The following is a 57,671-nucleotide window of genomic DNA, read 5'->3' as shown; positions in this document are numbered from 1 at the left end:
GCGCCATTGGCGCACAAAATACATATATGTAATAAATAAATTATGTTTACCCGTAGTCGTCGTAACCTAGCTTACTTGTTTGCTCTGCCAATGGGTAGCATTCTTGTTGTCTTTGCAGGGGTTGCTTATTACTTAGGAGTTGAGCAGGAACTAAAGGTTTTTGATGAGACTTTGTTCAATAGAGCTAAAAGTATTGTAAATCAAGCGCGTTACTCTGGAGGCGCCCTACAATATAACTTAGATAGCTCTGTACTCTTAAATGGTGATTCTAAGGATATACGCTTATATAATAGTCAACGCGAATTAATTGAGCATCGCGGAAAAAAAACGGAACCTGTATTAAGTGTATCACCAGGTTTTCGGACGATATATATAAGTCAAACAAAACAGCGTCTGAGAGAAGCAACGCTGGCAGTTCACAAAAATAAATATATATTGATTGGATATATACAAATAACTGCTCCATTAACTTCGCTGGAAGAAAGACTTAATCGTTATAGATTGTTTTTAGCTGTTGGCGTACCCATTACCTTTATCATCATTGGAATAACAGGTTGGTATTTAGGAGGACTAGCGATGCAGCCAACTCGTCGAGCTTACGAGCAGTTACAACGCTTTACCGCTGATGCTTCTCATGAACTACGGGCGCCGATTGCTGCTATGTTGAGTAATGCCCAAGTTGCCCTTATACCACCATACGACGAAACCGAGCAACAATTTAGATTACAGAATATCATCAAAACAGCCAAGTCCATGAGTAGCTTGGTTAGTAACTTACTATTTCTATCACGCCACGAAGGCGCCTTAAATTTAGATAGCTTACCCAATGTCAACCTTGTTGAAGTCTTAAAAACACTCGCTTCAGAATATCAATCCCAAAATAACCATTCTAATCTAACAGTACAACTACCAGAAAAACCCGTATATATCAAAGCCGATGCTGATTTATTAAAACAAGCTATTATTAACCTGCTAGATAACGCCTTTAAATATACATCCAATCAAAAAACAGTAGAATTAAAACTATTATCACAACCGCACGGCGCCATTATCGAAGTCAAAGATAATGGTATCGGTATTCCCCAAGAAGACTTGCCGCATATATTTGAAAGATTTTACCGTGTAGACAAAGCCAGAACTAGAAACTCAGGAGGGTTTGGTTTAGGGTTAGCAATAGTTAAGCAAATAGTACAAGCGCATCAAGGAGAAATAACAGTAAATAGCATTTTAGAGAATGGTTCTACTTTTCAAATTAAATTACCCGTGGCTTAAAATGTGGCACAGGCATCCTGCCTGTGCTTTGATTATATTGTTGAAACCCATTCTTTAATAAGTGCATTCACTTGGTCTGGTATTTCATCATGAGGACAGTGACCAGCATTTAGAAAATGCTCAGTTAAATTTGGGTAATAACGACGAAACTGTTTAGAGCGTTCGCGAGCATTCATCCAAGGGTCAGCTTCTCCCCATAATATTAGTAATGGGCAAGTTAATTCTTTTAATAGAATATCTACCTTTTCGCCTTGGGGAGTACTGAACATCGAAGCGAAAACATCAAAGGCGCCTTCATCACACGATGGACGATATATATCTTCTACTAGTTGGTCGGTGATAACGCTTTTATCGAGGTATACTTTTTCAAGGGTTTGTCGAATTACCCAACGCTGACGTGCGTATTGAAACATCAAAAATTGAGCAAATGGCTGTTTGAATATTAACTTTGCGATATCTCCAAACAATTTTTGCACTATATCAGGTTGTTTGGGTGGTTGAATTTCGCTTTGTACAGCTTCCGGTTCTGAAGATGACTGAGTATCACTAAATGGCCCAGCACTATTAAGTAATATTAACCCTGCTGCTACATCTGGACGCTGTGCAGCTATACATAAAGAAGCATAACCACCAAGTGAGTTACCTGCAAGAACAGCTTTATTACCAATAACCTGGGTAATAAAATCATAAAGTTGGTCACACCACAAATTACCGCTATACTCTAACTTTGGTTTTGCCGACCTTCCATAACCAAGTAAGTCGATAGCATATACCTCAAAGCTCTGCGAAAGCTCTGCAATATTTTTGCGCCAATGGTCAGTAGAGGCGCCGAAACCATGTACTAATAATAAAGCTGGTCTTGACGGACGCTTTTCTCCAGCTTGGACATAATAAACATTATGTCCTCGCCATTGCCAATACTTGCCGGGAATAGAAGAGGTAGGATATACCGTAGCTGCCTGCATAATTAAGAAATGTAAAGTCACCTTTAACAATCTTAAACTTTTTACAGTGCAGACAAGATACGGAATAACACACCTCGGTTGGAGAGTTTATCGCAAATTAGCAGGAATCTCTTTAGGAACAGTCCAGTAATAAACCGTTCGACCATTAACATTAGCAGTCTGCTCAGGTTTCCAGTCACCCATATCAAAAGCGTGAGAAACAATACGGGTACCAGGTTTAAGCTGTTTAAACAACTGTGATCGCAATTTGACATTAAGCTCCGGTAATAAATAAAGCGTTACCACAGTAGCTTTACTGAAATCACTCTTAAATAAGTCTTGTTGAAGGAACGTAACCTTATCGCTAACACCTTCTTTTTTCGCATTTGCGTTAGCTTCTTTAATACGTTCGGGGTCAATATCTATCCCAGTTCCTATCGTCCCAAACCTTTTTGCCGCAGTAATGGGAATTCTACCGTCACCGCTACCAAGGTCAAACAAAATATCATTTTTTCCGACTTTAGCCATTTCTAACATCTTATCTACAACCTCTGGTGGTGTTGGTACATAAACCACATCAGGAGTACGTTCTCTGGGTTGTGCAGGCGCCGTTTGCTGTACTTCTTGTGCATTTGTTGTAGGCGCCTGAGCTACGTTTTTTGAGTCAACCTGTTGCGTGCAGCTAGCCAAAAGTAAACTGCTTACGCCTAATGTTGCGAGTAAAGTTTTGAACATAATATTTGATAAGGGGGAAACTAAAAGTACATAGAAACCGGGCACAAGAGCAAAATTTGCTTGATAATTCAATTTTTCAAAAGAAGCCCGGTTTCTTTCTGGTTAGTTATTGCTTATTACCTAAAAGCAATATGGGAACTCCAGTTAACAAGACCAAAACACCAACAGTACCGCCTATACCTGTATAGTTAATGCTGGAGTACAGCAAGTATGCACACGTGGCACAAAATAATAGAGGAATAATGGGATACAGCGGTACTTTGAAAGGACGTTCAATTTCTGGCTCACGATGACGTAGTACGAATAAGGCAATACCAGACAGAAGGAAAAAGAACCAAAATACTGGCGCCGTATATTCCACCATTGTCTTAAAGCCGTTGCGAGTTATGGCGCCAAGTATTATAAGTAAAAGAGCGATGCCAGCTTGAACTAAGAGAGCATTCGCAGGTGTACTCTTACTACTCCAGCGACCAAGGAAAGCAAATTTACGAAAATCTTGTCCAAGTGCATAATTACTGCGGGCGCCTGTAAAGATAGTGGCGTTTGCCGCACCCAATGCAGAAACAGCAATTAGAAAACTGAGAAACTTCGCTCCGCCTTCACCTAAAGCACGACGCATCAAATCAGCAGCAGGTGCCTTAGAATTTGCCATATCTACCATACCCAAACCGTGCAAATATGCCAGATTAATTAATAGATAGATAACTGTTATGATGGCGATACTTCCTAATAATACCTTTACCATATTGTGCCGTGCGCCACGTACCTCCGCAGAGAGATATGCAGCTTCATTCCATCCACCGTAAGTTAGCAATACAAACACCATTGCTAACCCAAAAGTAGTAGTTTGGTTAGGAGCAGGCGCCGTACTAGCTCTTTCGGCGGTAGCAAAAAAAATACCAACACCAATAACAAGCAATAAACCTAAAACTTTAGCAGCAGTAAGGAGATTTTGTGTCCATCTACCCGAATTAATGCCTATAACGTTTAAGTTAGTCAGCACTATAACTGCCAAAACAGCGTAAATATCTGCCGAATATTCTCCCAACGGTAAAAGCTGTGAAGTATAATCTCCAAACACAAAGCCTAGCAAAGCGATTGAACCCGTTTGAACAACCGCCATACGTGCCCAAGCAAATAGAAATGCCAGCTTGTCACCAAATGCGCGATGTATATAATGATAAGTTCCACCCGCATGAGGGAATGTAGTTGCTAACTCCGCATAACACAAGGCGCCGACTAAAGACATAATTCCACCCAGCAACCAAGCAGTTAGTGCAACTTGTGCATTTGCAGCGTTTGCTGCTACCAAAGCAGGTGTCTCGAAAATGCCTACACCAACAACCATTCCCACTATCAAAGCACCCGCATCAACAGTAGAAAGCGTTGGTTTTGGAGTAGATATTCCTGACTCAGACAGTGTAGTTTTTGATGCCATAACATTTATTGGGATGGTTTTACTGATAACGCTCGGACGCAGCAGAAACTCTACTTTTATTAAAATTTTAATAAGAAATACGCATTATTTATATACATTTTTCAACAAATGCGTGTGTATAAAAAAATAGCACCAGTGCCAGTGTTTGCTTGACAGGTCAAGACATACTCATACGTTCGTACATTATTAAGTATTCAAAACTTTGATAAATCCCCCATGAAAGTTTTATGAAAACATTTTAATAATTTCTTTATATATTTTGCAAAGTTTTTTTATTTAAAGAAATATTACTTTAGGAGGATGCGCTTTTAAAATACGTTATATATTACATCACGTGCCAAAATAGAATGAACAGTAAACACATAACAGCATTATGCATCTAGACTCTAAAAACCATGCCCGACTCACTTGTGAAGTTGAATCAACGATAAAAGTTATAGGGGGACGTTGGAAAGTTTTGATTATTCGTGAACTAATGACAGTCAAACGCTTTGGCGAACTACTGCGTGCGTTACCTGGAATAACTCAAAAAATGTTGACTCAACAACTGCGCGAACTCGAAGACGACGGAATCGTTAGGCGCCAAGTTTACCCACAAATTCCACCAAAAGTAGAATATGAGTTAACACCGCTCGGAGAAACGCTCAAACCCCTCCTCTATGCAATGCACGAATGGGGTGTAAAATATTTACAACAAAAGAATCAATAATAATTATATATATCAATTCTCCAAACCTTCCAAATATTCAACTGCTGCATCTAACTGAGATGGATACCCTTGAGAAAAACTTTCAAACCAAAGTCCCTCTGGAGAAAGCGGTTCTAACTCAGATAACCAAATTTGCGCTTGCTGCTTTAAAGCATCACGCTTTTTCTGCCGCTCCTCTAACACACGAATACGCTTTGCTTCAAGTTCTTGCTGTCGTTGTAACTCTACTGCTAAATCTTTCTCATCAAAATCAGCTTTGACATCAGCCAACAGTTTATCTAGACCAATCGGTTTATCTGATGATACAACATTATTAAATGTACGTATGTTCGGACGCTGTGATTGAGATTGTGATTTAGGCGCCTGTGTGTATTCGTTCTGAATTTCAGCCAGTAGCTTATCAATTTCATCCATATGGTGATGAATATTATTTATTTAAAAGATATTGAGTGCTATCCATTACTATAACCAAAGAAACCGGGTTTCTACGGCAAATCATCTTTTTTATTAGAATATTTCAATAAAGAAACCCGGTTTCTCAGATTTGACATAACTTTACATTCCTTGCGAAACACAAATTCAATGTTAAGTTAGACTGATGAAATGTATAAAGGATATCAATATGATTTTTTAACTTATATTTTTACGTAAGGAACTTTGGCTATGGGATTCATTAATGAGTCAGAACGAAGAATTTGAAGTCTTAAATGTATTTATGTACGTGTTGAGTGCTATTTATTTAACGCAGTAAGGATAGATAAATATGAGTTACATGCAGGTAATGTTAGATTTCATTACATGTAAGTTTCCGTTTTGGGGAACATGTAATTTTCAGTTTGAGCCAGAAACGAAAACAATATTCATTAAATGCTTAAATTCAGAAGGGAGAGCAAAAATACTCGCAGATGCGTCGAGAATATCAGCATTAGATATTAATGTCGAGCAATTTATTATTAAAGTTCCGCAATATTCAGATATTATTATTTCTCATATTCGGTAAATCTATCGAGAGCAAAGGGATGTAACCAACTCATCCGTTGCATCTGTTACATCCGTTGCCAATATATCGCGAGTAGTGTATATGAGCCTATTCAAGGTTGATATACATTGTTATTCTTTTGGATGGCGCCACATATGTCTTGAGTAGGGTTATTCGCAAATGATGTTTTGATAACTTGACATCATGAGAGTATAAATACCAATCGGAGGCAATCATGACCTATACTCAAAGCCCTAACCAAGAGATTAATCAAGTCGCGCAGGCTTTTAGCGGCTTAGAAGTAGATGACCAACTAGCATTGTTTTGGTTTGTTTACAAAGAAATGGGTAGTTCTATCACCCCCGCTGCTCCAGGTGCCAGTACAGCTTCAGATGCAATTGCTGAGGGTCTGTTTAACCAAGTTAAAGAATTATCTCATGAAGAACAGCTACAACTTCAAAGAGATTTGATAAATAAAGCAGATACTCAATTAAGCCGTCAGTATGGTTCTTTAAGCGATACAACAAAACTATTGTTTTGGTACTTGCTCGCTCAAGGTATGGATAATGGAACAATTATCCCAATGCCTGAAAATTATGAACTTTCCAATTCTGCTCAAGAAGTGTTTGATCAAATCAAACAAAAAGAATTTGAACAACAAATGACCATTTTCCGTGACTATGTAGCACCAATGGGCGCCGAAGCGAAGCCAGGTGCAGAAATTTAGACTTTTATAGCGTGAAGCGGGGAAAGGAAAACCTTTCTCCAACTTCGCGTCTACCTAAAGGTATATAAATATATTTCTACCTTTTAATAGTGAAGTTAGAAGCTTACATTTTCTAGTGTAGTAACAAGTACGACATTTACAAGGCAGTAATTATGAAATGGTCGTATACAAAAGCAAATAAAAAATCAAATAATTGGAGGTTGTGATGACTTTTGCAGATGTAAAAAACGTACAGACTGTTATATTGAAATACCGCGCATTAAGTGCTGACGATAAGTTAACCGTTTTAGCTCAACTTTATGGAGAAGTAGCAGCAGAAATAGCTCCGACTATTTCTCAGAGCAATGTAACTGATGACGCTGCTAGTAATTTAGTCAAGCAAATTCAGCAAATGGCTTCAGAACAACAGGTTGATGCTTTGCGTGGGTTAGTTGAAGGCAAACAAAGCGACGGAGAAACTGTACTCGACGAGCATCCCACCAAAGCGCTAGGTGAACTTTTTACAGGTGGTGAGAAAAGCACTTCATTTTCCACGAAGGAATATGACTCGTTAAGTACTGACTCTCGACTGTTTTTCTGGTTTCAAATAGCTCAAAACCTAGGAAAATCAGTTGTTGGTATACCTGATGACCATATGCCAAATGAACGAGTTTCTGAAGTATTAGATTTAATTGGAACTCCTGAAGTTGAAGACTTGGTGTCTTTATTGAAGAAAGCGCTGTAGTTTATATAAACCGGGTTTGTGATATGACCCGGTTTTTTATTGTGCTTTAGCTATAATTTTAAAGGCTGGAGGGGGGCCGTTAAAAACGGTATTATAAACTAACCAGCCACTTTTTGTTTTTTGCAAGTAATTAGTTTGTGGGACATCAGAAGCTGGAGATTTTGCCAGTAATTCATTTGATTCAAGCGAAAATATCTTATGACTCCAAGTTTCTGTTAAATCTACCTTTGCAGTAGAACCATCTGAGCTAATTTGAAAGTTATGAAAAACTTGTTTCCGTAATTTGGAATAAATATAAGTTTTATGAGATTTTAGCTCCGTAACAAATTTTTGCTTTTTCTGTAGCTCCTCTCCTGTGTATGCTTTGCTAAGTACATCAAAATTTAAAGACTGATTTACTTCTCTATCGATATCATCAGCATTTTTGATAGCATTTTTGAGTTCATCAATATTTTTTTCAGTCTCCGCTCCATCTTCTGCTTTAATAGTAATTAAATTTTGTTGCGGTGTTTGAGCAAAAACTTGACTTGATGCAAAAGATGTAGCTAACGTAGCTGTAGTAAGACTAGCAATTTTTTCCGATGTATCTGTATTAACTTTTTTCGATTCAAGGCTTTTACAACTATTTAGTAGTAAGGCAATGGAGGTCGCGTAAAAACAAGTGTAGATAACATGGCGCCTAATTTTCATCGTAATTCCCCCTGGTTTAGCTTAACGCTACATAATAAAAACTATTTTACGCACGCAAAAAATGATTCTTATTTGCATCATAAAGTATAAATACTCATATATATGTTAAGTGTTATTAAACCAAAATAAATTTATAATAATGATTGTTAATACAACTCAAGATTTTGGCGCCGAAAACCGCTATAAGGTTAAGAAGTTATAAAATTCAGCCAGGAGTATCCAGATTACGCCCTGATAAAAGAAATTCTTATGCTATATTGTTATACGGGTGACTAGCTCAATGGTAGAGCATAGGACTCTTAATCCTCTGGTTTTGGGTTCGAGTCCCAAGTCACCCACTAAAAGATTCATACTTATCCTCTACGCTAGCGTACAATGTGACATAAGTAAATGCTACATTTGGGCTAATTACTCAGATGCTTTGCGGCGCCTCTGCTAAGTTAGTTACCGAGTCAAGGGGTGAGTGGGGTAATCAAGTTATCGGATTGCCACTTTCATCTACGATAATTAGCTGGTTGGTAGCGAATGTTTTAAAATCAGCATTGCTCTTAGCAGGTCGGTTAGCTGGTTCAACTTGCCACTTGCCGTTGCCGCCGCCAACTACTTTATAGATATCTGGGTAACGTGTGTCCTTAGCTTTAACTAAAGTCTTAGTAACTTCTATTTGATTAGTAGTGTTTTTAGTAAATTCGCTGTTACCCTGCACACCCTGCACAACCTTTGCGGGGCAAGGGTTTTGACCCTGCACACTACCCTGCACACTACCCTGCACGTTACCCTGCACACCCTGCACGTTATCGGCGCCGTTTTCAGGTGAAGGGGTAGGTGAAGGGGTAGGTGAAGGGGTAGGTGAAGGGGTGTTTTCCTTATCTGGTAATGGTTGTGCAGGGTGTGCAGGGTTAACGCTGTCTTCTGTAGCTGTATCAACACCCATTATTCGTTCTAAGAGAGTAGGTACATCCTCGTCACCGCCTTTCCTTCTTAGTCGTAAACCTTGAATACAGTAACCTTCTCGTTTTTTAACTTTACTGATATGGCGATAACCCATGACGTTATTTAAAAAGTCAAAAATACGCCCAGAAAATTCAGTAGAGCTAACAGGAGATTTACCCGCGTCCTTAGAGGCAATACAATAATTACCGAATAACTGGGAATCCTCTTCTCGCTTACTGCCTATTTGGGTATAGCAGCCTTTATCGAAAATAATATTTTCGTTAATCCACCACGCTACCGAGTTAGTATCTATTTCGTCTTGCAGTGACAACACACTAACCTCTTTAATTTGTTTTGCTCCTAGCATGATAGCTGTTACATAATCATCGGGAATAGTTAATAAGTAATTAGTAAAGGCGTCTAACTCTAATGTGAGTTTCTCTTTAAGCCTTGTATCTACTTGAGTCGGCTTTTGATTTACTGGTACCATTACTTTTCTACGGTCTAGCCCAGATGAGGATTCATTCTTAAACACGGCGTAGTTAGATGCCATTAACACCATACCTTTATAGGTGTAAGAATTAGCGTCTTTACCTTTTTTCTCATGTCGAAGTCTATCACCACCTGTTAATGATTTAAACTTGCCAACCTTACCTGAGAATTTATCCTCATCTTGAAACGTTACCAATCGCTTACCATATGCTCTTGCTGTTTCAAAGTTACTGCCACACCATTCAGGTAACGTGGTGTCACATACATTTATCTCACCTACTAGATTAGTTACTAACCAAGTGAATGTTCCTTTACCAGTTCCACCTTGCCCTATTAGATGCAAGAATTTTTGTAAATCATGCCTACCCTTCAATACACAGTTGCAATAACACAATAAGATTTGTTTTAAGGCATCGTTGCAATTAGTTAATTCATCCAAAAATCTGTCAATGGTAGGGTATCCAGATGCTAAAGGATTATGTATGCGTGGAATGTGCCAAGTAAATTTATAGTCGGGTGAGTGGGGTAATAGCTCACCTGTAGCTAATGATAATACGCCGTTTTCAAATGGTATAAATTCTAAAGAGTTAGCTTCATTCCATTCAGTAACTATTAATTCAGATTGCAACCTTTTTACTATGTCAACTACGTAGCTATCCTTTCCATAACCTCTAATGTTTCTAACTTTTAGTTCTTTAACTATCAAATGTTTTATGTAGTCTATTTTCTCAGATTTCCAGACACCTTGATATTGAAATTCGTAAACCATCCACTGACTAATCGCGTTATTGAAAGATAGTTTTTCTTTTAAAAAGTGTGATAATTCTTCCCCTATCACATCTGCTGGTGGTATTTTTGGCGCTGATGGTTTTTGCTCAATAGCATCCTCCATTAGCTGAAGTGTTCTAGCTGCTTTGATTATTTCCATAAACGCATCACCACCATTGTTTTTTATAAAATCATCCATACCTTTACCTTGTAATAGTTCCCAATCACCAGTAATGCTTCTTACTGGAATATTCAGACCTATCATAAGGTTTTTAAGCTCGTTTAATGCTTTTTGAACATTTTTATTTGTAATCACATCAGCATCAAAAGCCAATATAAAGCCTATTCCCGCGTCAGCTATCGCTTGTAGTTCGGGCAATAATTTAAGTTCTTTAGTCTTCTTGTTTTTGAATCGTGCCATCCAGACACCTGGTACCGATATCGTAGGGATGCCAATAGAGCAACCTGCTATCGCTTTGAAGAAACCTTCAGTAATTAAAACGTATGGTTGCCCGTCTATGACAACGCAACAACGTTTAAGCGCTTCTAGGTCAGTCCAGTATGTGGGGTCGAGGGGATGTGTAGGGAATAATGCACCCCACTTCTTACCAGATAGGTATTTAACGGGTTCGCCCTTATCGTTGAGGGGTGGTTTATCTGGCTTAAATTGCCCGTGTTCGCGCGTCCCTAACCATAAGCCGTCTGACTCAGGTTTCTTGTGACCCAATCGCTTAATCGCTTCCTGCTGGCTAATGCGTTCGACGTTAACGGATGTCCATATCATGCATAGACCGCGTTTGGTTATTAGGTCTAAACGGTCTGAATCTTTTAGTGTAGAGCCTTGATAATCATGCTCAATTAATGCTACGCTTTGTTCCATAACAATATATTCAAAATGCTGGTGGGACTGATACAACAGTTCCACTACAGCTTATTTTTAAAATTTTTGCAACTATCACATAGTAATCACGGTTAGGATTGACAACCCCCGGTTGTTGACGTAGAACTACTGCGTGTATTGAGTTCTACGGAAGTTAACAAGGGTAGGGGGTTGTTGACTTTTAAGAAAAAGTTTTAAAAGTTCAGCATTAGGTGACTTGCAGTGTTTCTTGAATAACTGTAGTGAGACTGCGTGGACAAGGTTTTTAGTAATCGTGGTTAGTATCTTTTACTTATCGGGTGACAAGTAAAGTTTGTTGGTGACAAGTTCAGTTGTGGTGAAAACCCTAGGGTTATAGTGTAAATGTCACTCGCTACCGTGTAGACTTTAGGGAATCTAGTAGCGCTTTGCCGTCGCTGTATTTAGCACCTTGGTAGCCTAGGACTTCTTTGATAATGCGGGAATCGCTTAGTCCGGCTTCTACGCAAGCTTTTACAGCGTTTTTCAGAGTGTCCGGTAGGGGTGGTAACTGCGGTTCGGGGGTGGTTAGAGGGGTGTTTTGGGGTGTAATGGATAACCGAGGGGTAAACATTTTAAAACTACTTAGGTCGGGCAATTGGCACGGGTAATCATCCAACATAGCGCGGTATTTACCGTCTTTTAACCATTGCTCTAATGAAGCATCTTTTAGGTGTTTCGCATGGGTAACAGCGAACTTACCAAGACGTAACATTTTGAAACCTTTTCTAACACCACCTTCACCTTCGATACCGAAGCTTTTAACAGTATCATCCTGCGATAACGCTATTACGAATTGCTTCGGTTTACGACCTCTACGACCGTGTTTTAGAAACCATTCAGATGCTACCTCTACGGAGTCTCTTAGTAGTGGGAACTCTTCAGCAATTAGCACGGTATCTAGTCCTGCTAATGCTTTGTCGCCACGTTCACCTCTGACATCAATACGGCGCTCTAACTCCTCCATGTCTTTGGACATTTCATCAGCTATTGCTTCAAAATTACCGCGTCTACCAATAACATTCAATCCTACCCATTCTTCAGGTGAAGCATCGGGGTCGTAAACTTTTACATTACCACCAATTGTGTAGGCTAAATATTGAGCAATCATTGACTTACCTGTGCCAGTATCACCAACGATTATTAGGTGTTTACTTTGGATTGCTGCTACCAAATCAGAGACTACATTTTCTACTTCAGTTGTCAGTGTAGTAGCTGTAGTATCTATTATTTGTGCTGCAATCGTACCCATGTGGGGTAACTGTTCGTAAACCCTAAGAATGTTATGGGTAGCGCGTTCTGTTTGTTCTGTGATGTTAACAATTAGCTTCGCAGTCGATTTAATAGACCATAGGGTAAAGAACCAAGTAGAAAATAATATCCTACCTACCATCCATCCTAAGAACTTATCAAACTCATGCAATGAAGGTAATGTTAGACCTATCCAGTTAACCTTGTCAAGGTTTTTGTTTTCCATAAATTATACCGTCCTTAAATCCCTGATACTCAGCACGACATTCGGCTAGTTTCTCGATAGAATCAGCCTGATAAAACATTAGGGTAGCTATTAGAGCTACCCCTATAAATAAAGGGGTAGCATCTTTCATTAGTCTTTAATTCTTGATAGTTTGTTGTAGATATCAGCTACCGCATAACATACCTCTCTGTCAGCTTGTGTTCTACCTAAATTAGGTTGACTAGCGTCATCAGTAGCAACAATTCTGCTAGCCGCATCTGCTAATGGTTCGGGTATACCTACATCGGTTAATGCTTGTAAGCTAGCGTTATACAACTGTTGGTTTAATTCAGCCATTAGATATCAACATCACTTTCTAAGGTGTACAATCTTTCGTCTAAACTATTGATGAACTCTGGATATGTAAGCCTACGACCTTCACATTCACTAAGCTGATGCTTGGTTTCACTTATAAAGTCAGTTATCACTTGCTGAAGCGCGTAATACTTTACTTCCATTGAGTCAGTTGATTGATTATTTGGGATAGATGGCTGAGTCCATTCTCTATTCGACATTTGTTTTTACCTCATCGACTGCTTTTAAAACTGCTTCGCGTTGTTCGTTGGTTAGATTGGTTTCACCGTTACAGGGTACGGATTCTAGCTCTAAATGATTACCTATACGGTACAAAGCATCATTTCTTGCAGCTTCGCTGGTAGCGGTTTCGTAAAAATGTAGTTGCTTTTCAAGGTATTTATCTGCCATAATGTCCTTTGGTTCGGATGTTCTAGATTGACTGAGCCAACGGTGCGGGGGTAGGATGGCTACCACCCGTTACCTTGACCTGTCAAAGTAGCAAGTCTACTTCTAAATAAATGCGATAAATTTCGCTTTCGCCACGGTTTTTATAAAGCTTTCCCTCCTCCAATATATTGACGTGTTTCTTATCCTGTAAGAGCTTCAGGTAACTTAACCATGCGTGTAATTCCGATTCGGTACCGGATAAACGCATTTTTACTCTGTTGGTGGACATTAGAAAAATACTCTGTAACAACGACCGCCGCCGACGGGTATTGACTCGCTAGTGCGTAAATCACAAGCTTTTGACTTATGAATTTTTAACTTCGGGTAACTACCATCAGATGATAAGGAAAATATAGCGTTAATGGGTAGTGCATCCCAACTAGTCGGTGAATTGTCTACCTTACAGGTGTAAGTGACATCAGCCATATCACTAGCGTTAGAGGTCAATGATAAAGACGGTAGGTTACGGATACGTTTCTGCTTTACTACGGGCTTAACCCCGTTCTGTTGGGTTTGTACCTCTGTCATCTATCAAGTATCTACAGTGTACACTATGAATACTTAGCATACTTTATCCACTAGTGTCAAGTGACAACATACAACGTGTACGATGTATGTAAAGTAAACTCCTTATGTAAAATGCCTAGCAAAACTAGAATAGCGGCGACGCTACTGCCTGAAGTCTATAAATGGATTATTGATAAATCAGCCAAACAAGGACGGTCGCCATCTAACTTAGCTGCTTTTCTTTTAAACACTGCTGTCTTAGCTGAGATTGAACAAGAGTCAAGAGTTAGCGAAAATCAAAAACAAAATAATATAGAGAAATAAGGTGGTAGTGTTAAGTCCTTAGAGTCCTCGGAGTCCTTCGAGGTAAGGGTTTCAAGTCCTTAGTTAAGTCCTTAGCTAAAGGACTCCAAGTCCTTATTTTGTAGAAAAGTCAGGTTAGCTTTAAAGCACTGCGCTTTTGGTTGGGTGGTTAACTAAGGACTTAGATAAGGACTGAATAAGGACTAGGCTAAGGACTTGAAAGCCTTGCTGTGTAAGGATTCTAAGGACTTGAAGGGCTTATGTAAAATAGATGGCATCATTGATGGCATCTTAGATGGCATCTATTTTTATAACTACCTGCTACCCCTACCTATTGCCCTAGGTTGGTAACTAACTTAATAGAGGCGCCGTAAGTTAGTCATCGATTTGAACCATGTTGATGATTTTATTGGTGAATTGCTCCTAATCGGTGGAAAGTTAGAGGTGATTCAACCTAGATTATTGCTGAAAGCTCTAGGGCGGCTATGCTGTGAACTTGAAGTAACCACGACAGCTAGCTTTAAATTCTGGATTTTTATTAGCCCAGAATCTTAGTAGTCCTAGGACACGCCACGATTGGCGAGTGGTTAAAGTTCTGACTATTGCTGCTTCTGCTTCGGTTAGTGGTTCTATTTGGTGGTTGCTTGCTTCTGCAATTTGTTCAGTCCAGTTGATAAACGATGGTACGAACACCTCCATTTTTAGGTGAATGTTTAATTTATTCCAGAATGTACCCGCTCTTACTGGTAGCCCATAGTTAGGGATATAGTTTTTTATCTTACTGTAGTTAGTTTGTTGGAAATTCTCTATTTCTAACCAATTTTTAGCGTTTAGTTCATTCAAAGATATTAAGGTTAGCACGTGCAATATCTCACCCATAGAGCGTCTTTTTCTACACCATTCACTTGGTTCTTTAACGTCCTGGCACTTGTCAAATAATGGTTGGAAGTCTTGAAGCACAAGCTTTTGAACTCTATCGTTAAGGATTGTGCTTTCTGTTGTGGATGTAACCATTTCCTACCTGCGTATTTGTTCTAAGTACTAAAGTTACTACGAATAAAAAACAACTGTTGAACAATTTAATATTTTATTTATTATTAGGAATAGACGAAAGAAAGTAGAGCTAAATGTTAGGTATAGCTCCGTTTATTAAATAATGTATTCAGTAAGTAGGGTGAATTATTTTGTTGTGCTTGATACGAATCGTCAACTAGGTAACAAAGATGCCATCTAAAGATGACATCTGAGATGCCATCTATTTTTATATCTACCTGCTACCTCAAGATATACCAACGGTTGGTAGTTGGTTGGTACATTTTCAGGCGCCGTACCTCTAATTTTTATAGGTCGGTTGGTATCACGACTTTCATGTAACGGGCAATGTCTACCAGGGTTCCATGCGTCAGGTCTTTATCCATGCCTACATAACGGCTTATCAATTTACCGTTGTGCTTACGGTATGCGTACCAATGTAAAGGTTTGCGACAGTTACGACGGACGGTTAGACGGTCGATACCAATTACGAAACTAAATGAGTCAATAGTCAAGAGCCATTGGAACCAGTCAATGGTACCAATTTTGATGCCAGTTTTCCATACCGTGTGGTCACTGGCATAGACTCTTGGTGGGCGTTTTTTCTTGGTAGCAGGGACGAACATATATATAGTTACCTCACTGAAAAACGGTTTGTATTAGCTGAAAACTCTATCTTTTGGGGTATTTGTTAGGGACATTTCGAGAAACTGTTAGAAAATCGTGGTAAGATGCTTGCTACGTCGGTAGTTTAGGTCACTACTAACGAGATTTAAAAACCATCTATATATATTTAAGTTTTTATAGGTGGTTTTTAATTTGGCTCGTTAGCTTCGGATTTTGGTTCCAATCGGAGCAGGCGCCAGTGAAAAATTAAATAAGCTAAATTTCTGGCATGGGTACATCGCTTACGTCACCTAGATAGTGCTTTTCGATAATGGCTGTAGAATTGCCTACCCACTTTCCGATAACAGTTGCACTCAATTTGCCCGTAGCAACTATAAGGGTGATGTATGTATGTCTTGTCTGATAAGGCTTTCGATACTCAATGCCTGGTAATGACTTTAGAATAGGTCGCCAGTGATGAGATGAGAAGTTCGACCAGTTAATCACCTTGCCTTCTTTTGAGGGAAATATGAGGTCAGATGGTTTCGCTTCATGCGGTTTGATTCTAGTCAGAAGCGCTAGCAATCTAGAATCTAAAGGCATGACGCGTTTGGCTTTCGTTTTAGTTCCATTAGTGATTTCCCCACTCTCACTAGCTTTTCGTCTAAAAATTATTTTGTTCGAGCCGAAGTCAATATCATTCCATTGAATAGCGCGTGCTTCATTGGAACGACAGCCTGTGAAGAACAGAAACTCTATGAACGGAGCGTAGTACCCAGAGAACTCGCTATCGTAGAAACCTTTGATTATTGAGTCTCTAGCTATTACTGTATAAGGGTTTATATCGGTATCCTCAGTCTTACGGTTGGGCTTACCCACAATTATTTGATAGTTATTAAATGGATTAACAGTTAACTCGTTTAACGCTATCGCATACTCACACGCCGATTTTAATATTCTTAATTGCTTGTTTAATGTTTTGTCTCTAGTTCCATTGTTATTGTTTTTTAGCCAGATTATTATCTGTTTACCTTTGTCCACAGTTTTATGTGGGCATTTTTGAAGTTTTGAGATTACTTGCTTATAATCTTTAAACGAATTAGGTTCAAGGTGTCTCTTTTTTGATTCAAAGTGGCGGTTAATCAATTCTTCCATAATCAACGGTTTATTTTCGGTTACTTTATCACTGATTTTTATTTCACTTTTAGCCTGATTATTTATAGCGTTATTTTGCTGGAATATTTGCGAGTACTTGTATTGCGACATATCGCCGCTAAAAATACCGGATGATAAATCAAGCTCTAAGCGCTTGATTACCATTTCGGCTTTCATAACAGATAGCTTGTCATCAATACGACCTCCTTCTACAGGTGTTACCCTATATTTTTTCTTGCCAAAATTAACCTCTAAGAGGATATAACCACGGTTATTACGCATGTGTACTTTTGTCATCTCTGAAAGCCAAACACCATAATTTTTACCCATAATGACATAACTAAAGTCATAAGAAAAGACCTTTAGCCTATGGATAAGAATAAAAGTATTACTGGGCAATGTTTCTCGGTCAAAACTTCATTAGGACTCTTAATCCTCAGGTTCTGGGTTCGAGCCCCAGGTCACCCACTGCTTTTAGCTTCATCTCCGTATAAATCTGACGAGAATCTGACGAAACCACCCCTTCATAACCACAGTTTCAATGTGTTTCAGGTGACATATAGACAATTTTTTGATAGCTTCAGTATTTTTACTAAAGTTAGTATCTTTTTTTATGCGTAAAAAGGATTAGTAAGTAAAATTTATTAAAGTTATGGCTGAACCAACTTTACAACAGGTATTCGGCGCCAACGTCACGCAAGACAGTACAACTCTGACATTTATAAATCTGATTTAACTGGTTTAATGGCCAGTGCTGAAAATTCGGCAGAATCCCTATATGCTGCAATTACGCTTAACGCTCAAAGCACTTTGAATGACGCTAATCAAGCGAACAATCCAGACCAATGAATTAGTATTGAAACGGGTTTGGGTGGTATTACCACACGTAACAATTTAAATTATCGTGAATATACCTTAAATATTACGCTGTCTAAAGTGGAATACATGAACGTTAATGTAGAGACGTTACATGTAACGTCTCTAGAAGGTTGGGGTTGTCAGCAGGTATAAGATATATGTTTCTGAAAGCTGAAATTTGCTGAGTCTATCTATACGCTTCGGGTCTGACGGTGCGACGACTGCGAGTTCCAACAACGGCGCCAATCATGGAAGCAAGTAAACTTAGTAAAGAACCTAGTACAAACCACCATAAGCCTTGACGTACACTAGATGCTGCTTCACGAGCTTGTTGAGCAGATACGTTAGGCGTATTTTGTGGTAAATTAACACCTTGCTGCTGTACTTGATTTATTACTTCTCCAGCGTTAGAAGCGGCAACACCAAAAGCACCTGATACACCACTTGCTAGTAACCAAGAACTTAATGCTAATGTTGTTGCCCAGAGTATTGCACCGTTGAGCAGAGCAGTATTACGACTCATGGGTCCACAAGCACGCGCTGTTACCCAACCACCTGTAAATAGAGAAATTAATAAACCAATAGTTGACCAAAGTCCTACATTACCTGCTACGTCAGATGAAATTGTTCTGGGTCTTCCAGAAGCTTCTACAGTTCCGGCGCCAATTGCACCAAATAGCGCGCTTAATACTAACTGAGTAGCAAGTGCAACTAGTAATCCAGAAATGATAGGACCCCAACGAACACGGTCATGATAATCAGCTACTGGGGTGGTAATAATAGGCTCGGTACCTATATTATCTGTTGTTCTATTTACATATGCCATTGATTATTTACTTCCTTTGTATTTCAATATTTCCCAACAAAACTTCACAATAATATGCAGATTAATATATTCTGTTTGTAGCTTTATCTTTATTGCATTACTACAACAAGAATACGTTATGTAAGAAACTTGATATTAGAATAAACTAGTTACCGTCACAATCCATCTCTCTATCGAGCTAATTTTTATACTACTTAAATCAGATTGACAGTTAATCTAAGGATAAAATGTGGAGACCCTACATTTAGAGTCTCTATATTTTTACAGGATTAGTTAGACCTATCTTGATTAATTACGTTTGCTTTTGAAAGAGGTAAGCAGTTCTCTGACTTGTTCACCTGCTACTTCGCGCGCACCTAAACCGAATGCTAAAGCAGTTGCAATTGCAAAGGCGCCTAGTAATAAACCGAATGCGAGATTTACAATATCGCTAGCAACACCGATTTGTTGTAGTGCCATTGCTGAGACTAAAGCAATAATTGCGACTCGCGCGATTTGTCCTAAAATCTGGGCTTGACGATTACCAGAAGCGGTAATGATACCGAAAGCGAGATTTGCAAGAAATAATCCGATGGCAAATACTGCTAATCCTGCTAAAATTCTACCAAATACTATAGTCAAACCACTAACTAACGCTGTTAGTGCTGGAATATTCAAGACATCAACTGCTGCTACAGTAGCGAATAGCATTATTCCAACGAGTACCACAATACCAACAATTTCGGATGGTGTGCGGGTTGTGGTTGCCACCCTCGTTGCATCTGGTTGAGTAGATGCTTGGACGATAGTTGTTCGAGTTCTTCGGGTTGGTATGCCTAAAACAGAAAAAATATTGTCGAAACCAATGCTTGTAAGAATGTTGGTGACGAGTTCAGAAACAAACCTACCTAAGAAGTAAGCAGCTATTAATATAATTGCTGCTGTGAAAATTAAGGGGAGCGCGTTGAGGATTTGTTGCAGCATGGCAATTGCTGGCACAGAAATCGCTTCTATTCTCAGAGCGTTTAGTGCTGCAATCGCAAAAGGAATCAATATTAATATGTAAACAATTGTGCCAATAATCGCTGACAGTGATTGCCCTGCTGTTGTTTGCCGTAAACCAAATCGGGCGCCTAAGCGGTCACTTCCAGCAGAAGCAAGCAAGTTAGTCACGATTCGTCTGACAATGGTAGCAAGCAACCAACCCGCAGCAGCAATTAACACCGCAGCGAGAATGTTTGGCAAAATCGAAATTACTTGAGTAATTAAACTCTGTATCGGAAGTAATGCTTGATTTAACTCTAATGCATTCAGAATTGGCAGCAAAAACAGTAAAAAGATAAACCAATAAAGTGCATTACTAATCGTCTCACTTAAAGATAATTGATTTTGACTTGCTGCTGTACGGTCTTCAAACTGTGTATTCAAACGCTCATCCAGTCTTAAGGCGCCTAATCCTCGTGTTGTTATTAGCTTGACGATAGTTGCAACTACCCAAGCAACTCCGAATAAAATTATTGCACCGACTATTTTAGGAATATATCCAAGTACGGTATTAAGGAAAGTATTTAGGGGTTGTGAAACAACCTGCAAGTTGAGGGTTTGTAAAACAGCAACAGCCGTAATTAGAACAATAACCCAAAAAACAAAATTCGAGATTACTTTCTCGACTTTGGGTAAATCTCTTTGGTCTGTACGACCTAAAATAGCGGCAGCAATGCGGTTATCGACATTGGTACGATTGAAAATTCCTCGTACAATTGAACTTACAACTGCTGCAATTAATAAACCAACTAACAAAATTGCTACTGCTCCCAGCAATGTTGGTAGAAAATTTATTAACTGTGCAAACAATCGTTCCATGTAGTCTACACTGTTATCTAGCGCCTGTCTTGGTTGAACTGGTTGATACGGTTGTGTAGCTTGTGCCAGTAGCGAGGTTATATCCATAAATTTTTCAGGCTTCACCTTGATGTATTACTTAGTTAGATATAAAAATTGACAATATCCACCAGTAATTTGATGTGACATAGCTTACTCAGAAGTATCTAATTTTGAATCTATCTTTATAAAGAAGATATGTTCATCCTATTGGTAGATGACTTTAACGTCTAAAAACAATCTTAATATATTTTATTTTGTTTAAATAATGTAAGGCATTTTTAAAACTTATCGTGTATTCAATAAACATGAAAGAAAATAGTGTGACTAATTTCTAGCCTAACTAATCATATTTATCATCTAATAAATATTTTTTAATAAAATAGTAGTTAAAATTGAAATAAAATAGTATAGCTTTTGATAGAAAACAAGCTTATAACAAACGGTCGATGTCAAGTCGCTAAAAAAATAGTTAAGTATAAAGAATCATCTAATCCAATAACTCGGTAAATTTTCTTGCCGCGTAATTATCCAAGTAATACTCAATAAGACTCAGTACACAGGAAGGAATAGTATGGAAACCCAAGTGCAACAACAAGAATACATGAATGCGACTCAAGAGTATGTTAATAACATTGATTCTACTAGCGCCCAAGCGATTGAAAAAGTAGAGTCTAAAATCAAGTCTACTGCGAATGAAGCAGATTATCAATTGCAGGTAGCAAGTAACAAAGCATCTAATTTTTTCGCGACACTACCAGAATATATCAGTGCATTTTACCAACAATACAAACTACCTATTATAGCAATTAGTGCATTAGTTCTAGGCATAGTCGTCCTTAAAGTCTTCTTTGCAGTCCTTGGTGCATTCAATGATATTCCCCTTGTGGCGCCATTGTTCGAGTTAATAGGTATTAGTTACACAGCTTGGTTTACCAATCGCTACTTACTCAAGGTTGAAACAAGAAAAGAATTAGCAGGTGAAATTCGTTCTCTTAAAGCAGAAATTCTAGGTAGCAGATAATACACGCAAGTTCCTCTGGTACAAACTTATAAGCTGACATTCTTGTGGGATGGGCATCCTCGCCCGTCCAGTTTTGTCTCAAAAACAACAATATTATGACTAACGAAAAAGTTGCGCTAGTTACAGGAGCATCATCTGGATTTGGAAAGTTAACTGCGACAATGCTCGTTCAATCTGGGTATCGTGTTTTTGGCACAAGTCGTAAAGAACATTCAGCTTCGTCTGTTTCAATGTTGAGGATGGATGTTAAATCAGATGAATCAGTGGAATCATGCGTCAAACAGTTACTTGACCAAACTGGACGTATTGATTTACTTATTAATAATGCTGGACAAATACATGCTAGCATGATTGAAGAAACAAGTTTAGAACAAGCCCAGGATGTTTTTGATACAAACTTATGGGGTGTTGTGCGCGTTACAAATGCTGTATTGCCAACCATGAGACAGCAACGTAGTGGGCATGTTATTAATATGAGTTCCTTGGGTGGATTAATCGGCGCCCCTGGTCAAGGTTATTACTGTGCTAGTAAATTTGCGCTAGAAGGTTATAGTGAAGCATTAAGCATAGAACTAGACCCTTTCAATATCAAAGTGTCTTTAATTGAACCTGGCTATTTTAAAACTAACTTTAATCATGAAATGTTGCATTCAGGAAAAACTTATAGTGATTATAACAATGTGCGTGAGGTGATTCAATCGTCTATAAATCAAGCAATTGCACAAGGTGAAAATCCTGAAAAAGTTGCACGATTAATTGTTTCTATCGCTCAAAAGCCGGCGCCGCGATTACGGTATCGTGTTGGTAATGACGCGCAGTGGCTCCCTCGTATAAGAGCAATACTCCCAGATAGGTTATTTCGCTTTGCCGCACGTAAGCGTTTTAATATAGCCTAACAGGGTATTTTAGTATATACATTCTTTACTACGCTAAAAATAACTACCTCAAAGATGTAGGAATACCGAAAATTCTTTCTATATCTTCTGCAATAAGACTTAATTGATTATAAGTTCTTAAAATACGCTCTCCCTCAACAATAACATCTGACGTTGGGTAGTTTTGAATAACTTCAATCAATGAAATTTTATTATCTTTGCTGGCAGATAAAACAAGAGATGAACGCAAAGCTTGTCTGTTTGCTTGATTAGAACGTGTGCGAATCGAGTAACTAATTTGGTCGAGTAAGTATAGACCAATTCTGCTATTAAGTGTCCGGTCTAAAGTTACAGGAGTGACATTAAATTCTCGTGTCAAGGCATTACGAATTGATTGTGGATCTTGGCGCGTTTGGTCTAGATAATATCTAATACTCGATGAGGTTTCTCCCGTTTTGGCAAAAGTTACTAATTCATCAACTGGTAGTGATTGCTGGAAGGCGCCGTATGTAAACACTACCCTTTGGGCTGCAAACGCGGCATTTGTGTAAAACAAAGTACTAGCAGTGACAATTAGAGAGAACCCATTTTTTAGTAAAGTTGATAAGTATTTCATATATTTACCTTTGTCAATTGAAAATATTTTTTAATTACAATATTAAAGCTTATTATTGCAATCAATTTACTCTTGTTCAAGAATAAATTTTGCTACTTAGAAATGCTATATTAATTTTTTAAATTAAGCCAAATATATTTATTTATCATCCTTCATAAGTAGTATAATATTTTTTTATTTTGAATTTATTCTTATTTAGACTTGATTGATTGCTTATTACATGGTTATGTTGTAATTTCACTTAAACATCTTCAATATAATTAATAATCTCTCTCTTAAGATTGGTGAAATTAGGATAATTTGTAGTCTAATGTGGGTAATTGCCTGAGTAATTAATTTCTTCAACTAGTCTTGAAACATTTTTACTATGTTACTTCAAGATAAAGAAACCGAAAGCATGATCGAAATAAACGATTTAATGGCATTAATTTATCCTCTAAACGATACTGCTCCATCCTGCTGGGTTGATGAGAATTATCAAAACGCCTAAATCTGAGAATAAACCAATTAGGAGAAAATTATGAATTTTTTAGAAAGTATTTTTGGTGGTGACCGCGAAGTCGAAAAAGACTACCGTAATTTTGTCAACCGTTATGAGCAAGGTTCACCTTCTGAAGGGTACTCAGACGAAGAAGTTTATGACCGTTATCAAAATGTTTCTAGACGGTTACCTCCAGACCTTTATCAAGAATCTGCACAAGAAGTTTTTAGTCGCATGAGTCCGCAAGAACGAATGCAGTTTGGTCGTTATCTTCAACAGCAAACACGTGCCTCAAACTTAAATTTTCCCGATTTAAATCAAGATGGAATAGATGACCGTTTTCAAGACCCACGTTATCTTGCTCAAGCAACAGGTCGAATTCAATCTTCTCAACCCGATTTACTTGGTCAAATATTTAGAGGCGCCTCGGGTATGATGGGTGGACAAGGAGGTAACATTTTGAGTAACCCGTTAGCAAAAGGAGCAATGGCTGGTATCGCAGCTTTAGCGCTTAAAAAGCTAATGAATCAAGGCAACCAAGGAAATTATGGACAATATGGTGATATCCGTCCAGCAAGTGAAGACCCATTAGGGGACCCCGCCGACCAACCTTACCGTTACTAAAAAATTAAATCCCGTAGGACAGGCGGGATGCCTATCCTACAGGGATAATTACTTTCTGAAGCGCAAACGATGCAGTTTTCTAGGAGCAGTTATACTTCCCAATAAATTAAACGTTCTTTCCACAAGGTTATCAATAGTAGTTTGAGTTCCTGAGCTATGCAGATTTCTCAACCCATGTAAATCTAAAACACTAAACCCTACTTTCGAGAAAAAAGGAACTATACAAAATAACAATGTCTCTACAGTTTGATTTATAATTTTAAACCCACTTGGACCAATAATCCAAATGATTGGATAGCAAATCCATAGTGCTGTAAAGTAAGTTGTTAACCTGTCATATAATTTTGCTAGCTCTAATCCTTGACTTCTGGTTTTGGCACGCAAAGGTCCCCAAATCCATGACATGACAAGCAAAAAAGCGACTACACCAATGATATACCATAAGTATCTTACCCAAGGCACTACAGAAAGATCAGCAACTAAGCCACTAGCAATTACAATTACCTGCGTACCCATTAAAGAGCTAATCAGTATCCAATCTTTTTTAGATTGATAATGCATAGCTGTAAAAGACAAAGACAACAGCAACAATGGTGTAGTTACAATCCAATCTATATAGCGTGCGTAATGAGTGATTTGCCCAGCAATCTCAATCTTGCCTTGCTGTAAATCACCGTGCGGTAAAGTCATTGACAAATAAGCTAATCCCGACCATATAGGAATGAATGTAGCAATTAAGTATTCATATTTCGGCACTCCATGAGGGTTTTTACTTAGAGACATGAAGTAAACGGCGCCTAATACCATACCCGCAACATACAGCCATTGAAAAAGAACTTGTAAATCCATTTGGAGTTAAATAATTTATTTTTTGGTCTCTAGGTATTATTTGAGCAGGTTTACTTATTGAGCTTCATCTCTCACCAGATAGAGATTTATTTAATACATTTGAATTCATACACAAATGTAGAGACACCATAAAACCTAGTGTCTCTACAAACTTTTTACAATAAACGTAATTAATCTTCTAAAGAATTTACTTTCGTTCGAGTACTGGAAGGTGAAATATAAATCACATGCGTACTAGTATTTTTGGATTTCTCGGTTTGCTCACTACTAAATCCCTGAGTAATAGCATTGGAGCGCTCTTGATATTGAATATCTAGATTTTGTGATGGGTTTGAAGAATGCACGGTGTACTTAGATGTATCAGAAGTACCTGTTACTACTGGCATGGTGCCTTCTTCAATACCTGTAACTGCATCTTCTACACATTGATTTGTGTTTTTCAGACCTTCATCTACAGTTTTGGCGCCTTTTTCCTCACAAGAGGCAGTGTGGTTAAAACCCTGAACAAGTTTTCTTCGTGCCAAAACAGCAGCTAATGAACCTAATGCACCTAGGGCAAGTCCACCTATTAATGCTCTATTTAATACATTATTTTTTTGTTTTTCGGATGAATGAGGATTTGATTGAGGTATCCCAGCATCCATATTCGGGTTTACTGAACTACTATAAGGTTGCTCAGGCTGTCCGTAATTTATACGGTTGTTATATTCGGCACTAGTATTTATGTGAGTACTTCCTTCAGCATCAGGCAAATTGTCTATGATGCGATTTGCATTCTCGTTTTCGGAGTCAAACTCCTGCCTACCTTCAACCATGATTCTTTAACTCCTTAAGTAAAAAGGTTATTTATGTCGTTAATTTAATTGATAGTTTTGTGAGCAAGATTTTCTTGTGCTTCAATTACAAGGTTAAAAACATAACTGTTCATAATCATCTTTCTAAAGAATTATCTAGTTATTTTTTTATTTATAAATTCTTTGATTCACAAAAATAATCATGTTCACATCAAAATGTAAGGTCGTAATGATTAAAGTAAAATCAGCTTTTTCAGACTTTATTGGCTTTAATTGTGACCAGTTTCTAGCAAAAATTTGTGACTAGTGGTCTGTGTGATTAAATTTGGTAATAAAAATACATCACTGCACAGGCTTTCCGGCCTGTGCTACGATTATCCAAAATTTTATGATACTTTTGTTTGGGTAGTCCATTCAGCAGGGACATTCGTTACTGTGCTTCCTGAAGCAGTTGTACCATTCATAAACCAAATTGAATTATCACCAGTAGTAGCGTTACGCCAGAAAATATCTGTTTTTCCATTACCATCATAATCACCAATCATATATTGTAGTGATGGGTCAGTTTGCGGTAAAAATGCAGACGTTGCAATCGATGAACCGTCCATTAACCAAGCTGTATTCTCACCAGTTTTGCTGTTGTGCCAAAATACATCTGTTTTGCCATCACCATTAAAATCACCAATACTATCTGTCCAGTCGGCGCCCATATTATTTAAACTACTACTAAACAGAAAAGTTCCATTCATCATCCAAACAGATGTATCACCTGTAGTTTTGTTGTGCCACAATACATCACTTCTACCATCACCATTAAAATCGCCGATGGTAGAATCCCAAGATGAATCCATTTGTTGTAAGAACGAACCAGAATAATTAGTACCATCCATCATCCATACCGCTGTGTCGGTTGTAACAGTATTTCGCCAAAAAATATCACTCTTACCATCCCCACTAAAGTCAACTATAGTAGGAGTCCAAGACAAATCTGTTTGATCTATATATGCTGCGGTTGTTACCGTAGTACTATCCATTAACCAAGTAGCATTTTCACCAGTATTTGTATTGTGCCAAAAAACATCGCTCTTACCATCACCGTTAAAGTCAGCAATATCTAACTTCCAACCAGGGTCAATAGTTTGTAATTGAGTATTACTTACGACATTATTACCATCCATCATCCACAATACATTCTCACCTGTTGTACTATTGCGCCAAAAAATATCACTTTTTCCATCACGATTAAAATCACCCAGTTTATATTGCCAGTCTGCACTCATTTTCGGCAAAAACTTCGCATCCGTAATATTACTACCATCCATTAACCAAATTGCAGTATCACCTGTTTTAGCATCACGCCATAGTAAATCAGTTTTACCGTTACCGCCAAAATCAGCATGTGTAGCTGCACTGCTAAAAATAGAGTTAGGATTTGGATTAGTTATTGGTATATTATATGCCTGACTCGAAACATGATTAGAAAGAGACGGATGAAAACTTGAAGAGCGTATAGAATTACTCGAATAATTAGATTGATTAATATCAAAATTATTATTTGTGAAAAGAGAATTATTTGTAAAGTAAGTATTCTCAGAAATAGGAGAAGCAACAGATAAACTAGAAGTATTCATAGTATGTGAGTAAAGGTAATAATGGGAGCATCCCAATTTGGAAAAATCATGTCATGCTGAACGTAGTGAAGCATCTGGTTTATATATTAAGACCTTAGATTCTTCGCTGCGCTCAGAATGACAATGGTACGCGACTAATGACAATAGGACGTGGCTAATGACAATGGCACGCGACTAATGACAATTTTTACTTGATTGGACTTTTAAAACATCGTCTTACGCTGTGTACCAACCAACAGGAGTAGTATTAACTGCGGTGCTGGTACCATCTCCAGACCAAATCATATTTTCGCCAGTCTGACTATTGCTCCAGAACAGTTCGGTTTTGCCGTCACCATTAAAGTCACCCAAGCTAGATGTCCACTCAGAACCCATTGATGGTAAAGCTGTTGCGGTTGCAGTGGCGCCATTCATAGTCCAACCGACATTTTCGCCAGTAGCTTGATTACGCCATAATACGTCAATGTTTCCATCACCATTTACATCACCGAACGAGTACTTCCAATTAGAATCGGCACCTTGTGTTGGTAAATCTGCGGCTGTAGCATTAGTACCACTCATTAACCAGGTTTTGTTTTCACCTGTTTTGCTATTGTGCCAGAAAATATCAGTTCTCATGTCACCGTTGAAGTCAGTTGCAGAAATTTGCCAATCTGAACCGGCGCCGAAATTTGCCAGTGCAGTACCACTAGCTAGCTCGGTACCATTCATACTCCACAAAGAATTTTCACCTGTTGCGGAATTATGCCAAAGTAAATCGGTTTTGCCTGTACCATCAACACTTACAATAGTAGAAGTCCAGTTAGCATCAGTTGTTGGTAGCATTGCAGCAGAAGCAACATTTGTACCATCCATTACCCATGCAGCATTTTCACCCGTACTCTTGTTGTGCCAAATTAAATCGCTTTTACGGTCTCCGTTTGTATCTCCAACGGTAAAATCCCAATTGCTATCTGTAGTGGGCAACATAGTATCAGCAACTATATTTCCACCATCCATTACCCAAGCTTCGTTTGCTCCGGTATTTTTATTACGCCATATCAAGTCAGTTTTACCATCACCGTTGAGGTCTGCAATTTTGTAATCCCATTCAGCACCGCGCGATGGTAGAGCAGCTCCAGCAGGAGTGGCGCCATCCATCAACCAAATGGCAACTTCACCAGTTTGTGAGTTTCGCCAAATTTTATCAGTCTTACCATCACCGTTAAAGTCAGTGTTAACAGCTGCACTACTAAAAATTAAGTTGGGATTAGGGTTCAAGCCTTGAGATTCAACTGACTGCGATGACCCCTTTAAGCTTGAAACATCATTTGAGTATAAACTTTGATCAAAATTGTTCGCACTACTTGTATATATCGAAGCACCAGCACCAGTAGAAAGCTCTGTGGATTTTGTCGAATTAAACATAGATGAGGATTGTCAACAGTGTTCATCACCCTTTTTATTATCTATTTACAATTAAAAGTGTTACTTGAGAACTTCCAAACCCTTTTTCGGCTTTTTTGCTTAAATTATATTGTTTGTCAATAACAATGTTTTAGAAACCGGGTTTCTTTATAGATTTTGTAATAAAAACAAAGATTTTGCGTAAAAACCCGGTTTCTGGTTTATTTTTATTCAAATATGTTTACCGATACCAAAGCTTTATTGAAGATTTCGCTATAGTATTTACATATTTTCTCTGATGACGATTGATTGTAATCGAGTATAAGCTGATTAGTTAAAATCTCAAAAATAATTATGTGGCTTTTAATATTTGTCGTGGTGAATTTTTGTAGTATTTTTGCTGGATTAATAGCAGGTAAACAAATTAAAGGTTTTCTTAAAAGACACAAAAGTATTGCCGATGAATATGTATTAGAAGAATTTGAATCTTTAGTCAGGCGCCAAATGTATATGGTATACTTTCTATTATTTTTTCTAGTTATCGGGTTGTTTCTGAATGTGGTTGTGGTAATTCATCATGGGCTGGTTGGCTTTGCAGTTGCGCTAATTGTAAATGCATATAGCTTTTTACAATCACAATATTTCCGTAGATTAGAAAAAAAAGCAAGGTCTTTAAACGCTGCAAATGAACTTCTCGCACGCAAATATTACCTAGTCAGCAATACCTGGGCAAATAAACCATTACCAGATTTCTAAAGGACATGGCTTAGAAATATCATGACCTTGGGTATAATCTATACCTATTGTTTTAATTGTTTCAAAGATTTCTTGATTTTCTACATACTCTGCAATAGTTTTAATGCCCATCAAATGAGCAATTTCATTAATAGCTTTCACCATTGCTATATCAATTTTTTCCTCTACGATATTTTTAATCAAAGTTCCATTGATTTTAAGATAATCTATTGATAAGTTTTTGAGATAACCCCACGATGACATGCTGCTGCCAAAATTATCTAAGGCAAAGCGAAAACCAAGTTCTTTAATAGCACGCACTTTCGAGGCAATTTGTGCCAAGTTAGCTGTAACTACAGTTTCGGTAATTTCAAAGCAAATTGCTTGTGCTGGAATTTGGTGTAATACTAGCTGCTCAGACAAAAAGTCTATAAATTTATTATCATTTATGGTGGTGCCCGAAAGGTTAATAGCATATATAAAGCTACGATTACTCTCTTTAGTAGTGCAAATGTTCGATTTTTCCTTTCTGCTGTTTCCCAGATTCGCAAAAAGTGTGCTGATTACCCAACGGTCGATTGCTGGCATGATATTATAACGTTCAGTCGCCGGAATAAACGCCATTGGCAATGTGACATTACCCATTTTATCCATAAACCGTAACAAAACTTCATAGTGTTTATCGTTAGAGTCAGTTGAAGTGATGGGAATAATTGGCTGATAATAAAGAGAGAAACTATTATTTTCTAAAGCTTGATGAATTTGGTCTACCCATTGCATTTCGCTTTTGGATTTAACTACCTCGCTATTGTCAGCCTAATACACATGTACACAGTTACGTCCTTTATTTTTGGCGTTGTAACAAGCGACATCCGCAGCATTAAGTAAGCTATTCAGACTTTGACTGTTTGCATTAATCATGACTAACCCAATGCTGACACCAATATTATTAGAAAAAATATAAATAAATACTTGCTATAAGTAAAAAATGATACAAATTAATTACGCTTCACCAGTAGGCACCGCCAATTATTTTTAATTTAATAATCAAAAAAAAAATCTTAAGTTAAATATTTAGCAATAACATTGTGTTCATTGCTACATGTAAATTTTGCTTGATAACTGCCACTAAGAAATCTGTAAAACCCTCTACAAACTAGTATATTGGCTTGAATAACCAAAATATAGGCGCCTCTACAGATGTTGCATTTATATCATCATGTAAAGAAATGTAACAAGGCGCTACGATGGCTTCGACAAATATGGTACAAAGTAAATGTAAAAATAAAGAAAATCTTAAGTTTTTCGACAAATCTAAAAAAGAGATTTATGGAATGGCTCAAAACAGGGTGGTCGGCTTAGTGCTGTATGTGTCAAAAATAGTACGAAAGTATTAAACAATTAGTTGTAAGTAATTAGTTGTGAGTAATCATAAATGAAATTCTGTTTAGTTCCCTGTTTGAGAACATCAAAATTAAGGACTCAGTGAAGAGTAAAGGTAGCTATGCGACAAGAATTAATGCTAGACCAAGCAACGTTATATCAGCTAAAAATTTTTTATACAGTTGTCAAATTTGGAAGTTTTACTCGTGCAGGTCAAGAGCTTTTTCTCTCTCAACCCGCAGTTTGTATGCAGGTGAAAAAATTAGCTCAAGCACTTGGTTTGTCGTTATTTGATAAGCTAGGTAAAAATATCAGTCCAAGTATAGCTGGACAAGAATTAATAGCAACATGCGATAAAATCTTCAATACGATGGATAAGTTTGAAGATAAGTTAGCCGATTTACAGACTTTGAAGCAAGGTACACTAAGACTCTCAGGACTAACTACAGCTAAGTATATTATTCCGTTGACTTTAGGAGAATTCAGTCAGCGTTATCCAGATATAGATGTTTCGCTGAAATTGGCAAATCATAGTGGGATTGCCGAACGCATGATGAAAAATTTAGACGACTTATATATAGTTAGTGAAATTCCCAAGTTTATTGAGGTTGAAAGTTTTCCATTTTTCCGAGATGAGTTAGTTGTTGTAGCTTGCTCTCGTCACCCACTAGCTAGAGAAAAGAAGATTTCGATTCATCAACTTGCGAACGAAGCTTTTATTATGCGTGAAATCGGCTCTGTAACTCGAAATCAGGTACAAAACATCCTCCTCAAGTATGATGTCAAAGTACGAGTTAAAATGGAATCGAATAATGATGAGATGATTAAGTCTTTCGTAGCTGATGGTTTAGGTATTTCGGTTCTGCCACGTCAGTGCATAATTTCAAATCCGGACAATGAATTAACAATTCTTAATGTCGAAGATTTTCCAATCTGGCGCCAGTGGTATATGGTATATCCAGCCAAAAAGCATTTGTCTGCGCTTGCGAAAACTTATTTACAGTATTTACTCGAAATATCAGTAGGTTGCTCAGAGGTTGAAATGAGTAACTGTCGATTAATCTCGGACTACACAGTACACAGTTACAACGACTGTATTGCAGCATAAAATTCTAGAAATCCTAGAAACCAGGTTTCTTTGTTGATATTTTGTAATAAAAATGACGATTTGCGTAGAAACCTGGTTTGTTCTGGTTTATTCTAAATAATACTCAGTATTTCAGTGGCATTCGTTGAGTGGCACATTTTTTTATAATTAAACACAACTACAGCAACATTTTTATAACTACTAGCGTCTAATGGGGGGTGTTACCCCTATTTGGTTAGAGTAAAATGCAATTCAAAAAAGCATACGTATTTATTGCAGTAGCGACAATGCTACTGAGTCTTTGTTGTGGCATAAAAACAGTACAAGCAACAGGCCCAATCAATTCAGTTACGACAATCATTAGCGATATGCAAGCACCACAAGACGCTTATCCGCATGGAGTGCCCAAACATTACAGTTGGGCAAATGGTGCAGAAATTGGGATGGGTAATGACCCCAAAAATTTTAAAGCCATGATGACATGGGGGCAGTTATACGAAGCAGAACAGGGTAATCCTGCAACTAACACGCGCGTTCAAATACGAAACATCAAAGCTTATTACCTAAGTAAACAAGATAACCAATGGCGCCTGCTGCAAAGTTCAAAAGGAGTAGAAGGTGCAGCATATCGTGAAGATTTTGCAGGAGATGCAAATAAACCGGCAGATGTTCGTAGTGAATCTGATGGTACTATTTCAGCAAAAGCCGGAGGAGGACATAACTATCATTTCTGGACTACTGGTGGTCGAGCTTCAATCAATCCGAATGATATTGGTGGTATTTTCACCACTATAGAAGCAAGACTAATTCTTGATGACCCAAATAAACTTGATGACCGCGAGACTGCACGTTATCTATTAAATGTTGGTGGAGACTACTGGCTTGACTTGAGTGCTGGTTGGGATAACTTTAAAACGAATGGTGGAATTGCCACAGGCAGATTTAAATACGTCACAACCGACTGGCAAGCTTTCAACATGACAACCTTACCAGCAGCCCAAATTAGGACAAATGAACCACCAATTGAATAGTTAATGTGGGTCAGGCATCTTGCCTGACCAGTTAAGTGATAAATGTGTTTACCCAAGTCAATTTGAATTGCAGAGTATATATTAAAAAGGTAAATTTGTATAGGCGTACACGTAATATGCGTATTAAGCCAATTCATTTATTTCTTGTAGTAGTGGCGATACTATTCAGTTTCGCTGCCAGTGTGAGTGCGCGACAGCCAAGAATAAATTCGGTAGCAACAATTATTAGGGATATGAAGCCACCACATGATGCGGCGCCGCGTGGAGTGCCCAAACATTATAGTTGGGTAAAAGGGCCAGAATTGGGGATGGGTAACAACCCCAAAAACTTTAAAGCAATGATTGCATGGGGGCAACTATATGAAGCTGAACAAGGAAACCCCGCAAAAAATACGCGCGTTCAGATACGAAACGTCAAGTCTTATGTTCTCAGCAAAAGAGATAGAAAATGGCGCCTATTAAAAAGTTCAGTTGGAGTAGACGGTGCAGCATATCGCGAGGACTTTGCAGGAGATAAGAACAAATCACCAGACGTTCGTACTGAAAAAGATGGCAGCATATCAACAAAAGCGGGAGGAGGATATAACTATCACTTCTGGTCAAAAAACGGTAGAAGCAATATAAACCCCAACGACATAGCTGGTATATTCACTACCTGTCAAGCCAGACTAGTAATAGACAACGCCAAAAAACCAGACGATAGAAGCAAAGCCAAATACGTGCTTAATATGGGTGGAGATTACTGGCTAGACCTCGCGGCGCCGTGGGATAATTTTAAAACCAACGGTGGCATAGGAATGGGTAGATTCAAATACGTAAAAAGAAACTGGCAAGCATTCAACATGACAACAGTGCCAGAATCTGAACTTCGCCGCAACCCTCCACCAATTGAGTAACCGAATATAATATTATTGGGAAATTAAAACTGCTTAAACTAATTTAAACGTGCAGAGTAAACTCACTAATCCGCAAGACTTTTCCTGGTCATTTTGGTACACCCTGCCGATATACCCATTTGGCAGGCGCCAAACCATTCGTAAAGAAGTTGTAAAAGATACAGTTTGGACGTTCGACCAAATCCAGGGAATTTTTTATGTCGTCGTTCCAGTTAGAATGACGGTAATTAAGCTTAGTGAAGGTGGTTTATTAGTTTATGCACCCGTGGCGCCAACACCGGAATGCATCCGATTAATTACTGAATTAGTAGAAAAATATGGTGATGTAAAATACATTATATTACCAACAATATCAGGGTTAGAACATAAAGTATTCGTTGGTCCGTTTGCGAGACGGTTTCCATCGTCACAAGTATTTATCGCACCAGGTCAATGGAGTTTTCCGGTTAATTTACCTTTGAGTTGGCTAGGTTTACCAGCAAAGCGTACTCACGTTTTACCACAAAATAGTAAACAGGCGGCGTTTGCCAGTGAGTTTGATTATGCCATACTTGGGCCAATAGAACTTGGGCCCGGTCGATTTGCAGAAGTAGCATTTTTCCACAAGCTTTCAAATACACTTTTAGTAACCGACTCTATTGTCTCAATACCATCGGAACCACCTGCCATAGTGCAGTTAGACTCATATCCATTATTATTTCACGCACGAGATAAAGCATTTGATATAGTAGCAGACACAGCAGAAAACCGTCGCAAAGGATGGCAACGCATAGCACTATTTGCGTTTTACTTTAGTCCAAGTGTTTTAGAAGTTCCCAAATGGGGTCAAGTATTTAAAGACGCATTCAAAACCAGCAACCGTTCCAAAAAAGCATATTTTGGTTTATACCCTTTCGAGTGGAGACCTGACTGGCAACGTTGCTTCGACGCTTTATATGCGAATGGTCGCATCTTTGTAGCACCCATTTTACAAGCTCTTATTCTAAATCGGGCGCCTGTAGAAACACTCGAATGGGCAGATAAAGTTGCACAATGGGACTTTAAAAGCATAATACCTTGTCACTTAGAGGCGCCAGTCACCACTACACCCCAGCAATTTAGACAAGCATTTGCATTTCTAGAGAAACAACCAATAACAACTAGTACCATATTACCCGAAGCAGACTTTGAAGTACTGCGCGTAATCGATAATAACTTAGAAAAATTCGGAATAGTACCACCCGCAAAAGAAAAAGTGTAAAGTCACGAAAATGTGTTACATTAATCTAGCTTATTCGGTTCAAAAAGGCAAAAGCCATAAGAGGAAACGGGGAAAGATCGGTGAAATTCCGGCACTGTCCCGCAACTGTAAGCTATAAAATATAGCAAGTCAGAATGCCCGCCGATAGCAGTAAAAATAGCTACAATCTACGAGGTATAGATGACAGCACACACAATTTTTGTTTGTACAACATGTGCGAGTACATGGGAAAACGGTAAGCGTGTAGGAGAAAGCGGTGGTGAAAAACTGTTAAAGCGCTTACAACAAGACAACCAAAACTCTCAAAACCAAGAAATTAAAATTCAAGCAGTAGAATGCATGAGTGCTTGTAATCGCTCATGTGTAATTTGTTTCGCTTCCAAAGACAAATATACATATCTATTTGGCGACATATCACCAGAATTATCTTCAACACAAGTCGCAGGACTATTCGAGTGTGCAAATAAATACTATCACCACCCACAAGGATTATTACCGTGGGCAGAACGTCCCGACCCCCTTAAAAAAGGAGTCCTAGCACGCATCCCAGCCATCCCCGCAGCTATTCCCGTAGGTTGGGTGTAGCGCAACGGAACCCAACACATAGTTAATTTTGTTTATCAAAACGATCTTTTCGGCATAGTACAAATAATTTACATAGTATGCTTTGTACCATAATACCTTGGTTGAAGAAGTGTTATATATGATATCATGTCCGGGAGCGTAACCATAATAAAATCATTGTAGAGACCGAATTAATACGGTCTCTACGTGACGTGGTAATTATGGGTAATCAAGCGGACATGATATGACTAGCGCCTACTATCTCAGAACATGCTATACTACAATATGATTACGCTTTGAAATTATTAAGGAGACTGAACTATGAGTGAATTTATCGCAACACACCTTCACACAAGGCGCCTTCATTCTTGTTCAGCCTAGCTAATCTCAATTTTAGCTTAGTCCTCGAATAGGCATCTTGTGCAAAACAAGTAGCACGTATTGAGGAAAAATAAATGCATTTGAATTCTTTAGGCTGGAGTGACTTTTTTAATTCCAGCTTTGAACCCTTTTGTCTACAAGGATTTACAGCAGGTAGGGTAGCAATTGAGCATACGAATACTTACATCGTTCTAACAGAACAGGGAGAAGTATTAGCACAAATAACAGGTAAACTGCGACATCAAGCTTTACAACGTCAAGACTTTCCAGCAGTGGGAGATTGGGTAGTTATTCGTGTGCGAGACTCAGAACAAGCAACCATTCAGGCAATATTGCCAAGATTTAGCAAATTTTCTCGTAAAACCGTTGGGGGCAAAACCGACGAACAAATAGTTGCAGCGAACGTTGATACTGTTTTTTTAGTATCTGGGCTGGATGGAGACTTTAATGTTAGAAGAGTCGAACGTTATTTAATTCTTGCTTGGGAAAGTGGCGCCAACCCGGTTATAGTTTTGAACAAAGCAGATTTGTGCAATAACCTTGAACAGCGTTTAGTAGAAATAGAATCTGTTGCTCTAGGTGTGCCAATACTTGTTTTAAGTGCGGCACATAATCAAGGAATTGATGCTTTAAAAACCTATTTACAACCAGGTAAAACTGTTGCACTGCTTGGGTCTTCGGGTGTGGGGAAATCTACCATTACCAATCAACTAATGGGTGAAACGGTTCAAGCTGTACAATCTGTACGTCAGGATGATAGTAGAGGAAGGCACACGACAACTCATCGAGAGCTAATATTACTACCAACAGGAGGCTTAATAATAGATACCCCAGGAATGCGGGAAATACAGTTGTGGACAGGTGATGAAGGTTTGCAGTCTACATTTGCTGACATTGAAATTATCGCGCAACAGTGCCGCTTCCGTAATTGTCAACATGCTCATGAACCTGGTTGTGCTGTACAAGAAGCTTTGCAGTCAGGTAAACTTGAGGCGCCGAGGTTTTTGAGTTATCAAAAGTTACAGAGGGAGCTTGGTTATTTGGAGCGTAAACAAGACCAAAGCTCATATTTAGCAGAAAAGGAACGGTGGAAGAAAATTACTAAATCTATGCGAAAGCATAAAAAGTGATTTTTTGGCATAGGAAATAAATGGTACTTACTTGTTTTTACATTGCACAGGCTTTCTATGCCTGTGCTACATAGGGAGGTTACGCTTTAACGAATACGTGTGTTAGACCATTAACTTGGTTATCCATTAAGCCATCAACTGTGGCGATGAATTCATGTTCTAAATATGGTTTAGTCATGTAAGCTGTGGCGCCTAAAGCTTCGGCGAGTTTACGATGTTTTTCGGCACTACGCGAAGTTAAAATTATGACTGGTTTTTCAGAGAAGCTGGTGTTTTGACGGACATTTGATAATAGTTCAAAGCCGTTCATGCGTGGCATTTCTAAGTCTGAAACAACTAGCTGAATTTCTGGATGTCGCTGTAGTTGTTCAACTGCTTCAATACCGTTTTGAGCTTGTATTACTTGATAACCTGATTTTTGTAAGGTTAAAGATATTGTTTGCCGTAAACTAATGGCATCATCGACTACTAATACTACTTTTTCATTTTTGTTTTTTGTTGGTTTTGCTTGAGGTAGAATTTTGGCGCCTTGCGAAGGATTATTATCGTTGGATGCTGCGAGCATTGGTGCTGGTGTTATGGTTGCTGACATCGACAAAGCTTTTTTCTTAGCAGGTGAAAATGCAGGCAGTGACATAACCTCAAGAGATGCTTGCATTTCGCTTGATTCTAAAAGTAGCGAACCATCGATTACTAAAACGAGGTTGCCGTTTGCAAGACTCGAACAACCGTAAATAAATTTAGGAGGAGCTATTGTAGAACTTAAAGGACGAATTACAAGCTCTTGTTCACCAATAATTTGGTCAACTTCTAAAGCTAATATGTCTTGGTTTCGTCGCAGTACTAATACTGGATTTACTACTTCCTCACGGTCTTGTATTATGGTGCTGTGGTTAACATTGGCGCCGCTTCTAAATGAGCCACTGTAGTATAAAAAGTCGGAGAGGTTACGTAAACCCACCATGCGCTCGTCTTTGCCAGTGTTCCAATGTAGAACTTTTCTACCCTCAAATTCTTTAATTTGGTCAGAAGATGGCAACAATATTTTTTCGATACTATCTAACAGCAAGGCATAAACCGCACCTCCTGCTTGAACAATCATTAACTGGTCGGTAGTCATAGAAAATGGTATTTTGAGTACGAATGTTGTTCCTTGGTTAGGGAGCGAATAAACTGATATCGAACCATCAAGAGCTTGTAACTGGGTTTGTACGATGTCTAACCCAATACCACGTCCAGAAATTTCACTAACTTGACCAGCTGTTGAAAACCCAGGAGAAAATAATAGCTCTAAAAGTTCTTCGTTGGTTGAATGGTATGAATCAGAAATTAAGCCAAGGTCAATACCTTTTTTACGAATTCTATCGAAGTTTAAACCCTGTCCATCGTCGCTAACTTCAATGACTGTTTGGCTACCTTGGTGATATGCTCGAATCGTAATTACACCAGAAGAGGATTTACCTAGTTTTTGCCTTTCTTCTGGCGCCTCAATACCGTGGTCAAATGCGTTACGCACCAAATGTAACAAGGGGTCGTAGAGCTTTTCCGAAATGGCTTTATCTACTAGTACTTGAGTTCCAAATAGTTTGACCTCAGCTTTTTTGTTGTAAACGTTTGCGAGGTTTCCAACTAGTTGGGGGAAGCGATTTAAGATGTTCGCTAGCGGCGCCATGCGTGCTTCTACAATATTATCGATAATATTGAGGGTTAAATTTTGATTCTTTTCATGAACTTGCGTTGATTGGCGCAAAATTAAATCGAGTGACTCAGCTATTTCTTGTAACTGCAACGTTTCTTCTTGTGCTGAGTGCAGCGCCATATAAAATTCGCTGTAGTCATCCATTTCTAAAGAATCAAAAGCAACACTTGCAACCCTTGTTGTCGCTTGGTCTTTGTGTGACTGCATCTGAAGCGGTAAATCGCGTAGTATACCTATTGTTGCTTGATGTCTTTGAATATGTTGAGATAACTGCTCAATAACTTGTTGAAGTTGCTCATCTTGTAACGTTCTACGTTTATGATAGATTAATAATTCTCCTGCTAGATAGTTAAGACGCTGTAATCCATCAACATCGACTCTTACAAACGAACGCTGGCGAAGATTTTTATTATTAGTTGCAGACTGAAATTTTTCCTTATTAATTGCTTCTTCTGGTATATTAACCGCGTTGGCTGTACTTGCGACACTTATAACTGTATCACCGAGTTCAGATTCGTCGGCAACTTCATTAATAGTTGGTTCATCGGCTTGCAACTTGGTGTTTGTGTTACTGATGGTAGGAAGCTGTACATTTTGATATAAACCAGAATTTTGAATGGCGGTTTCAGCTATATTTGCACTAAAAGTAGTGGTTATTTCTTCACCCCATATAGCCTCAATACCACTTTGAATTGGTTCTACAGGCGCCTGTAATACTTCTTTAATTTCAAGTAGTTGTTGTAATTTTAGATTATCGCTCCAATTTTTTTCAGCAGCAGTAAGAGGAGGATGGCTTTTATACTCTTGTGCTAATTTATTAATTCGATTTTGCAGGAACTCTATAATGGGTGAATCAATATCTACCTTGGCATATCGGTATTTAGCAACGTTGAGTAACACATTCAAAATTACGCCCTGACGATATATTGACAAGCTGGGTGTATCGCCTTCATCGTATAGGAATAACCAAAACTCGCTCAACCAAGTTTCAACATAATCAACAACATTTTCTACTCCAGTTTTGGGAATTATTAGTGATAAGCTTAATTCTTTTTCAGGAATATTTAACTCATGATTAAACCAACCTAAAATATAACGAATTATTTTTAAATATAGTTTAGCGGTAGCGGGTTTCAAAGGCTCATCTTGAGTAGAATTTGGATTTGTGATAAAATTATATAGCTTTTCTACTTCGCTTCTAAGAGAATATGCTTCTTTTGATGAAGATGTAATTCGACTTGTTTCTTCGATTTGTGGTTCTGCTTGTATAGTTTCTTCTTGATATTCCCCAATATGATTATCAGAAAAATTAATAGCATACATATTATCGGGCATTGCATACGATGCAACTTGAGATAATGAAAGTAACGCTTCTGAAGGTTCACCTCCACGTGTACGGTCACCAGCAAGTACATCAACGCGAGCTTTCTGTAAATTATCTGAGCTAGCTTGAGCAATTGCTAGCGCAGCATTAGGGTTTGCGTCTAAAGCAGCTACCATAGATAAAGCAATTGCACCAAACCCAGGTAAATTTAAAGATTCTGCCAATCCTAAAAATACTTCAGCTTGAGAACGTAAAAACTCTGCCAACTCGTCATTATCTGGTGGCGCCTGTTCTAATATTTGGGCAATACTATCAATACGCTGAGACACACCCGTCTCAAATATCGACAAAACAATATCAAATCCCAACTCCTCTGAAGTTGGAATATAAACTTCGGCGCCAAAAGCATCACCGAGTTTTTCTTGTAACTGAGCAAACACCGAAGCTGCACGCTGAAGAATATCATCGTTGTCAACAGTAGTTTTAGTAATTTCAGCAGTTACAGGCAACTGCAAACACTCATACGCCTGAAATAAAAGTGTTTGTAGCTGTGAATCAATTACTACATCAGGACTATAAAGTGCCTTAAAAATATCTTCAAGGGAGTGAGCAACCTTATTTATAACATCGAGTCCAACATTCGCGGCGCCACCCTTGAGGGTATGAGTCGCGCGCATCAAGTTATGAACTTTAGCAGTGCTGTAATCATCAGCCAAACCAAAAAGTTCTTCCTCGATAGTTTGTAATAACTCTGGAGCTTCAGTTAAAAAGTAAATATAACCCTGCTCTCTAATAGAGGCGTCTGTAATCATAATAAAAGTAATAAGTTAGGGGTTAAGAGTTAGGAGTTGGGAGTTAGGAGTTAGGAGTTGGGAGTTGGGAGTTGGGAGTTGGGAGTTGGGAGTTGGGAGTTGGGAGTTGGGAAAAGAAATAATCAATTCACATCTCATAATTTTTAACTCATCACTCATCACTCATAACTCCTAACTCTTAATTTTTAACTCCTAACTTTACTAAGCTTTTCCTCAGTTGTCTTGATGATTGAACTTAAAATGCGAACGATTTCATCTGCATCTTGTAATTCATTTGATACATCAATTGTCACAAGTTGAGATTTTTGCATTAACCGAAGCCAGTACTTTGTTTCTCTTGCTTCTTTATACGCAATATACATTTTCGCTAAGAAATCCTTTGTACTTTGACCACCGCTTGCTTCTTCAACATTAGCTCCAATACTTGTACCACTTCGCAATAGCTGCTTAGAAATTACATATTCTCGCTTTTCTTGAAGTCTACTGTATAGGTCAATTATTTCCAAAGCAAATTGGAAACTTTTTTGTCCAATAATACTTTCTGACAATTGCTTTCACCCCAAATCAAAGTAGATATTTGAATATTAAATCAACAGGGTTATAGGAAAGGAGATGTTTTAGAAGTCACACGATAGAAAAAAGTATTTACAATTATGAACTCAAAGTATAACTTCTAATTCATAACTCATAACTCCTAATTCATAACTCATAACTCCTAACTCATAACTCCTAACTCCTAACTTAGTTTACTTTGAATTTGCTAGCGCTGGACAGCAACTCTTGTGCCATATCTGAGAGTTGGTTGAAGACGGTAGTAATATTGCTTGCTTCGGCGGAAGTTTTGTTAGCAATTTTTGCTACGTCTTTCATCGAAGCTGTTACCGATACGGATTGCAACATTTGCCCTTGTGTCGCGTCGGTAATTTGTTGTAATAGCTGACTAATTTCGGCAGTTGCTACCACAATTGCATTCAAGCTCAACCGGGTTTGGTTAACTAGGTTTGTACCTTCTACTACCTGTTGAATACCAGTTTCCATTGCTACAGCAACTTCGCCTGTTTCTTCTTGAATTTCTTGGACGAGTTTCTCAATTTCAATAGTTGCTGCTGCTGACTGACGCGAGAGTGAGCGTACTTCGTCTGCAACTACCGCAAACCCTTTACCGTATTCTCCTGCGCGGGTTGCTTCAATTGCCGCGTTAAGCGCAAGTACGTTAGTTTGAGTCGCGAAGTTACTAATTAGGTTTACAACTTTGGAAATTTTCTGCGAAGATTCTGAGAGACGCTTAATTTTTTTACTCGTTTGAGAAACAGTCTCGCGGATTCCTTGAATCGCTTCTACTGTCAGGTTCATGGCTTCATCGCCAGATTCTACAGTTTGGTTAGCTTGTTGTACTGCTAATTGTACTAACTCAGCGTTACCTACAACTGCTTGCGTCGAATCTACCATTTGTTGAATTTCGCCCAAAGCTTCGTTTAGTTCTTTCGATTGCTGCTGTGCTAAGTTTGTTAGTCCCGATAGCGATGCACTACTTTGGCTCGAAGTTGATGCTACTTGTTGCGCTGCTCCTTGTACTTGAACGACGATTTGACGCAATGCTTGTAGAGTATTATTGTATGCGTCTGCTATTGTACCTAGCTCATCTTCGCTTATTGGCGCCCGTACTGTTAAGTCACCGTTTAGCGCTGGACGCACAGCAGAAAGTAGCTGCATGGCGCCTTTTTGTAGATACTCTTTTGCTTCTTTTTCACGTTCTACAGCTTGAGCAACTCGTGTTGATTGCGATTGAAGTTGCTCTAAGTACTCGGTTTGTTGCAGTGCAATTCCTAGTTGGTCACCAATACGCGACAGCAAACTAACTTCAGATTCTTCCCACTCACGTGTACCAGAGTTTTCAAATGCTGCCAACATACCCCAAAGTTTGGAACCTTGGAAAATTGGCACAATCGCGTAAGATTTAACTTGGTATTCGTCTAATACTTCTGTGTAACAAGACGGGAAACCAGCATTGTGAATATCTGGTCTAACATATGCTCGACGGTTACGTAATTCCCCACCTTCTGTAGCTCTTAAGTAAGTATCTACACTAGCTTCACTAGTAGCGAACAAAGTCCGTATACCATAACAACTGCTAATGCTCTCTTGGAGACGAAGAATTTTATTTTGCTTCTCTAATAGCGATACCCAACCATCACCAACCGATTCGGCAACAAATAAACCGCTCCAATCAGGATTAAAACGATACACTGTTACACGGTCGGTTTTGAGAAGCGCACGTACTTCTTTTGTTGCAGTATTAAAGATGGACTGCATATCCATCGCTTGACGAATTTTGTCAATGACATTTGCTGCATCACGGTCACGTTTTGCTGCTTTTTCAATTTCTTGATTTTTGTGTTGCAACTGCTGCAAATACTCAACTTGTTGCAGCGCTACACCTAACTGGTCGCTAACACGCACTAATAAATTGACTTCGGTTTCTTCCCACTCGCGTGTTCCACTATTTTGATATGCTGCCAGTAATCCCCACAGAGTATCTCCTTGGAAAATTGGTACAATTACATAAGCGCGAGCTTGATACTGTTCTAATATCTGAATATGGCAGTCAGCATGACCCATTGCGTACATGTCATTGGCAACAAAATACTCGCGGTTACGATATCGTCCACCTTGAGTTTCTTGCAAATAAGTATCTGCCCAAATTTGTCCACCGTTTGGTCCAACCAAACGCACCCAGTTACCGCTAACTGACTCAGCAACAAACTCTCCACTCCAGTCAGGTTTGAATTGGTATACAACAACCCGGTCAGCATTTAGCAATGAACGAATTTCTTTAGTAACTGTGCTAAAGATAAAGTCAACATCAAGCGACTGACGAATTTTATCAATAATACTGGTAGCAGAAGAGTCTAACGCAGCTAGTTTTTGTGCTTTTTGTGATTGTCGTTGCAATTTCTCGAATGTTTCAGCTTGTTGCATTGCCGCTCCTAAAAGTGCAGCAACTTGCTCCATCATCGTAACTTCAAACGCTTCCCATTTACGAGGCGCCGAGTGTTGATAGCTTGCTAAAAATGCCCAAAGCTTATTTTCTTTAAAAATGGGAACAGTAAGATAAGCTTTCGCTTCAAATTGTTCTAACAGTTCCATATAGCAGGGAGGGAAACCCGCTTCTTTAACATCATTAACAACAAAAGTAGTTTTTTGCTGGTAACGACCACCTTTAGTATCTTGCAAGTAAGTGTCTTTATTTTTATAAACATCGGCAAGATTACGGATTGAATCGCAATGACCGTTTTCTTTTAGCAACGCTTGGTTAATTTCTTCCTTATTTTTAAAAGGAATCCAACCTTTAGCTATTGACTCAGCAATAAATTCACCACTCCAATCTGGATTAAAACGGTAAACGACTGTACGGTCTGCTTCTAACAAACGACGGACTTCTGCGACTGTTGTTTGAAGAATGCTGTCAAAAAGAGATGTATCAGTAACAGTTGCGGTAAGAGCTTCACCGATTTTACGAGTTAAAGCAATCAAGCTTTGCTGACGTTCAGCAGTGCGAGCTAATTGTTTAGACTGCTCTTGAGTTTGTTGTAGTGTCTCAACTTGCAGTACCGCAACACCAAAATTGGCTGCAAATTGATTTAATAATTTGACTTCCCACTCTTGCCATTCGCGAGTATTAGAGTTTTGATAAGCTGCTAATAGACCCCATAATTTGTTACCTGCGAATACGGGAACTGTAGCATATGCTTTGATTTCAAATTGTTCAAGAATCTCAACGTGGCAAGGTGAGTGACCCATCTTGTGGATGTCGTTTGCTATCAAGTTTTCATGACGTTTGTAACGTCCACCTTGAGTTTCTTGGAGATGGGTATCTTCCCAAACAGTTTTAATATCATTACCAACTAAACGCATCCAACCACCAGCAACTGATTCAGCGACAAACTCACCACTCCAGTCAGGGTTAAAGCGATAAACAGCAACTCTATCGCATTGCAACATCTGACGAATTTCTTGGGTAGTAGCTTGAAAAATTCGGTCGAGACTCGATGCACGTTGAATTTTGTCGATAACTTTGACGAAAGACTGATGCTCTTCTTCTTGACGCTGAAGTTGCTTTTGGTATTCAAAGCTAACTATTTTACTCTTACACTCAGCACAAAGCTGTGAAAGTAAAGTAATTTCTGATTCTTGCCAAGTGCGTGCTATTCCACAACTGTGAACTACTAATAAACCCCAAACATTGCCTTCGAGGATAATAGGTAAACTCAAACTTGACTTTACTTGGTATTTATCAAGTAACTGTGTTTGGTAAGCACTAAGTTCAATTAAATTATTTTGAATTTGAATGATTACAGGTTCTAAATATTCTGTGCTTGTTTCCAAACCAAACAAAACAGCAGGTAGAGTTTCATTACGAGCAGGTGTCCACTTATTGCTTCTAGATTCAGCAATTACAACTCCAGAATCTTCGTTAGTAAAGCGATAAATAAGAACACGGTCAGTTTCAAGTTTTTCCCGGATTTCTTGTGCAAGCGTTGAAGTAAGAGTATTAATATCCTCTGCTTTATGTATTGATGACGCTATGCGAGCGAACATCTGGCGCCATACTTTAAACTGTTGTTCCGGAGTGTCAGTATTAGAATTATTTTTGGAATTAGCCAATTCCATTACATCTTGACTCGAAGCTACAGGCGCCATATTTTCTAAATTATTATTTTCAGTTTTTTCCTCAGTCGAATAATGTCCGTTCTCTTGATACACGTTACTCATAATATAAGCACCTTAAAAATTGTTAATTATGGATATTCCACATTGAAGAATCAATGATAGCTTTCGCGTCTATACTGATAATCATTTGCTCATTACTATCAATAAAATACCCTTCTAAATAAGAAGCGATATCACGTGAAAACAAATCTATATTTGCAGGTTTTAATGAATCCACGTCAAGCGACTCTATATCCATTAATTGACGTACCAGCAAACCTAAATACTTACCATCTTTTCTAATTACGACTGCCATCATTTTAGTGGCAAGATTATGACTTCTAGATAATGCTTCGTAACCTAACATATTCTCTATATCTATAAGCCATAACATTTCACCGCGCCAGTTGTAAATTCCAGCAACACAGCTAGGCATTTGTGGTACACCACATATTTCTAAAGGCGATACTTGTAATACCTCTGTAATATGAGATAAACAAATTACAGCAGTATCTTTATCACCCAAGTGAAAAGTTAAAAATTTTTCTTCTTGTTGTTGCGTTTCTAACACCACTAACCCTTCGATATATTATTTACTTTACTAAATAAAAAGAAACCTGATTTCTACAGGATATAAAAGAAACCAAGTTTATCGCTACTTAACGCTTAATAAGTTGTTTAATAGCTCCTTCTAGTTCTTGTTTGTCAATTGGCTTAGAAATATAAGCATCGGCGCCTAGCATGGTACCCCACATTTTATCAACATCTGTATTTTTTGTTGAACAGAAAATAACAGGAATTTCGCTAGTTGTGGGGTTATTCTTTAGTTCTCTACAAATTTCGTAACCACTTTTACCAGGTAGTATAACGTCAAGAAAAATTAAATCGGGTTTGCTACTACTTAATTTTTCTTGCGCTTCCTCGCTACTTTTAGCACTAATTACAGAAAAACCTGCCTGTTGCAAGTAACGGCTAATAATTTCCATATCAGTTAAGCCGTCTTCAACAACCAAAATAGTACTCATTGACAATCACCTGTTGTTTTCAAAAAGAAACAAAAACTTTATTACTGTACTAATCGCTAGCTTTGTGTAAAATAAACACAGCTATTTATCAAAAATGAATTTATACAAGCGTGCAACAGCATTCAAATCAAGACAAGTATAAAAAATATCTTGAAGTACTACTTTGTACTTGGCACTTACAAATTGGCGCCCCATAAAGAGTCAACTTAGCAGTTACCTTTATCTAATTGTGATGCATTGCTTCATAAATTGGCTCAGTAAAACCACGTATAAAAAGCTGATAAAAAGCGCAAAATCATATATATTAAAGTAAAGAAATGTAGCTTACTTTTGTGTTGATGCAGCTTGTAAGGCGCCGTTAGTAGAAGCCGCAGCGTGTACATACTTACGTACAACAGTCATAACTTTATCTGCTGCCACTGGTTTGCTAATAAAGTCGGTTGAACCAACGACCTTTGCCCGTACTCTGTCTAAAAGACCATCGCTACCAGTTAGAATGATTATAGGTGTGTGAGCAAAAACCGAGACTCTACGTAATTGCGCGCAAATTTCATAACCGCTAGCTACAGGCATAACTAAATCTAAAAAGATTAAGTCAGGCTTATGTTCAATTAAAATTGGTAAAGCTTGTAAAGGGTCTTGAATTTTAACAAATCTAAACCCGTTGGGCATAAGAATCTGTTCCAGCATTTGACATACTTGAGGACTATCGTCAACACAAGCAATCAAGGGGCTAGAAGATGCTGCTTTTGCTGCTGTTGAGTTTGGTTTTGCTTCACTAATTTTCAGTGGTAAGTCAGGTACTTCTATAAGCTCGACAATTCCCTTGAGTATGTAAGGAAGTAATGAGCGAGTCACAGGCATTAAAGTTTGTTTCATTTTGAACGATAAATCCCGGAGGGTATATTTACCGTTCATAAACGTTACAAAATTCTTGTAAACCGCTGGGCTAACAGAAGATTCAAGTTGCTCAGGTCTTCGTAAAATAGGAGCATGGTCTGGGTAAAAATTAGCCAAACCAGCATCCGACCAAGTTTTCCACGAGTCTTGCATGAACTTTAACGACATGTCTGCACTTGTGAAACTCATTGGTGTTTCCAAGATGACATCCTGGTTACGATCGCTGCTGATAGGTGTGAAGTTAGCTTGTTGTGCTAGGTCAAACAACAATTCCGCAATTGTACTTTCGACTATGGAGTTGATTTGTTCGCGTTTAATTTTTTGCTTTTCGTGCAAAATTTCTAAAAGGCGATAATCCCAATAGTCTATTTGAGTATCTTCCGCACGTAATTGTATTTTATCGATTTCCACCTCCGGACAATACTGTGCCATATGGCGGCGCCAGCGTCGAAACGGATGTATTCCTCCTGTAGCCCAGACAATTCTGCCTAGACGATAGTAGAAAGTCCATCGATGCCCCTTAGCAGTTTTGATGTCTAACTTGCCGCTATACTGCAATAAAGTACAAGTTTTAAATTCATCAAGTAAGTTACTCGACACCATCATTTCTGGATGGATCATCTTTTATTTCCTTCCGATTCAATCAGTCAACCCTTCCAATCTTAATGTGAAGCTATCTTAAGACAGCTACGATAAAAAAATTAGATACACCTATTACTTATACCCTATGGTAACGTTTTGTTACGTCAATCAAATCAGTGTAAATCCTGATTTTAATTTTAAAGATATCTTGTAGAAACCCGGTTTATGTAAGCTAACTTGCTGCTTTACTTTGTAAGAACCCAACTAAGTTATGCAAAAAAGATTTACTTACCGCCGCTTTAGGGGAAGAATCTAAGGCTGGTTCTAATAACTTATTTGTTCCTGATAGAGAATGAGAATTATTATTGCTTAACTGTGAACTAACTTTTGTAGTTAAAGGTGTTGGTTGTGTTTGAGGAATTCTTTTTTGACCAAAAGCATTTGTAGAATTTAAATCGGCAAAAGGAGAAGTTTCTTCTTTGTGAGGCGCCGTAGTAATTAAACATTCTTCAACCAAATTTGTAACAATCAGCCTAAAAGCTATTTGAACTACTTTCTCGTTTGATAGTTCAATTGTACGGGCAATATCTCGTAACGACATTTTGCCAGTTGCATACTCTAAAACTTGAGATTCTGAGTACTCTAATCTAACTTCTGATTTTGCGAATATTTTTTTTGTAAGACCTGAAGTTAAATCTGGTAATTTGTTTTGCAAAGCGCTCCAATCTCGCAGCATCCGCAATCCTATAATAGTTGCTTCGGTTGCTGGTATACTAATACCCGTCATTTCCGCATATGGTAATGAGGTTTGAGGTGTTAATTCAAACTGACCATCACGAAGTTGAAACAATGGACAAACTTGTGATGTTATTTGTGCGCGAAACAATAAGGTAAGTTGTTCTGCTTGTAGTAAACCTTGAGATTTCAGGCACAAACCCATAGCCATAGTGCTAGGGGACATTTGAAATACTTTAGATGCTTTGTCTTGTGACATCCAGCCTCGCTGAGTAATCAAGGTAAGTAAACCCTGATTTTCGTTTGTTTCAGCAGCTGCAACAATACGTCCTTGCTGTAGCCAAATATAAGAAGTTTTATCTGTGACTGTTTTATCAGCATTGAGAGTACGAATTGTGAGTAGTCCAGATTTATAACCTTCTTGTATAAATTGAAAAAGTTCTGGTAAAGAAAATTTTGATAAGTAACCGACAAATGCCATATCTATCCTTTGGTGATTTAATACTCTACGCTCCAAGAGTGAATACACTGTCTCGTTTCATAGCTTGCTGTGGCGTTAGAAAAGCTATGCTGAAACTTTATCATTAACAGAGAATTCCATATAGTGTTGTACTAAAGTAATTAATGCTTGGGCAACAGAAGAAGCATGATTAGGATTTAGGAAAACAATAGGAGGACGAGTTGCGTCGTCAACATAACCAAGAGCAATAGCAATATTTTCAAGAGACCAGGCGCCGGGACAATCGGTATGAGTCAAACCAACAATCATAGGTATTTGTGCAAGTTGGTTCATATGCGTAGCAACACGACGCGCATATCTAAATTCATTAGGACGATTTGCGCTCACAAGCAAAATATAAGCATGTGCCTTGCGAATTAACATATCCCAAATAAAGTCAAATCGTTCTTGACCAGGTGTTCCATAGATATGTAACACCATATCTGAACCGAATGTTAGGCGCCCAAAATCGAATGCGACTGTTGTTTTGTTTTTGAGTTCAGCAGTAGAATCTGTAGCAGTACGGTCAGTATCAACGACATCAATTTCACTAATCGACCGAATAAGAGTAGATTTACCTGAGCCAACAGGACCAGTTACAACCAAACGCATTATTTCCATAGTAATTAGGTGGGTAGATGAGTAAATAACAAAAAAGAGTAATGAGTGCTGAGTTCTGAGTTCTGAGTGCTGAGTACAAATTCACTACTCAGCACTCAGCACTCAGCACTTTTTACTACATAAGTACTAATTTGAGTTCTGAAACTAAACGCTTAATTTCGAGCATCAGCATCCCTTGCTTGGCTGATTCAGTTGCTAAAACCAGAAGCACTGCATCTTCTCCACAGCTCGTTAAAATTCCAAAACCTTTATTACCTTCTACATAAATACGGTCAACAGTACCTCTTGCAAGCTCACTACCAATTCGTTCACCGAGTGATAGCATTGACGCAGACATCGCCGATACCCGTTCGTCGTCCATTCCACTAGGTAAAACAGAAGCTAGCGATAAACCATCTGGAGATACGAGCGTTGCACCCTGAATGTCACTTGTACCGCTTACAAAGTTTTGTAAGATACTTTCAATTTTTTTTACATTGATAGGCATTTATAGATGTCCTTATTAATTTAAATGTATGAATTTTTTATATATCCCCATTCATGTCACACGCACGACTTACCCTAAAACTGTGAATTCAAATACATCATGACTTCTACCTTGAAGTACTGATTCAATGTGCTTACCTTGGAAACGCTTACCTAACACAGCTTCCAATGCTCCCCAAACGGCGCCTAATGTAAAAGTGCATCTGCGTGATGAACCAATTGCTTCACCAGATGAACATAAAGTCTCTGATGTATAAGCTTTGATAGTATCGCCCTCAGAGACAATTTTTTCGACAATGCAAAGTCTAGTACCGTCTTTACCTAACGCATATGCAAGTTTTGAAGCGAGTACATCTAACGGTAACCCCTTACCTACTAGTTCCAAGTCGGCTGCTAACTGTTTACCACGCGCACGACCTGCGGTAGTTAATGCGATTGCTGTTGCTTTCTCTCCCAATGCTTCTTCCATGCCACTAATTGCTGCTTTGAAACAAATGACACTAAAGAAATCTCCTAATTCTTGGCGTTGCATAATCCCTAATAGTAATTTTACCCTGAACGTGTAATTCTGATTATGCTCGCGTGTAGTTATAACGCCAACAGAGTTTCTACGTATTATATGTAATTTATTTTGCGCTAAAAATAATTTAAATCCGTGTATCTTCTATATTTACAAAACTTAATGTATTATTGTAATTATAAGTTACATTTATTTAACAACCACCAAATAAAAAATTTAGAATATTTTCTTGTGTAACTCTTGTGGAATGGGCATCCTTGCCCGTTCCAATATTCAGTTAGATATCTAAAGACGGGTAAAAACACCCGCTCCACAAAATAGTTAATTTAATTTTTAAAAATTCCTTGCAGTTTGAAAATAAACTAAAACTCCATTACTTACCCAAATGGCGCCCCACAGAACAAACAGCGCTAAACTAAGTGTAACCACTGCTATCCAAGCACCAAAGCTTAAAATAACGCAACAAATTACGTATAATCCAGTACTTAGTGTAATTATAAAAATAATAATAGCTGAACATCTGCATATAGCTGAAAAGCTAGATAATATTACCTGCATCTCCTTTGCTATAGTTAAAACATAAACTTTCAACATATAAACGTTGAGTGTATAAATTATCATTCCGAGCGTGGCGTAAACGGAGTTTTCCCATAGGGTAGAATCTATATTTATGCTGTATACTTTGAATGCTTCACGTACTTGAAATCTCAAAGTGATAAAATAATAAAGGCAATAATTTATTGATTAACATGCCTTATAACAAATTTACTCTAAAAAATCTTATTAGTGAATTTAATTTAACCTTAGTAGAAAATGTTCGATTATTTCCTAATATACAACCAGTAAATCCAAGTGATTTACTACAAGCATTATTAGAATATAACGTCCCTTTGGCAACAGCTATTGACACAGAAAAAGCACGTGGAGAATTAATCATTTTCCCAATTTTATTAGAACTAAAACGTAACATAAATTCTCAAATATCTGTTTTTTCTGGAAAGGAATTTTCAGTTGAGCCAGAACGTGGCTTAAATGGCAATCCTGATTTTTTAATTAGTAAAAGCAGTGAACAATTTTTTATTGCCGCTCCAGTAATGACTTTAGTCGAAGCAAAAAACCAGGACATTAACAGTGGTTTAGGGCAGTGCGGCGCCGAAATGGTTGCAGCACAAATATATAACGCAACAAATAATCAATCGATAAACAGTATTTACGGTTGTGTTACTACTGGCAGTTTATGGAGGTTTATGCGACTAGAAAATCAAACTTTATACATAGATAAAGTAGAAATTTCGCTCGAACCAGTAGAACGATTACTTGGTATTTTATCGGAGATTGTGCAAAACAGTTAGATGATTTGGAAAATAGTGTGGTGTTTATGTTGGGTTGCGCGCTTCGCGTAACCCAACCTACAAATATCTTATCCGTTACATCCGTTCATCAGGAGTTGCAATTTTCTATCGCTGCTCTAAGATTACCTTGATGTTTTGATAATAGTTGTTCTGCAGCTTGTTTATCTAAGTTAGTTGAATGCATTAATAGCGCTAATTTTACCCATTTGCCGCTATTTTCAAGGAGTGAGTTTGCAGCGTCGCGACCTAAACCTGTAAGGTCTTGAAGTATGCGTAATGCACGGTCACGCAGTTTGTTGTTTGTGACTGCGACATCGACCATGCGGTTGCCGTAAACTTTACCTAAACGTACCATTGTACCTGTTGACAGGATGTTTAAGGCTAGTTTTGTGACTGTGCCTGCTTTTAAACGAGTTGACCCTGCTAGTATTTCGGGCCCAGTTAATAAGCGAATATCGATGTCAACGTCTGCTTTTACTTGTTCTGCTGGTACACAGGCTATAAATATTGTTGTGGCGCCGCGCGTTTTTGCTGCTTTCAATGCTCCGTGAACATACGGTGTTGTGCCACCTGCGGTGATACCAACTACTGCGTCGTTTTTACTTACATTACGTTCGACCATTGCAGCTTCTCCATCTTCTGCACGGTCTTCTAAATCTTCGGAACTACGAACTAAGGCATCATTCCCACCTGCTATTATCCCTTGTACGAGTTCAGGAGGTGTACAAAAAGTTGGTGGACATTCTGCTGCGTCTAATACTCCTAACCTTCCTGAAGTTCCTGCACCAATGTAAAATAGGCGCCCACCTAAACTTAAACCTGCTGCAATACAGTCAATTGCTTCTGCTAGTTCGTGTTTGGCTGCTGCAACTGCGTCAATTGCGCGTTGGTCTTCTACATTAAATAACTCTACTAACTCAAGCGAACTTAGCTGGTCTAAGTTTAAGCTGTTGGGGTTGACTTGCTCCGTCAAAAGATGCCCACGTTCTTGTAAAAAATTTGTCATGTATTTATCACTAATAGTTTGGTATGGGTCGGGAAGTGAGAAATACACACTTCCCTTTTACATTCAAATCAATCCTTCCAGTCGGCGCCTAATGCTATCTAGTTCGCTATCGGCAATATCAGTTGCATTAGATTGTTGTTGATTGGAAGCATCAGTATTTTTACTTGAGTTATCTGCATTGGGGTCCCAGTCGGTTTCTTCCACATTTAGCTCAGGAGGAATTGCTAAAGCGCCATTTAAAGGCACAATTTCATAGTCGTAATCCATCTCAGAGCAAAATCCTTCCACTTCTTGAGAATCAATAGGCTCAACGGTGGGTACAGGAAAATCCTGAGCCTCAAGCAGCATCGCAAAACGTTCGGCATCGTCGCTTGACTCAAACATTAGCACCTTGTTACGGTCGCCAACTCGAATCGTGTGGATACCTTCGTCATCAGTCCGAGCATTAAAAAGTAACACGAAGACACGCATTTTCTGTAGTCACCAGTCCTTTCTAAATTCACCTCATCAATATTAAAGTTTAAAGAGCCTAAACGCTTATAGCTCTGTGAAACAATTACCACTTTTTTTGTATTTTTCCCGACGATAATATTTTATGGCGCATACTGGATGTAGATAGAAACCAGGTTTCTACGCAAAATCCTTGTTGTTATTACAATATATCAATGAAGAAACCTGGTTTCTTAAGGTTCGGTACTGAAGGTTCACTCAATTACAGCACAATCTTACACTACCAAACTGAAACTGGACTTTATGCTAACCTGTAGGTCGTAATAAATCTTTATTTAATTTTACAGACAAGTAATGTAAGTTCTCCCAAAATCCCAAATAGGTCTGTATTCTGGTAGATGGCATTATTCTCTCATAACATGGGTATAGCAGGCTCTTGAGCATGTTTTTTTTGATGCAGTTTGTGTTCCGGCAGTAAAAAGGCGATTAAATAGTAAACTCATATGACTAATCCCAATCGCGATTGCAAATCTAAGCCTGTAAAAGCTCAACGGTTCTGGTTCATTTTGTTAACCCGCAGTGGTATCGCTGCTGGTATTTCGCTGCTTGGACTTGCGGGGTTTGGGTCGTGGCGGTTGTGGAAATTTGTTAAGGAAGATTTAACGCCTATAGCTTCACAAAGCGTTACTACCGCACTCAACCGTCCCGTCAAGTTAGGCGCCGTTCAAGGTTTTTCGTTTGGCACAGTTAAATTTGGCGCCTCCAGAATTCCTGCTACACCCAATGACCCGGACAACGGAACTGTTGAATCTGTCGATGTTACTTTTGACCTGCTACAACTGCTTTTAACGCGGCGCCTTAAATTTGATGTAACCCTTGTTAATCCTATTCTCTATATTGAACAAGACGACCAAGGACGTTGGATAACTACAAAAATTCAGCCTCCTGGTAAAAACGCCCCCTTTAAGACTGACCTTGATAAAATACGCTTTCGTAACGGTAATTTAGTACTGGCGCCATCACATACAAAAAAGCAACTCTCATTAGCTGACCTTAACGGTGTTGCCGACTTATTAGAAAATAACCAACTCGTTAAATATGAAGTAGGTGGTAAAGCTGTTAATGGGGGTAGTATATTCGTTCGTGGCGAAACACGTCCTCGAACAATACAACATAAATTAAACCTACAGGTCGAAGATTTACTGGCAGAAGATGTTACAACTTTGGTTAAGCTGCCAATAGATTTACAGTCAGGAAAAGTAAAAAAAGCTGACTTAGATATTGAAGCACAACCACAACAGCCCACTTTATTGCATGGCAATGCGACTGTAGAGGGGGTTAAAGCTGCTGTCGCACGCTTGCCACGACCTTTTGTAAATGCGCGTGGGTCACTTAGTTTTGATAAAACAGAAGTCAAGTTAGAAAATGTTATTGCGTCCTACGGAAAAGTACCGCTGTTGGCAAATGGAACTATTGACAGAAAAACTGGTTATAATTTAGGCGCCCGTATAAACGAAGTCAGTGCTGCCAATGTTCAAGAAACTCTAAAATTAAAACTACCTGTTCCTGTTGTTGCTTCGTTGAATGCAGATTTACTGGTGACAGGAGAAATTGATAGTCCAGTACTTTCTGGTCAAGGCAATACAACCAAAACCGCCAAAATAGATAAAGTTGACTTTGATAACGTCGGCGCCAAGTTTGAATTTTTACCGCGTTTACAACAAATCACTTTTAAGGATATTCAAGGTAAAGCTACTCTCGGTGGTGTTTTGACGGGTACAGGTGTAGTAACAATCGGTCAAAACCCCCAAGTCAATTTTAACGTTACTGCTAAAAATGTACCCGGAGATGCAATTGCTCAGATATATAATATTAATCCTGACTTTCAAATTGGTGCTGTTGCCGCGACTGCACAACTAAGCGGGGCGCCTGGTAATGTTCAAACAGTAGTACAATGGCAGTCTCCTAATGGTACATATCCGGGTACTGGAGAAACTACAGTTTATTCCGACCGTTCCTTTACATTTCGTAATGTTAATTTAAATGTCGCAGGTGGTAAAGTTCAAGCTGCGGGAAGGTGGGCAAATCAGCAGTGGCAAGTTACCGCTGATACTTCGGGTATCCCTGTTGAACGCTTTGTAAATAAGGAACAGTTAGAGAACGTTAATATAGAAGGTGTAAAATTTAACGGTAGGTTATTAGCTTCAGGCTCAACGGCGCCGTTTAAAATTGCCAATGTCCAATCAGAAAATGCTGGTATTGAACTCGGTGGTGGAAGAGTTGCGATTAAAAACGTTAAGTTTGATGACCAAAACTTTGCCGCTCAGTTTGTCGCCAATAACGTTAGATTATCGCGCGTTCTCAAACAATCGGCGCCTGTTTTACAAAATCCTTTAGCTGGTACGTTTCAAATCGCTGGTAATCGCGATAATATTACCCTGAAAACAATTCAAGGTACAGGCAATGCGGTTTTGAACGTTGGAGGAGGTACGGTAGGTGTTAATAATATTCAACTAGCTGATGGCGCCTATCAAGCACAACTGCAAATTAATGACTCTAATGTTCAGGAGTTAGCACAAGTACCAAATATAATTCAGGGAAGAGTTACAGGTAACCTTCAAGTTGCAGGAACCGTTGACTCGTTCCAACTACCTGCTATACAAGCAAAAGGTACCGGACGTTTAAATGTAGACGGTGGTTCTTTCAATGCAAGTAATATTGTACTTGATAAAGGGCGTTATACTGCAAAAGTTGAAGCTAATAATGTCCGTTTGCAGCGTTATGCAAAAGTACCAACTTTAGTTGAGTCTGGTTTAGATGGTTTATTTGACGTTGCGGGTACGGTTGACTCTTTCAAACTAGAGGATATTCAACTTAGTGGTACAGGAAAAGTTAAATACGCAGGTGGTGACGTAACTGCGTCGAATATTCGACTAGATAAAGGTCGCTATCAAGCTGCTGTCAATGCATCTGCTGTACAACTAAAGCGTATTAACCCACAGCTAGAGGGACTACTTGTTGGTAATTTACAAGTTGCGGGTGCAGTTAATAATATCAGTCTTGCGAATATAGCAGCAGTTGGTAAAGTTGGGCTTTCTCAAGGGTTAGCAGGTATTGAGCAACCTTTGGCAGCAGATATTGGTTGGAATGGTACAAAGCTGACTGTTCAACGTGCGACCTCACGAGATGTGACGGCAACTGGGTATGTTATGGTTAATGCCAAAAATCCAAATACCCCAGAAATTACTGATTTAAATTTGGATGTCATCGCTAAAAATTATAACCTTTTAAATTTACCAGCGAAGTTACCAAATGCAATTGCGTTAGCTGGTTTAGCTGATTTTAATGGTAAAATTACCGGGCGCCTGCCTGCACCAAATTTAAACGGGCAAGTAGCATTGCGTGATTTGAATGTAAATAAATTTGCTTTTGATACTTTAACGGGTAGTTTAGTAAGCGAGCGTGGCAGCGGTTTAAAATTAGACGTAGTTGGAACACAAGACCGCA

55 protein-coding genes, 1 tRNA gene and 1 riboswitch (1 of these 57 only partly in view) are annotated in these 57,671 nt (G+C 38.5%); of the genes, 20 read left to right on the top strand and 36 right to left on the bottom strand.

The features are described from left to right. Positions 1-42: 42 nt before the first annotated feature. The gene (locus tag DSM106972_RS38420; protein ID WP_127085625.1) at positions 43-1,272 is read left to right on the top strand and encodes a sensor histidine kinase; all 1,230 of its coding nucleotides are present in this window, start codon (positions 43-45) and stop codon (positions 1,270-1,272) included. Between the two features lie 32 nt (positions 1,273-1,304). On the opposite strand, the gene DSM106972_RS38415 is transcribed toward DSM106972_RS38420, so the two are convergent. The 3 genes from DSM106972_RS38415 to DSM106972_RS38405 all read right to left on the bottom strand — a co-directional run bounded on the left by DSM106972_RS38415 (position 1,305) and on the right by DSM106972_RS38405 (position 4,389). Further along, entirely contained in the window at positions 1,305-2,237 is a 933-nt protein-coding gene (locus DSM106972_RS38415; RefSeq protein WP_127085624.1) for an alpha/beta fold hydrolase, read from the bottom strand. Positions 2,238-2,324: 87 nt separating this feature from the next. Then, positions 2,325-2,951: a class I SAM-dependent methyltransferase gene (locus tag DSM106972_RS38410; protein ID WP_127085623.1), complete on the bottom strand. Its 627-nt coding sequence runs from the start codon at positions 2,949-2,951 to the stop codon at positions 2,325-2,327. Between the two features lie 106 nt (positions 2,952-3,057). Next, on the bottom strand, positions 3,058-4,389 hold the full coding sequence (locus tag DSM106972_RS38405; protein ID WP_127085622.1) for an APC family permease: 1,332 nt from the start codon (positions 4,387-4,389) through the stop codon (positions 3,058-3,060). A 373-nt stretch (positions 4,390-4,762) separates the two neighbouring features. On the opposite strand from DSM106972_RS38405, the gene DSM106972_RS38400 reads away from it, so the two are divergent. Then, positions 4,763-5,098, top strand: coding sequence for a winged helix-turn-helix transcriptional regulator (locus tag DSM106972_RS38400; RefSeq protein WP_127085621.1), 336 nt, complete (start codon positions 4,763-4,765; stop codon positions 5,096-5,098). A gap of 12 nt (positions 5,099-5,110) precedes the next feature. Here the strand turns inward: DSM106972_RS38400 and DSM106972_RS38395 are convergent, their stop codons facing one another. Beyond that, positions 5,111-5,512 (bottom strand): salt stress protein, Slr1339 family, encoded by a 402-nt coding sequence (locus tag DSM106972_RS38395; protein ID WP_127085620.1) that lies wholly within the window; start codon positions 5,510-5,512, stop codon positions 5,111-5,113. A gap of 349 nt (positions 5,513-5,861) precedes the next feature. Between DSM106972_RS38395 and DSM106972_RS38390 the strand changes: the two genes are divergently transcribed. The 3 genes from DSM106972_RS38390 (at position 5,862) to DSM106972_RS38380 (ending at position 7,528) form a co-directional block, all read left to right on the top strand. After that, entirely contained in the window at positions 5,862-6,098 is a 237-nt protein-coding gene (locus tag DSM106972_RS38390) for a hypothetical protein (protein ID WP_127085619.1), read from the top strand. A 214-nt stretch (positions 6,099-6,312) separates the two neighbouring features. Beyond that, entirely contained in the window at positions 6,313-6,804 is a 492-nt protein-coding gene (locus tag DSM106972_RS38385; protein WP_127085618.1) for an orange carotenoid protein N-terminal domain-containing protein, read from the top strand. A gap of 205 nt (positions 6,805-7,009) precedes the next feature. Beyond that, the gene (locus DSM106972_RS38380) at positions 7,010-7,528 is read left to right on the top strand and encodes an orange carotenoid protein N-terminal domain-containing protein (RefSeq protein WP_127085617.1); all 519 of its coding nucleotides are present in this window, start codon (positions 7,010-7,012) and stop codon (positions 7,526-7,528) included. 36 nt (positions 7,529-7,564) lie between these two features. On the opposite strand, the gene DSM106972_RS38375 is transcribed toward DSM106972_RS38380, so the two are convergent. Continuing rightward, positions 7,565-8,218: a hypothetical protein gene (locus DSM106972_RS38375; protein ID WP_127085616.1), complete on the bottom strand. Its 654-nt coding sequence runs from the start codon at positions 8,216-8,218 to the stop codon at positions 7,565-7,567. A gap of 266 nt (positions 8,219-8,484) precedes the next feature. On the opposite strand from DSM106972_RS38375, the gene DSM106972_RS38370 reads away from it, so the two are divergent. Next, positions 8,485-8,556, top strand: a tRNA-Lys gene (locus DSM106972_RS38370). A gap of 134 nt (positions 8,557-8,690) precedes the next feature. Here DSM106972_RS38370 and DSM106972_RS38365 read toward each other — a convergent pair. From DSM106972_RS38365 to DSM106972_RS38340, 7 genes are all read right to left on the bottom strand, one after another. After that, positions 8,691-11,291, bottom strand: a complete 2,601-nt coding sequence (locus DSM106972_RS38365) for a phage/plasmid primase, P4 family (RefSeq protein WP_127085615.1) — start codon at positions 11,289-11,291, stop codon at positions 8,691-8,693. Positions 11,292-11,664: 373 nt separating this feature from the next. Then, positions 11,665-12,786 carry an AAA family ATPase gene (locus DSM106972_RS38360; RefSeq protein WP_127085614.1) on the bottom strand — a complete coding sequence of 374 codons (1,122 nt, stop codon included), beginning with the start codon at positions 12,784-12,786 and terminating at the stop codon, positions 11,665-11,667. Further along, on the bottom strand, positions 12,767-12,916 hold the full coding sequence (locus DSM106972_RS52325) for a hypothetical protein (RefSeq protein ID WP_170213634.1): 150 nt from the start codon (positions 12,914-12,916) through the stop codon (positions 12,767-12,769). The genes DSM106972_RS38360 and DSM106972_RS52325 overlap by 20 nt, the downstream gene beginning before the upstream one ends. After that, positions 12,916-13,122 carry a hypothetical protein gene (locus DSM106972_RS38355; protein ID WP_127085613.1) on the bottom strand — a complete coding sequence of 69 codons (207 nt, stop codon included), beginning with the start codon at positions 13,120-13,122 and terminating at the stop codon, positions 12,916-12,918. Before DSM106972_RS38355 ends, DSM106972_RS52325 begins: the two co-directional genes overlap by 1 nt. Next, positions 13,122-13,340, bottom strand: a complete 219-nt coding sequence (locus tag DSM106972_RS38350) for a hypothetical protein (protein ID WP_127085612.1) — start codon at positions 13,338-13,340, stop codon at positions 13,122-13,124. The genes DSM106972_RS38355 and DSM106972_RS38350 overlap by 1 nt, the downstream gene beginning before the upstream one ends. Beyond that, positions 13,330-13,530, bottom strand: coding sequence for a hypothetical protein (locus DSM106972_RS38345; protein WP_127085611.1), 201 nt, complete (start codon positions 13,528-13,530; stop codon positions 13,330-13,332). Before DSM106972_RS38345 ends, DSM106972_RS38350 begins: the two co-directional genes overlap by 11 nt. 267 nt (positions 13,531-13,797) lie before the next feature. Beyond that, positions 13,798-14,097: a hypothetical protein gene (locus DSM106972_RS38340; protein ID WP_127085610.1), complete on the bottom strand. Its 300-nt coding sequence runs from the start codon at positions 14,095-14,097 to the stop codon at positions 13,798-13,800. 111 nt (positions 14,098-14,208) lie between these two features. Here DSM106972_RS38340 and DSM106972_RS38335 point away from each other — a divergent pair, with 111 nt between their 5' ends. Beyond that, positions 14,209-14,400 carry a hypothetical protein gene (locus tag DSM106972_RS38335; protein WP_127085609.1) on the top strand — a complete coding sequence of 64 codons (192 nt, stop codon included), beginning with the start codon at positions 14,209-14,211 and terminating at the stop codon, positions 14,398-14,400. Positions 14,401-14,862: 462 nt separating this feature from the next. Here the strand turns inward: DSM106972_RS38335 and DSM106972_RS38330 are convergent, their stop codons facing one another. The 5 genes from DSM106972_RS38330 to DSM106972_RS38305 form a co-directional block, all read right to left on the bottom strand. Then, positions 14,863-15,393, bottom strand: a complete 531-nt coding sequence (locus tag DSM106972_RS38330) for a hypothetical protein (protein WP_127085608.1) — start codon at positions 15,391-15,393, stop codon at positions 14,863-14,865. Between the two features lie 326 nt (positions 15,394-15,719). Continuing rightward, positions 15,720-16,037 carry a hypothetical protein gene (locus tag DSM106972_RS38325; protein ID WP_127085607.1) on the bottom strand — a complete coding sequence of 106 codons (318 nt, stop codon included), beginning with the start codon at positions 16,035-16,037 and terminating at the stop codon, positions 15,720-15,722. A 256-nt stretch (positions 16,038-16,293) separates the two neighbouring features. Then, the gene (locus tag DSM106972_RS38320; protein WP_127085606.1) at positions 16,294-17,502 is read right to left on the bottom strand and encodes a tyrosine-type recombinase/integrase; all 1,209 of its coding nucleotides are present in this window, start codon (positions 17,500-17,502) and stop codon (positions 16,294-16,296) included. A 715-nt stretch (positions 17,503-18,217) separates the two neighbouring features. After that, positions 18,218-18,856 carry a hypothetical protein gene (locus DSM106972_RS38310; RefSeq protein WP_127085605.1) on the bottom strand — a complete coding sequence of 213 codons (639 nt, stop codon included), beginning with the start codon at positions 18,854-18,856 and terminating at the stop codon, positions 18,218-18,220. A 288-nt stretch (positions 18,857-19,144) separates the two neighbouring features. After that, positions 19,145-20,785, bottom strand: coding sequence for a mechanosensitive ion channel (locus DSM106972_RS38305; RefSeq protein WP_127085604.1), 1,641 nt, complete (start codon positions 20,783-20,785; stop codon positions 19,145-19,147). 505 nt (positions 20,786-21,290) lie between these two features. Between DSM106972_RS38305 and DSM106972_RS38300 the strand changes: the two genes are divergently transcribed. Together DSM106972_RS38300 and DSM106972_RS38295 are read left to right on the top strand one after the other, a co-directional pair. Continuing rightward, complete coding sequence (locus DSM106972_RS38300; protein ID WP_127085603.1) at positions 21,291-21,740, top strand: CAAD domain-containing protein; 450 nt, start codon at positions 21,291-21,293, stop codon at positions 21,738-21,740. A gap of 95 nt (positions 21,741-21,835) precedes the next feature. Then, positions 21,836-22,636: an SDR family NAD(P)-dependent oxidoreductase gene (locus DSM106972_RS38295; RefSeq protein WP_127085602.1), complete on the top strand. Its 801-nt coding sequence runs from the start codon at positions 21,836-21,838 to the stop codon at positions 22,634-22,636. A 43-nt stretch (positions 22,637-22,679) separates the two neighbouring features. Here DSM106972_RS38295 and DSM106972_RS38290 read toward each other — a convergent pair whose 3' ends face one another. Then, positions 22,680-23,231, bottom strand: coding sequence for an alpha/beta hydrolase (locus tag DSM106972_RS38290; protein WP_127085601.1), 552 nt, complete (start codon positions 23,229-23,231; stop codon positions 22,680-22,682). A 367-nt stretch (positions 23,232-23,598) separates the two neighbouring features. Between DSM106972_RS38290 and DSM106972_RS55135 the strand changes: the two genes are divergently transcribed. After that, positions 23,599-23,721 carry a hypothetical protein gene (locus DSM106972_RS55135; protein WP_267901207.1) on the top strand — a complete coding sequence of 41 codons (123 nt, stop codon included), beginning with the start codon at positions 23,599-23,601 and terminating at the stop codon, positions 23,719-23,721. A 30-nt stretch (positions 23,722-23,751) separates the two neighbouring features. Beyond that, positions 23,752-24,336, top strand: a complete 585-nt coding sequence (locus DSM106972_RS38285; RefSeq protein ID WP_127085600.1) for a hypothetical protein — start codon at positions 23,752-23,754, stop codon at positions 24,334-24,336. Positions 24,337-24,384: 48 nt separating this feature from the next. Here the strand turns inward: DSM106972_RS38285 and DSM106972_RS38280 are convergent, their stop codons facing one another. The 4 genes from DSM106972_RS38280 to DSM106972_RS38265 all read right to left on the bottom strand — a co-directional run bounded on the left by DSM106972_RS38280 (position 24,385) and on the right by DSM106972_RS38265 (position 29,017). Then, positions 24,385-25,185, bottom strand: coding sequence for a bacteriorhodopsin (locus DSM106972_RS38280; protein WP_127085599.1), 801 nt, complete (start codon positions 25,183-25,185; stop codon positions 24,385-24,387). Between the two features lie 170 nt (positions 25,186-25,355). Continuing rightward, positions 25,356-26,000, bottom strand: a complete 645-nt coding sequence (locus DSM106972_RS38275; protein WP_127085598.1) for a hypothetical protein — start codon at positions 25,998-26,000, stop codon at positions 25,356-25,358. A gap of 365 nt (positions 26,001-26,365) precedes the next feature. Beyond that, positions 26,366-27,610 (bottom strand): FG-GAP repeat domain-containing protein, encoded by a 1,245-nt coding sequence (locus DSM106972_RS38270; RefSeq protein ID WP_127085597.1) that lies wholly within the window; start codon positions 27,608-27,610, stop codon positions 26,366-26,368. A gap of 216 nt (positions 27,611-27,826) precedes the next feature. Then, positions 27,827-29,017: an FG-GAP repeat domain-containing protein gene (locus DSM106972_RS38265; RefSeq protein WP_127085596.1), complete on the bottom strand. Its 1,191-nt coding sequence runs from the start codon at positions 29,015-29,017 to the stop codon at positions 27,827-27,829. A gap of 333 nt (positions 29,018-29,350) precedes the next feature. Between DSM106972_RS38265 and DSM106972_RS38260 the strand changes: the two genes are divergently transcribed. Further along, complete coding sequence (locus DSM106972_RS38260) at positions 29,351-29,752, top strand: hypothetical protein (RefSeq protein ID WP_127085595.1); 402 nt, start codon at positions 29,351-29,353, stop codon at positions 29,750-29,752. Here DSM106972_RS38260 and DSM106972_RS38255 read toward each other — a convergent pair. Together DSM106972_RS38255 and DSM106972_RS38250 are read right to left on the bottom strand one after the other, a co-directional pair. Continuing rightward, a complete protein-coding gene (locus DSM106972_RS38255; protein WP_127085594.1) occupies positions 29,738-30,511 on the bottom strand; it encodes an EAL domain-containing protein in 774 nt (257 codons plus the stop codon). The two genes, DSM106972_RS38260 and DSM106972_RS38255, sit on opposite strands and share 15 nt — an antisense overlap. 36 nt (positions 30,512-30,547) lie before the next feature. Continuing rightward, on the bottom strand, positions 30,548-30,676 hold the full coding sequence (locus DSM106972_RS38250) for a GGDEF domain-containing protein (RefSeq protein ID WP_267901208.1): 129 nt from the start codon (positions 30,674-30,676) through the stop codon (positions 30,548-30,550). A 559-nt stretch (positions 30,677-31,235) separates the two neighbouring features. Between DSM106972_RS38250 and DSM106972_RS38245 the strand changes: the two genes are divergently transcribed. From DSM106972_RS38245 to rsgA, 6 genes are all read left to right on the top strand, one after another. Then, complete coding sequence (locus DSM106972_RS38245) at positions 31,236-32,222, top strand: LysR family transcriptional regulator (protein WP_127085592.1); 987 nt, start codon at positions 31,236-31,238, stop codon at positions 32,220-32,222. Positions 32,223-32,446: 224 nt separating this feature from the next. After that, a complete protein-coding gene (locus DSM106972_RS38240) occupies positions 32,447-33,232 on the top strand; it encodes a hypothetical protein (RefSeq protein ID WP_127085591.1) in 786 nt (261 codons plus the stop codon). Between the two features lie 233 nt (positions 33,233-33,465). Beyond that, positions 33,466-34,128 (top strand): hypothetical protein, encoded by a 663-nt coding sequence (locus DSM106972_RS38235; protein WP_127085590.1) that lies wholly within the window; start codon positions 33,466-33,468, stop codon positions 34,126-34,128. A gap of 49 nt (positions 34,129-34,177) precedes the next feature. Continuing rightward, entirely contained in the window at positions 34,178-35,368 is a 1,191-nt protein-coding gene (locus DSM106972_RS38230) for a DUF4336 domain-containing protein (RefSeq protein ID WP_127085589.1), read from the top strand. An 18-nt stretch (positions 35,369-35,386) separates the two neighbouring features. Further along, positions 35,387-35,528, top strand: a riboswitch (cobalamin riboswitch). A gap of 20 nt (positions 35,529-35,548) precedes the next feature. Further along, the gene (locus tag DSM106972_RS38225; RefSeq protein ID WP_127085588.1) at positions 35,549-35,953 is read left to right on the top strand and encodes a DUF1636 family protein; all 405 of its coding nucleotides are present in this window, start codon (positions 35,549-35,551) and stop codon (positions 35,951-35,953) included. A gap of 434 nt (positions 35,954-36,387) precedes the next feature. After that, complete coding sequence (gene rsgA, locus DSM106972_RS38220) at positions 36,388-37,443, top strand: ribosome small subunit-dependent GTPase A (protein WP_127085587.1); 1,056 nt, start codon at positions 36,388-36,390, stop codon at positions 37,441-37,443. Between the two features lie 79 nt (positions 37,444-37,522). Here rsgA and DSM106972_RS38215 read toward each other — a convergent pair whose 3' ends face one another. The 10 genes from DSM106972_RS38215 to DSM106972_RS38170 form a co-directional block, all read right to left on the bottom strand. Continuing rightward, on the bottom strand, positions 37,523-41,278 hold the full coding sequence (locus tag DSM106972_RS38215) for a hybrid sensor histidine kinase/response regulator (RefSeq protein ID WP_127085586.1): 3,756 nt from the start codon (positions 41,276-41,278) through the stop codon (positions 37,523-37,525). A gap of 185 nt (positions 41,279-41,463) precedes the next feature. Then, positions 41,464-41,826 carry a four helix bundle protein gene (locus DSM106972_RS38210; protein WP_127085585.1) on the bottom strand — a complete coding sequence of 121 codons (363 nt, stop codon included), beginning with the start codon at positions 41,824-41,826 and terminating at the stop codon, positions 41,464-41,466. A 193-nt stretch (positions 41,827-42,019) separates the two neighbouring features. Further along, entirely contained in the window at positions 42,020-46,051 is a 4,032-nt protein-coding gene (locus tag DSM106972_RS38205) for a GAF domain-containing protein (protein ID WP_127085584.1), read from the bottom strand. 22 nt (positions 46,052-46,073) lie between these two features. Continuing rightward, positions 46,074-46,559, bottom strand: a complete 486-nt coding sequence (locus DSM106972_RS38200; protein WP_127085583.1) for a chemotaxis protein CheW — start codon at positions 46,557-46,559, stop codon at positions 46,074-46,076. An 88-nt stretch (positions 46,560-46,647) separates the two neighbouring features. Then, complete coding sequence (locus DSM106972_RS38195; RefSeq protein WP_127085582.1) at positions 46,648-47,013, bottom strand: response regulator transcription factor; 366 nt, start codon at positions 47,011-47,013, stop codon at positions 46,648-46,650. Positions 47,014-47,337: 324 nt separating this feature from the next. Beyond that, positions 47,338-48,534: a response regulator gene (locus DSM106972_RS38190; RefSeq protein ID WP_127085581.1), complete on the bottom strand. Its 1,197-nt coding sequence runs from the start codon at positions 48,532-48,534 to the stop codon at positions 47,338-47,340. A gap of 193 nt (positions 48,535-48,727) precedes the next feature. After that, positions 48,728-49,711, bottom strand: a complete 984-nt coding sequence (locus DSM106972_RS38185) for a DUF4388 domain-containing protein (protein WP_127085580.1) — start codon at positions 49,709-49,711, stop codon at positions 48,728-48,730. A gap of 84 nt (positions 49,712-49,795) precedes the next feature. Continuing rightward, complete coding sequence (locus DSM106972_RS38180; protein ID WP_127085579.1) at positions 49,796-50,350, bottom strand: GTP-binding protein; 555 nt, start codon at positions 50,348-50,350, stop codon at positions 49,796-49,798. A 115-nt stretch (positions 50,351-50,465) separates the two neighbouring features. Then, positions 50,466-50,837, bottom strand: a complete 372-nt coding sequence (locus DSM106972_RS38175) for a roadblock/LC7 domain-containing protein (RefSeq protein ID WP_127085578.1) — start codon at positions 50,835-50,837, stop codon at positions 50,466-50,468. Positions 50,838-50,906: 69 nt separating this feature from the next. Next, positions 50,907-51,368: a hydrocarbon-binding protein gene (locus tag DSM106972_RS38170; protein WP_127085577.1), complete on the bottom strand. Its 462-nt coding sequence runs from the start codon at positions 51,366-51,368 to the stop codon at positions 50,907-50,909. Between the two features lie 737 nt (positions 51,369-52,105). Between DSM106972_RS38170 and DSM106972_RS38165 the strand changes: the two genes are divergently transcribed. Beyond that, positions 52,106-52,708, top strand: a complete 603-nt coding sequence (locus DSM106972_RS38165) for a hypothetical protein (RefSeq protein ID WP_127085576.1) — start codon at positions 52,106-52,108, stop codon at positions 52,706-52,708. Between the two features lie 88 nt (positions 52,709-52,796). On the opposite strand, the gene murQ is transcribed toward DSM106972_RS38165, so the two are convergent. Further along, complete coding sequence (gene murQ, locus DSM106972_RS38160; protein WP_127085575.1) at positions 52,797-53,714, bottom strand: N-acetylmuramic acid 6-phosphate etherase; 918 nt, start codon at positions 53,712-53,714, stop codon at positions 52,797-52,799. A 63-nt stretch (positions 53,715-53,777) separates the two neighbouring features. Continuing rightward, positions 53,778-54,185: a DUF3110 domain-containing protein gene (locus DSM106972_RS38155; RefSeq protein WP_127085574.1), complete on the bottom strand. Its 408-nt coding sequence runs from the start codon at positions 54,183-54,185 to the stop codon at positions 53,778-53,780. A gap of 482 nt (positions 54,186-54,667) precedes the next feature. On the opposite strand from DSM106972_RS38155, the gene DSM106972_RS38150 reads away from it, so the two are divergent. After that, a protein-coding gene (locus tag DSM106972_RS38150) for a translocation/assembly module TamB domain-containing protein (RefSeq protein ID WP_127085573.1) crosses the window boundary here: on the top strand, positions 54,668-57,671 show its 5' portion. Its footprint extends 2,636 nt past the window's final position; the window shows 3,004 of its 5,640 coding nt (coding positions 1-3,004); its start codon is at positions 54,668-54,670; the stop codon falls past the right edge of the window.

Source organism: Dulcicalothrix desertica PCC 7102 (assembly GCF_003991905.1).
In the GTDB taxonomy this organism is placed as follows: Bacteria; Cyanobacteriota; Cyanobacteriia; order Cyanobacteriales; family Nostocaceae; genus Dulcicalothrix; species Dulcicalothrix desertica.
Note: the sequence above shows the minus strand (reverse complement) of the source record. Positions and strands in the feature narration are given on the sequence as shown.

Bases quoted from the DNA above. Each gene is read 5' to 3' on its own strand.
- DSM106972_RS38365 (WP_127085615.1), bottom strand. From the start codon at position 11,291: ATGGAACAAAGCGTAGCATTAATTGAGCATGATTATCAAGGCTCTACA.
- DSM106972_RS38345 (WP_127085611.1), bottom strand. From the start codon at position 13,530: ATGGCAGATAAATACCTTGAAAAGCAACTACATTTTTACGAAACCGCT.
- DSM106972_RS38170 (WP_127085577.1), bottom strand. From the start codon at position 51,368: ATGCAACGCCAAGAATTAGGAGATTTCTTTAGTGTCATTTGTTTCAAA.
- DSM106972_RS38270 (WP_127085597.1), bottom strand. From the start codon at position 27,610: ATGAATACTTCTAGTTTATCTGTTGCTTCTCCTATTTCTGAGAATACT.
- DSM106972_RS38275 (WP_127085598.1), bottom strand. From the start codon at position 26,000: ATGGTTGAAGGTAGGCAGGAGTTTGACTCCGAAAACGAGAATGCAAAT.
- DSM106972_RS38195 (WP_127085582.1), bottom strand. From the start codon at position 47,013: ATGAGTACTATTTTGGTTGTTGAAGACGGCTTAACTGATATGGAAATT.
- DSM106972_RS38155 (WP_127085574.1), bottom strand. From the start codon at position 54,185: ATGCGTGTCTTCGTGTTACTTTTTAATGCTCGGACTGATGACGAAGGT.
- DSM106972_RS38175 (WP_127085578.1), bottom strand. From the start codon at position 50,837: ATGCCTATCAATGTAAAAAAAATTGAAAGTATCTTACAAAACTTTGTA.
- DSM106972_RS38180 (WP_127085579.1), bottom strand. From the start codon at position 50,350: ATGGAAATAATGCGTTTGGTTGTAACTGGTCCTGTTGGCTCAGGTAAA.
- DSM106972_RS38350 (WP_127085612.1), bottom strand. From the start codon at position 13,340: ATGTCGAATAGAGAATGGACTCAGCCATCTATCCCAAATAATCAATCA.
- DSM106972_RS38395 (WP_127085620.1), bottom strand. From the start codon at position 5,512: ATGGATGAAATTGATAAGCTACTGGCTGAAATTCAGAACGAATACACA.
- DSM106972_RS38215 (WP_127085586.1), bottom strand. From the start codon at position 41,278: ATGATTACAGACGCCTCTATTAGAGAGCAGGGTTATATTTACTTTTTA.
- DSM106972_RS38225 (WP_127085588.1), top strand. From the start codon at position 35,549: ATGACAGCACACACAATTTTTGTTTGTACAACATGTGCGAGTACATGG.
- DSM106972_RS38285 (WP_127085600.1), top strand. From the start codon at position 23,752: ATGAATTTTTTAGAAAGTATTTTTGGTGGTGACCGCGAAGTCGAAAAA.
- DSM106972_RS38185 (WP_127085580.1), bottom strand. From the start codon at position 49,711: ATGGCATTTGTCGGTTACTTATCAAAATTTTCTTTACCAGAACTTTTT.
- DSM106972_RS38405 (WP_127085622.1), bottom strand. From the start codon at position 4,389: ATGGCATCAAAAACTACACTGTCTGAGTCAGGAATATCTACTCCAAAA.
- DSM106972_RS38295 (WP_127085602.1), top strand. From the start codon at position 21,836: ATGACTAACGAAAAAGTTGCGCTAGTTACAGGAGCATCATCTGGATTT.
- DSM106972_RS38375 (WP_127085616.1), bottom strand. From the start codon at position 8,218: ATGAAAATTAGGCGCCATGTTATCTACACTTGTTTTTACGCGACCTCC.
- DSM106972_RS38190 (WP_127085581.1), bottom strand. From the start codon at position 48,534: ATGATCCATCCAGAAATGATGGTGTCGAGTAACTTACTTGATGAATTT.
- DSM106972_RS38415 (WP_127085624.1), bottom strand. From the start codon at position 2,237: ATGCAGGCAGCTACGGTATATCCTACCTCTTCTATTCCCGGCAAGTAT.
- DSM106972_RS38390 (WP_127085619.1), top strand. From the start codon at position 5,862: ATGAGTTACATGCAGGTAATGTTAGATTTCATTACATGTAAGTTTCCG.
- DSM106972_RS55135 (WP_267901207.1), top strand. From the start codon at position 23,599: ATGTTACTTCAAGATAAAGAAACCGAAAGCATGATCGAAATAAACGAT.
- DSM106972_RS38205 (WP_127085584.1), bottom strand. From the start codon at position 46,051: ATGAGTAACGTGTATCAAGAGAACGGACATTATTCGACTGAGGAAAAA.
- DSM106972_RS38410 (WP_127085623.1), bottom strand. From the start codon at position 2,951: ATGTTCAAAACTTTACTCGCAACATTAGGCGTAAGCAGTTTACTTTTG.
- DSM106972_RS38420 (WP_127085625.1), top strand. From the start codon at position 43: ATGTTTACCCGTAGTCGTCGTAACCTAGCTTACTTGTTTGCTCTGCCA.
- DSM106972_RS38330 (WP_127085608.1), bottom strand. From the start codon at position 15,393: ATGGTTACATCCACAACAGAAAGCACAATCCTTAACGATAGAGTTCAA.
- DSM106972_RS38385 (WP_127085618.1), top strand. From the start codon at position 6,313: ATGACCTATACTCAAAGCCCTAACCAAGAGATTAATCAAGTCGCGCAG.
- DSM106972_RS38300 (WP_127085603.1), top strand. From the start codon at position 21,291: ATGGAAACCCAAGTGCAACAACAAGAATACATGAATGCGACTCAAGAG.
- DSM106972_RS38255 (WP_127085594.1), bottom strand. From the start codon at position 30,511: ATGCAATGGGTAGACCAAATTCATCAAGCTTTAGAAAATAATAGTTTC.
- DSM106972_RS38240 (WP_127085591.1), top strand. From the start codon at position 32,447: ATGCAATTCAAAAAAGCATACGTATTTATTGCAGTAGCGACAATGCTA.
- DSM106972_RS38235 (WP_127085590.1), top strand. From the start codon at position 33,466: ATGAAGCCACCACATGATGCGGCGCCGCGTGGAGTGCCCAAACATTAT.
- DSM106972_RS38290 (WP_127085601.1), bottom strand. From the start codon at position 23,231: ATGAAATACTTATCAACTTTACTAAAAAATGGGTTCTCTCTAATTGTC.
- DSM106972_RS38335 (WP_127085609.1), top strand. From the start codon at position 14,209: ATGCCTAGCAAAACTAGAATAGCGGCGACGCTACTGCCTGAAGTCTAT.
- DSM106972_RS38265 (WP_127085596.1), bottom strand. From the start codon at position 29,017: ATGTTTAATTCGACAAAATCCACAGAGCTTTCTACTGGTGCTGGTGCT.
- DSM106972_RS38325 (WP_127085607.1), bottom strand. From the start codon at position 16,037: ATGTTCGTCCCTGCTACCAAGAAAAAACGCCCACCAAGAGTCTATGCC.
- DSM106972_RS38165 (WP_127085576.1), top strand. From the start codon at position 52,106: ATGCCTTATAACAAATTTACTCTAAAAAATCTTATTAGTGAATTTAAT.
- DSM106972_RS38360 (WP_127085614.1), bottom strand. From the start codon at position 12,786: ATGGAAAACAAAAACCTTGACAAGGTTAACTGGATAGGTCTAACATTA.
- DSM106972_RS38355 (WP_127085613.1), bottom strand. From the start codon at position 13,122: ATGGCTGAATTAAACCAACAGTTGTATAACGCTAGCTTACAAGCATTA.
- rsgA (WP_127085587.1), top strand. From the start codon at position 36,388: ATGCATTTGAATTCTTTAGGCTGGAGTGACTTTTTTAATTCCAGCTTT.
- murQ (WP_127085575.1), bottom strand. From the start codon at position 53,714: ATGACAAATTTTTTACAAGAACGTGGGCATCTTTTGACGGAGCAAGTC.
- DSM106972_RS38400 (WP_127085621.1), top strand. From the start codon at position 4,763: ATGCATCTAGACTCTAAAAACCATGCCCGACTCACTTGTGAAGTTGAA.
- DSM106972_RS38310 (WP_127085605.1), bottom strand. From the start codon at position 18,856: ATGGCATATGTAAATAGAACAACAGATAATATAGGTACCGAGCCTATT.
- DSM106972_RS52325 (WP_170213634.1), bottom strand. From the start codon at position 12,916: ATGAAAGATGCTACCCCTTTATTTATAGGGGTAGCTCTAATAGCTACC.
- DSM106972_RS38280 (WP_127085599.1), bottom strand. From the start codon at position 25,185: ATGGATTTACAAGTTCTTTTTCAATGGCTGTATGTTGCGGGTATGGTA.
- DSM106972_RS38260 (WP_127085595.1), top strand. From the start codon at position 29,351: ATGTGGCTTTTAATATTTGTCGTGGTGAATTTTTGTAGTATTTTTGCT.
- DSM106972_RS38305 (WP_127085604.1), bottom strand. From the start codon at position 20,785: ATGGATATAACCTCGCTACTGGCACAAGCTACACAACCGTATCAACCA.
- DSM106972_RS38340 (WP_127085610.1), bottom strand. From the start codon at position 14,097: ATGACAGAGGTACAAACCCAACAGAACGGGGTTAAGCCCGTAGTAAAG.
- DSM106972_RS38380 (WP_127085617.1), top strand. From the start codon at position 7,010: ATGACTTTTGCAGATGTAAAAAACGTACAGACTGTTATATTGAAATAC.
- DSM106972_RS38245 (WP_127085592.1), top strand. From the start codon at position 31,236: ATGCGACAAGAATTAATGCTAGACCAAGCAACGTTATATCAGCTAAAA.
- DSM106972_RS38320 (WP_127085606.1), bottom strand. From the start codon at position 17,502: ATGGGTAAAAATTATGGTGTTTGGCTTTCAGAGATGACAAAAGTACAC.